Source organism: Streptomyces sp. GLSS-08, assembly GCF_056387915.1.
Genome location: NZ_JBWJAQ010000003.1, coordinates 1 through 55,686, shown reverse-complemented (window position 1 = coordinate 55,686; position 55,686 = coordinate 1). Strand labels below are relative to the sequence as shown.

Below are 55,686 nucleotides of genomic sequence, written 5' to 3'. Positions count from 1 at the left end.
CGCTCGACCCCTATCCGCAGGTCCAGGTGCGTGACCTCGCCGACTACAAGAAGCTGATCCACGACCAGATCGCCGTGCTGCTCTACCTCGTGTACGCGCTGCTCGGCCTCGCGATCGTCATCGCCGTGCTCGGCGTCGTCAACACCCTCGCCCTGTCGGTCGTGGAACGCACCCGCGAGATCGGTCTGCTGCGCGCGATCGGGCTGGCCCGCCGTCAGCTGCGCCGGATGATCCGTCTGGAGTCGGTGGTGATCGCCGTGTTCGGTGCGGTGCTCGGACTCGCGCTCGGTCTGCTGTGGGGGCTGTGCGTGCAGCAGGTGCTCGCGCTCCAGGGCATGACGGCGCTGGCGATCCCCTGGACCACCGTCGTCGCGGTGGTGGTCGGTTCGGCGGTCGTGGGCATCGTCGCCGCGCTGCTCCCCGCGCTGCGCGCCTCACGCATGAACGTCCTGGCGGCCATCGCGCACGAGTGAGGAGGGTGCGCGCCGGTCGCGTACGGGTGAGTGGGAGCGTGAGCGTTCCGCGAGCGTCCGGATCGTGGAATCCCCGTATCACCCATGGGGGCCCGTGGTGGGATCGCGGGATGACTGATCTGCGGATACGGGCCGCAACGCCTGACGACCTGGACAGCGTGCTCGCCTTCTGGACTACGGCGGCCGAGGGCACGAGCATCAGCGACGACCGGGACGGCGTGGAGCGGCTGGTGAGCCGCGACCCCGAGGCGCTGATCCTCGCGGAACGGGACGGGGAACTGGTCGGCACGGTCATCGCGGGCTTCGACGGCTGGCGCTGCCATCTGTACCGGCTGGCGGTGCACCCGTCGCGCCGGCGCCTCGGGATCGGCTCGGCGCTCCTGGCCGCCGCCGAGGAGCGGTTCGTACGGCTCGGCGGACGCCGCGGGGACGCGATGGTGCTGAAGCGGAACGAGACGGCGCGTCATGCGTGGCGCGCCGCGGGGTACACGCCCGAGGAACACTGGCGCAGGTGGGTCAAACCACTGCCCCGGTGATTCACTTTGCCGACCCTTTACCATTGGTCACATCAGCCGTCCTCCCGCATGGAAAGGTGTGAGCGTCCGCCCATGGGCGAACCTCCCGGTCAGCGGCACTGCCGTCCTCCCGGTCTCCGACATCGCGCGATCCCCCCGCCCCTGGCCGACCATGGGACGGAGGTGACCCGATGACCGAAGTGCTCCTTCTCCTGGTGGCGATCCTGCTCTCCGTGGCCTGTGGTGCCTTCGTCGCGGCAGAGTTCTCCCTGACCACGATCGAGCGCGGTGAGCTGGAGCGCGCCGTCGAGCGGGGCGAGCGCGGCGCGTCCGGTGCCCTCAAGGCCGTACGGAACCTGACCTTCCAGCTGTCCGGCGCGCAACTCGGCATCACGGTGACCAACCTGGTCGTCGGCATGCTCGCCGAACCGTCCATCGCCAAGCTGATCGCCGGTCCGCTGGAGGCCGTGGGCGTGCCCCGGTCGGCGTCGCACTCCGTCGCCCTGGTGCTCGGGACGGCCCTGTCGACCGTCTTCCTGATGGTCATCGGCGAGCTGGTGCCCAAGAACTGGGCGATCTCGTCGCCGCTCGCCGTGGCCCGGCGGGTGGCGAGCCCGCAGCGCTGGTTCAGCGCCGCGTTCCGCCCGTTCATCACCCACCTGAACAACACCGCGAACCGCCTAGTGCGCCGCTTCGGCATCGAACCGGCGGAGGAGCTGGCCTCCGCGCGCGGCCCCAAGGAGCTCGTGGCGCTCGCCCGTCACTCCGCCAAGGCGGGCGCCCTGGAGCCGGACACCGCCGAGCTCTTCGTCCGCACGCTCAACCTCGCCGACCTCTCCGCGGAGAACGTGATGACTCCCCGCGTCCAGGTCATCGCCCTGGACGTGCAGGCGACCTGCGAGGACGTGGCGAACGCGACACGGGCGACGGGCCTGTCCCGGTTCCCCGTGTACCGCGGGAACCTCGACTCGGTGGTCGGTGTGGTGCACATCAAGGACGTCCTGACCGTGCCCGCAGGCCACCGGGCGCGTACCTCCGTCTCGCACATCACGCGCGAGCCCCTCTTCGTACCGGAGTCGCTGACCGTCGACCGGCTCCTGGACCGGCTGGCCGTCAAGCGCACGATGGCCGTCGTCATCGACGAGTACGGCGGTACCGCGGGCGTCGCCACGCTCGAGGACATCGTCGAGGAGGTCGTCGGGGAGGTGCGGGACGAGCACGACCCGCACGAGACGTCCGACCTGGCGCCGGCCGGCACGGACCCGGAAGGCCGCACGCTGTACTCCGCCGACGGGTCGGCCCGCACCGACCAGCTCGCACGGGTCGGCCTGCGGGTGCCGGACGGTCCCTACGAGACGCTGGCCGGCCTCGTCGCCGCCGAGATGGGCCGCATCCCGGCCGTCGGCGACAGCGTCGAGGTGGCCGGCTGGCTGCTCGACGTGACGGACGCCTCCGGGCGCCGCGCCGCCCGCGTACTGCTGCACGCGCCGGACGGCGGACACCGTGCCGAGGAGAAGGAGGGGGCGCGATGACCGTCGTACAACTACTGATCGGCCTGGCCACGCTCGTCGTGAACGCGTTCTTCGTGGGCGGCGAGTTCGCCCTGATCTCGGTGCGCCGCAGCCAGATCGAGCCGCACGCCGAGGACGGCGACCGCCGTGCGCGCAGTGTGCTGTGGGGCCTGGAGCACGTGTCCGCACTGCTGGCGGCCGCGCAGCTGGGCATCACCCTGTGCACGCTGGTTCTCGGCGTGGTGGCCGAGCCGGCGATCGCGCACCTGCTGGAGCCCGTGTTCCACGCGGTCGGTGTCCCCGCGGGCGCGGGGCACGCGGTGTCGTTCGTGATCGCGCTCACCGTGGCGACCTATCTGCACATGCTGCTCGGCGAGATGGTGCCGAAGAACGTCGCGCTGGCGGAGCCGGTACGGACCGCGCTGCTGCTCGGGCCGCCGCTCGTCGCGCTGGCCCGGGGACTTCGCCCGGTGATCTTCGCGGTGAACGCCTTCGCGAACGGGATTCTGAAGCTGCTCAGGGTGGAGGTCAAGGACGAGGTCACGGCCACGTTCTCGGACGACGAGCTGGCCCGCCTGGTCGCGGACTCCGGCGAGGCCGGCCTCATCGACGACCGGGCCAGGGAGCGGCTGCACGACGCCCTGGAGCTCGGCCGCCGGCCCGTGCGGGACGTCGTGCTTCCGCTGGAGAGCGTGGTCTACGCGCGCGTGGGCGTCACTGCCGAGCAGGTGGAGCGGCTGTCCGCCGAGAGCGGGTTCTCCCGCTTCCCCGTGGTGGACGACGGCCGCCGGATCGTGGCCTATCTGCACGTCAAGGACGCGCTCGACGTGATGCCGCGCGACCTGCCGTTCGCGGTCCGGGACATGCGCCCCATCGCGCGGGTCCGCGAGGACACCCCGTTGGACGATGTCCTGACTGCCATGCGCAGGAGCCGCACGCACCTGGCGGCGGTACTCGGCGAGGACGGGCGCCTGTCGGGTCTGGTGACCATGGAGGACGTCCTGCGGGAGCTGTTCGGACAGCCTGTGTAGCCGGAGCGCGGCCGGCGTACGGGGTGCTGCGGGCGGGTGGGCGACGGTCTCGCCCCGATGCCCCGATGCCCCGATGCCCCGATGCCCCGATGCCCCGATGCCCCGCGGGACCGCGGGACCGGTCCGGCCCGTCGGGCCCGGGTCGGCCCGCCGGCCCGCGTCGACCCGCTGGGGGCCGAGCAGACCCGCGGGGGCCTGAGCCCCGCTCGTGGTGGTGGGCGGTGTGACGGCGGCGGTCGGTGGTGTGCCCGGGGGACGGCGCCAGGCACGTACGGCCGCATGGCAGCGTGTTCGTCCCGTGGCCGCCCGCCTGCCGTGCTGTTCGCTTCGTGGCCGCCCGCCTGCCGGCCGCGCGTGGCGGTAGGGCGACCGACCGGCGGGTATGGAGCCGCGTTACGATCGCTCTCGCCATGCAGACGAATCCCACCCACTCCAGCCTTGTCGCGGTCGGCGACTCCTTCACCGAGGGCATGTCGGACCTGCTGCCCGACGGCTCGTACCGGGGCTGGGCGGACCTTCTCGCCGCCCGGATGGCCGCGCACACGCCCGGCTTCCGCTACGCCAATCTCGCGGTGCGCGGCAAGCTGATCCAGCAGATCGTCGACGAGCAGGTGCCGCTGGCGTCCGCCATGGAACCCGACGTGATCACGCTGGTCGGCGGTCTCAACGACACGCTGCGGCCCAAGTGCGACATGGGCCGGGTGCGCGCGCTCCTGGAGGAGGCCGTTGAACGGCTCGCCCCCTCCTGCAAACAGCTCGTGCTCATGCGCAGCCCCGGCCGCAACGGCCCGGTGTTCGAACGGTTCCGGCCGCGCATGGAGGAGTTGTTCACCTGCATCGACGACCTCGCAGCCCGGCACGGCGCGCTCGTCGTAGACCTGTACGGGGCCGCCTCGCTCTCCGACCCCCGCCTGTGGCACGTGGACCGGCTCCATCTCACGTCCGAGGGCCACCAGCGGGTCGCCGAGGCGGTCTGGCAGTCGCTCGGCTACGACCCGCAGGACGCGGACTGGCACGCGCCGATACCGCCCACCCCGCCGCCCGGCTGGATCGCCCGCCGCACGGCCGACGTCCGTTTCGCCCGTGAGCATCTGCTGCCGTGGATAGCCCGCCGGCTGACCGGCCGCTCGTCCGGCGACGGGCTGCCGGCCAAGCGGCCCGACCTGCTGCCGTGGGAGAGGCCGGACGCGTAGGCGGGACACTTCAGGCCGGGACGGGTTGACCCGGCGGGGCGGGGAGCACCGCGCCCGCCAGCCACGACGGACTAGTAGCTTCCGACGAACAACCCCGCGGCGCTGGCCTGCACGAATCGCCAGTAGAATCCGTACACGTGACTGCCGCGCCTGCAAAGCCCCGTATCCCGAACGTCCTCGCCGGACGCTACGCCTCCGCCGAGCTCGCCACGCTCTGGTCCCCCGAGCAGAAGGTCAAGCTGGAGCGTCAGCTCTGGCTCGCCGTGCTGCGGGCCCAGAAGGACCTCGGGATCGAGGTGCCGGACGCCGCCCTCGCCGACTACGAACGCGTGCTCGACCAGGTGGACCTGGCGTCGATCGCGGAGCGCGAGAAGGTCACGCGGCACGACGTCAAGGCGCGGATCGAGGAGTTCAACGATCTCGCCGGGCACGAGCAGGTGCACAAGGGCATGACGTCCCGGGACCTCACGGAGAACGTCGAGCAGCTCCAGATCCGGCTCTCGCTCGAGCTCGTGCGCGACCGTGCGGTGGCCGTGCTGGCGCGTCTCGGCAAGCTGGCGGGCGAGTACGGCGAGCTGGTCATGGCCGGCCGCTCGCACAACGTGGCCGCGCAGGCCACGACCCTCGGCAAGCGCTTCGCGACCGCCGCCGACGAACTGCTCGTCGCCCACGGCCGGGTCGAGGAACTGCTCACCCGCTACCCGCTGCGCGGCATCAAGGGCCCGGTCGGCACGGCCCAGGACATGCTCGACCTGCTCGGCGGCGACGCCTCGAAGCTCGCCGACCTGGAGCAGCGCATCGCCGGGCACCTCGGCTTCTCACAGGCGTTCACGTCCGTCGGCCAGGTCTACCCGCGCTCCCTCGACTACGAGGTGGTGACCGCGCTGGTGCAGCTGGCAGCCGCGCCGTCCTCGCTGGCCAAGACGATCCGGCTGATGGCCGGGCACGAGCTGGTCACCGAGGGCTTCAAGCCGGGCCAGGTCGGCTCGTCGGCCATGCCGCACAAGATGAACACCCGCTCCTGCGAGCGCGTCAACGGCCTGATGGTGATCCTGCGGGGCTACGCCTCCATGACGGGCGAGCTGGCGGGTGACCAGTGGAACGAGGGCGACGTGTCGTGCTCGGTGGTGCGCCGGGTCGCGCTGCCGGACGCGTTCTTCGCTCTGGACGGCCTGCTGGAGACGTTCCTGACCGTCCTCGACGAGTTCGGCGCCTTCCCGGCCGTCGTCGCCCGTGAGCTGGACCGCTACCTGCCCTTCCTCGCGACCACGAAGGTCCTCATGGGCGCGGTGCGGGCGGGTGTCGGCCGCGAGGTCGCGCACGAGGCGATCAAGGAGAACGCCGTCGCCTCCGCCCTCGCCATGCGCGAGCAGGGCGCCGAGCGCAACGAGCTGCTCGACAAGCTCGCCGCGGACGAGCGCATCCCGCTGGACCGTGCGCGGCTCGACGAGCTGATGGCCGACAAGCTGTCGTTCACGGGGGCCGCCGCCGATCAGGTGGCCGTCGTCGTCGGCCGGATCGAGGAGATCGTGAAGCGGTACCCGCAGGCCGCGGGCTACACGCCGGGGGCGATCCTCTGACCCGGTTCACTCCGGCGGAGCTGGAGGCCGCCCGCGACCGGCTGGTGCCGGATGTCGTCGCGGACGGCCTCCGCGTTCTGTTCTGCGGCATCAACCCCGGCCTGATGACGGCCGCCACCGGTCATCACTTCGCCCGGCCGGGCAACCGCTTCTGGCCCGTGCTGCACCTGTCGGGTTTCACGCCGCGGTTGCTGAAACCGTCCGAGCAGGACGAGTTGCTCTCGTACGGGCTCGGCATCACGAACGTGGTGGCACGGGCGACGGCACGGGCCGACGAGCTGACCGCCGAGGAGTACCGCGAGGGCGGCGGGCTGCTCGGCGCCAAGGTGGAACGGCTGCGTCCCCGCTGGCTGGCGGTGGTCGGCGTCACGGCGTACCGCGCCGCGTTCGACGACCGCCGGGCGAAGGTGGGGCCGCAGGAGCGGACGATCGGGAACAGCCGCGTGTGGGTGCTGCCCAACCCGAGCGGACTGAACGCCCATTGGACGGCCGCGACGATGGCGGAGGAGTTCGCGCTCCTGCGGGAGACGGCAGACGCCGACGCCTAGGACCTGTCGTTTGGATCAGGCCGGCGTCGCGGGGTCTGGCGCGCACATCTGCGGCGTTGTCGTCGGTCGCCGACGCTCCGCGTCGACTCCCTCCTCCGCCTTGCAGCTGCACGCGCCAGACCCCGCTCGGGTCGGTCAGGACGAACCGTCGGTCACAGCGGGCCTGATCCAAACGACAGGCCCTAGGCCGCCCACGCCCCCTTGGCCGCATGGCCACCCGCAGCGCCGCACCGCACCGCACCCGCCGCACCGCACCGCACGCCAGGAACCCGCGGCACACGCAGGCCACGAACCACGGCCCGCGCCCGCGGGTCAGGGTGGGTCTATGTCCGTGACCACGGCCAGGAGTTGGAACGGGAGCTCCTTGTCCCACTGGGAGACCCCGAGCGCGACCCAGCGGCCGTGCCGGTCCTCCTTCCAGAGGTGCAGGTCCGGCACGTGCGCACTCAGCGTGCCCCAGGGCTCCGGTATCTCCTCCCCGTCGGCCGACCGCTCCAGGACGCTCGCCAGTGAGAAGCGCTGCGGGCTCCCCCACCGGCCGGTGAGCCGCTCGGTGAGTCCGTCCCGGTCGGCCTCGTACTGCTCCTCCGTCTCCTCGCGGCCCGTGCCGTCGTCCTCCCAGAAGTCGCCGCTCGTGGCCAGCTCGGCCAGGTGGTAGCCCGGTCCCCCGGTGCCGACGTCGGACCGGCCGTGCTCCGCGGGGAAGGCCTCGGAGCACAGCCGGTCGATCGTGGCGAGTTGCCGCGCGATGGTCATGCCGTCCAGTAAACCGGCCGCCACTGACAATTGGCGGCCCGTCAGCCGGTGCACGCGGGCCCCCGACGGGAGCGGCCTCGCGAGGTCAGGCGTCACGGCGTCGTACGCTCCACGCTCCCGCGCACAGGGCGGCGGCCGCCCAGGCGGCGGTGACGGCGAGCCCGGTCCACGGTCCGAGGGCACCGTCCCAGGTCTCGTGCAGCACCACCTGGCCCGCCCTGTCCGGCAGATAGTCCGCGGCACCGCCCGACATGCCGCCGATCACGAAGGAGACGATCAGCAGGAACGGGACGAGGATGCTCAGCGTCGCCACCCCGCTGCGCAGCACGGCGGTCAGTCCGGCCGCCAACAGGGCCATGAGAGCCAGGTAGATGCCGCATCCGACGACGCCGCGCAGCCCCTCGCCCCAGCTCACGCCGCTCCACCGGCTCCCGAGGACGGCCCTGCCCACGGCCAGGCCTGCACCTCCCGCGGCCAGGCCGGCGGCCAGCGCCGGTACGGCGACCGCCAGCGCCTTGGCCGCGAACCACCGCAACCGGTCCGGCACCGCGGTGAGCGAGACCCGCAGCGCACCGCCGCGGAACTCGGCCGAGACGGCCTGGGCGCCGAAGGCGATCGCCGCGATCTGCCCGAAGCTGATGCCGAACAGCGCCGAGAACAGGGGGTCCGACGCGGTGTCCGAGTCGTCCAGACCGGCGAGCGCGGAGAAGGCGGCCGTGACGAGGACGACGGCGAGCAGCACGCCGAGGAGCGAGCGCAGTGTACGGATCTTGATCCACTCCGCGCGGAGTACGGGGGTGAACGGCATGGTCACTTCTCCAGGGTCCGGCGCGTCGGGGACGGGGTGGCGGTGAACTCGGTCGCCGAGGCGGTGAGATCGAGATAGGCCTGTTCCAAGGTGGCCTCCTCCGAAGCCAGTTCGAGGATCGGCACTCCGGCACCCGACGTGAGGTGCCCGATGTCCTCCACGCGCGCGTGAAGCACGGTCCAGCGTCCGTCCCCGCCCTCGACGGCCTCGTAGCCGTGCCGTGCGAGCAGGCCGCTCAGCGCCGGGCCGTCCGTGGTGCGCACCCGGACGCGGGGCTGCACGCGTGCGTGGGCGAACTCCCGCAGGGGGGTGTCGGCGAGCAGGCGCCCACGGCCGAGGACCACCAGGTGGTCGGCGAAGGACGCCGTCTCGTTCATCAGGTGGCTGGAGACCAGGACGGTGCGGCCCTCGCGGGCGAGCCGGCGCAGCAACTCGCGTATCCAGACGATGCCTTCGGGGTCGAGCCCGTTGGACGGCTCGTCGAGCAGCAGCACGGGCGGGTCCCCGAGGAGCGCGGCGGCGATACCCAGCCGCTGGCGCATGCCCAGGGAGTACGTGCGCACCCGGCTCCGTGCGACCGAGGAGAGTCCCGTCTCCTCCAGTACGTCGTCCACGCGTCGCCCGGGGATCCGGTTGCTCGCGGCGAGCACCCGCAGATGGTCGCGCGCGGTGCGTGATCCGTGCGGGGCCCGCGCGTCGAGCAGGGCGCCGACGTGCCGCAGGGGCTGGTGCAGCGAGGCGTAGGCGCGTCCCGCGATCGTGGCGGTGCCGGACGTCGGCCGGTCCAGGCCGAGCACGAGCCGCATGGTGGTGGATTTCCCGGCGCCGTTGGGCCCGAGGAAGCCGGTGACCCGGCCGGGGAGCACCCGGAAGGTGAGGTGGTCCACGGCGCGCCCGGTGCCGTACTCCTTGGTGAGGTCCTGCACGTCGATGCTGGTCATGGCCCCAGCGTGGCCTTCTCGGCCCGCTCGGTCCTCCCCCGCCGGTGGGGATTGTCTCCCTCGCCCGGGGGAGGTCCGCCGCCGGTGCCGCCTGGCACGATGACGCCATGGCCCGCTTTCTGCGCCCGCTGACCCGCGGGACGACGTACACGCGTCTGCTGCACCTGTGGGTGCCGATGCTGTTCGTCAGCGTGTGGCTGTTCATCGACATGTCCAAGCCGTGGGTGCCGGCCCTGCTGCTGATCCCGCTGGGGCTGATCCCGGCCGCGCGCACGGGAGAGGGCGTGCAGGCACGATTGCTGCTGTCGCCGGGCGGGGAGGCCGGCCGGGACGCGGCGGTCTCCGTCACCCGGTCGCTCACGTGGCGGGACCGGCTGCGGACCGTGCTGTGGCTGGAGGTGCGGATGGGCCTCGGCGCCGTGACGACGACGGTCACCGTGTGGCTGCCGGTGCTCGTCGTCGACCTGCTCCGGGCCGCGTTCGGCCACGCGCCTGTCCACGATCCCCTCATGACGGTGTCGCAGCCGCACTGGGCCTACGTGCTGCTCGTCCCGCTGCCGCTGCTCGCCCTGTACGGGGCGGTGGTCGGCCTCGGGGAGCTGATCACGTTCCTCGCGCGCCGGTTCCTCGGCCCCTCTCCCGCCGAGCGGCTCGCCGCCCTGGAGGAGCGCACCGAGCAGCTCCTGGAACGCACCCGCATCGCCCGTGAGCTGCACGACTCCATCGGGCACGCTCTGACGGTGGCCGTCGTGCAGGCGGGGGCGGCGCGGGCGGCCGGCGACCCGGAGTTCACCGACCGGGCTCTGGCCGCGATCGAGGACACCGGACGGGCCGCGCTGGAAGACCTCGAACGGGTTCTGGGCGTACTGCGCGAGGCGGAGCGCCCCGCGGGCGGCCGTCCCACGCTGGCCGATGCGGACCGGCTGCTGGAGTCAGCCCGCACGTCCGGCGCAAAGGTCGACGCCGAGGTGACGGGCCCGGTGGAGAGCGTGCCGGGACCGGTCTCCCGCGAGGGGTACCGCATCCTGCAGGAGTCCCTCACGAACGTGCTCCGGCACGCGGGCGGTGTGCCGGTGCGGGTCCGGGTCGCGGTCGCGGACGGCACCCTCGGTCTTGAGGTGCGCAATCCGCTGACGGCCGCCGTCCCGGGGCCGGGGCGGGGCAGCGGGCTGCGCGGGATACGGGAGCGCGCGGCGCTGCTCGGCGGCCGCGCGCGGACGGGTCCGGACGAGGGCGAGTGGCAGGTGCGCGTGGAGCTTCCGCTGCGCTGATCTACGCTGGCCGGATGCCGGTGTCCGTACTGCTCGTCGACGACGAACCCCTCGTCCGCGCGGGTCTGCGCGCCGTCCTCCAGGCGCAGCCCGACATCGAGGTCGTCGGGGAGGCGGCCGACGGCGCGGCGGTGATCCCGCTGGTGCGGCGGCTGCGGCCCGACGTCGTCGCCATGGACGTGCGGATGCCGCTCCTGGACGGCATCGAGGCCACCCGGGCGGTGCTGCGGACCGTCGCCGACCCGCCGAAGATCCTGGTCATCACCACGTTCGAGAACGACGAGTACGTCTACGAGGCGCTGCGCGCCGGTGCCGACGGGTTCCTGCTGAAGCGGGCCCGGCCGGCCGAGATCGTGCACGCGGTGCGGCTCGTCGCCGAGGGCGAGTCGCTGCTCTTCCCCGCTTCGGTGCGGCAGTTGGCCGCCGAGTACGGCGACGGGGGCGGGAACCCCGCGGCGCGGGCGCTGCTGGACCGGGCCGCCCTGACCGGGCGGGAGGCGGAGGTGCTGCGCCTGATGACCCGGGGCCTGTCGAACGCGGAGATCGCGGGGCGGCTGACCGTCGGGGCGGAGACGGTCAAGTCCCACGTCAGCGCCGTACTGGCCAAACTGGGCGCCAGGGACCGCACGCAGGCGGTCATCACGGCGTACGAGTCGGGGTTCGTGTCACCCGGCTGAGAGGGACCCGCCTGTCGGCGGGGCGGGTCCCGGCACTCGCCGGGACCCGCCCCGCCGAGTACGATCCGGCCAACACGCGCACGAGCTGGGAGGAAAGACGTTGGGGCAGTTGACCGGCGGGGACCCCTCTCTGCTGCGAAGGATCAATTCCGCGGTCGTGCTGCACGCGCTGCGTGCCACGGACTGCGCGACGCTCACCGAGATCACCCGGGTGACCGGACTGTCCCGACCCACGGTCGAGGGCGTCGTCGAGGGGCTGATCGAGGGCGGGCTGGTCGTCGAGAAGGCGGCCGACGACAGTGCCGCGCGGCGCCAGGGGCGGCCGGCGAGGCGGTTCAGGTTCCGGGCCGAGGCCGGGCACCTGCTGGGCCTGGAGATCGGCCCGCACCGGGTCGCCGCGCTCCTCGCCGACCTGGACGGCCGGGTACTGGGCGCCATCTCCAAGGACGTCGAGGAGACCGCCCCCGCGGACGAGCGGCTGGAGCGGCTGCGCGGCGCGGTGGCCGAACTGCTGCGCCGGGCGGGCGTCGCGCGCAGCTCCCTGCGGGCGGTGGGGGTGGGCAGCCCCGGAATCGTCGAGGCGGACGGCACCGTACGTCTCGGCACGGCGCTGCCGGAGTGGACGGGTCTACGTCTCGGTGAGCGGCTGAGCCGGTCCTTCAAGTGCCCGGTGCTGGTCGAGAACGACGCGAACGCGGCGGCGGTCGCCGAGCACTGGAAGGGCTCGGCGACGGAGTCCGACGACATCGTCTTCGTGCTGGCCGGCCTGAGCCCGGGCGCCGGGTCGCTGATCGGCGGGCGGCTGCACCGGGGCTACGGCGGCGCCGCAGGGGAGATCGGGGCGCTGCATCTGCTGGGCCGCGGGGCGACGCCGGAGACGCTGCTGTCGACGACGGACGAGCCGCTGCACCCCCTCGACGAGCAGGCCGTCGCCGATGTCTTCGCCCTCGCGCGCGAGGGCGATACGCGGGCCCGTGCCGCCGTGGACCGCTACATCCAGCGGCTGGTCCACGACGTGGCCGCGCTCGTGCTGGCGCTCGACCCCGAGCTGGTCGTGATCGGCGGCTGGGCGGCCGGTCTGGACGGCGTACTGGAGCCGTTGCGACGGGAGTTGGCCCGCTACTGTCTGCGTCCGCCGAAGGTGGCCCTGTCCCTGCTGGGCGAGGCGGCGGTCGCGACGGGGGCGCTGCGGCTGGCCCTCGACCATGTGGAGGAGCAGTTGTTCGCGGTGGAGGGGACGGTCACCGCACGTCGCTGACGCCCCGCGGTGGACGAGAAACGTCACGCCCCGCAGTCCGGGGCGTGACGTGTGCGGCTCGTGCGGCGGAGCCGTGTACGGGCGCCGGGTGCCGGTGGTTCAGGAGGCGCGGCGCTCCGGGTCGTGGTGGATCTCCACGCCGCCGGAGTCCCCGAAGGTCAGCCGGCAGGTGTCGGCGCGGTAGGTGGCCAGCGAGACGGCCGCGGTGCGGCCTTCGGCGAAGAACCGGGTCGTGACGACGAGGACGGGTGCTCCGGGGAGGCGGTCGAGTTCCTTGGCGTCGTCCGCGCGGGCGGAGCCCAGCTCCACCGCGCGGTCCTGGCTCTCCAGCCCGAGGCGCTGGAGCTCGCGCAGCACGGCGCGCGCGCGTGCCGGACCCGAGGGCGCGTCGATGGAGGTGAGGTCCGGCACCGAGGAGGCCGGCACGTAGAGCAGCTCGGCTGCGACCGGCTGCCCGTGCGTCACGCGCGACCGCCGTACCGTGTGCACGGCCTCGTCGCGGTCCGTCTCCAGCATGGCGGCCACCGGCGCGGGCGGCACGGCCAGCGTGCAGTCCGCGGGCTGCCAGGCGTCGCCGGCGCCGCCCGGCCAGGTGTGCTGCTCGGACCCGACGGCGACGCCCACGCGCGGCGGCGCGACGGTGGTGCCCACCCCGCGCCGGCGCTGGAGCCGGCCTTCCAGCTCGAGCTGTTCGAGGGCCTGGCGCAGCGTGGCGCGCGCGACGCCGAAGCGGGCCGCGAGGTCACGCTCGTTGGGCAGGATCTCGCCCACCGAGAACTCGGAGTCGAGTGCCTCGCTGAGCACCGTCTTGAGATGCCAGTACTTAGGCTCCGGCACCGTTTCCAGCTGCGTGGTCCCCACCCTGTCCTCCGCAATCGCCGTGGCCCGGCGGCGTTTTAGCGCCCTTGTTTATTAAAGGTTCCTGCACTATCCCTGCGACCATAGGACGGGCCCCACCCTTGGTCAAGACCAATCCTCGATCCCTTACGGATTGCACAGGTGTCGTGCCGCGAAGCGTTCATGAGGCGTTCGCGCCGGGTGACGCGGGTGACACACAGATGAGGGCCGGGCTTCCGGCCCCCCACGGACGAACCGGCGCACGACTGCGGAGCCCCCGTCGGCACGACGAGGGCTCCACGGGGGCTACCCGTCAGTAGCAGTTGCTGACAAGCTGTCTACGAAAGCGTCCGTCAGCGTCTCCCAGGCGAGGAGCAGCAACCATGTCCGCCACGGTCTCCTTCAACGTCCCCTCCGCGCACGGCCCTCGGTCCGTGAGCCTGTCCTACGCGCGCGTGGGCACCGGCGAACCGCTGCTCCTGCTGCACGGCATAGGCCACCACCGGCAGGCGTGGGACCCGGTCGTCCACATCCTGGCGGCGGAGCGTGACGTGATAGCCGTGGACCTCCCCGGGTTCGGCGAGTCCCCGGTGCTGCCCGACGGGCTCCCGCACGACCTCGCGACGATGAACTCCGCGCTGAGCGCGCTGTGCGCGGCCCTGGAGCTCGGCCGCCCGCACGTGGCCGGCAACTCCCTGGGCGGGCTGCTGGCCCTCGGGCTGGGCCGCGACAAGGCCGTGCGGTCCGTCACGGCGCTGTCGCCCGCCGGGTTCTGGACCCGGGCCGAACGGCGGTACGCCTTCGGTGTGCTGACGGCGATGCGGCAGGCCGCCCGACGCCTGCCGCTCCCCCTGGTGGAACGCCTCTCCCGCACCGCTGCCGGACGCACGGTGCTGACGAGCAGCATCTACGCGCGCCCCGGCCGCCGTTCACCGGAGGCCGTCGTCGCCGAGACGCTCGCGCTGGCCCGCGCCGAGGGCTTCGCCGAGACTCTCAGGGCCGGCAGCACCGTCCAGTTCACGGACGACGTCCCGGACGTGCCCGTCACCGTCGCGTGGGGCACCCGGGACCGGCTGCTGGTCCGGCGCCAGGGCGTCCGCGCCAAGCAGATCATCCCGCGCGCCCGCCTGGTCCGCCTGCCCGGCTGCGGCCACGTCCCCATGAACGACGATCCCGCCCTGGTGGCGCGCGTCATCCTGGACGGCAGCCGCTGAGCGACGCCTCCCCGCGGTCAACGCCCCGGACCCCAGGGCGACTCCGGCACCCACGAGGGCACTGCCGACGCCCTGGGCGGCACCGTAGGAGCCCGTGCCCACGAGCGGCGCGGTGCAGGCGGCGGCGACGGGGATGAGGCCGGAGAAGAGCGTGGCGCGCTCCGCGCCGATGCGCTGCATGCCCGTGTACCAGCAGACGAACCCGACGACCGTGACGACGACCGCCTGCCACAGCAGCGCGGCCGCCTCGGTGGGGTCCGGCACGCGCAGCCACCCGCCGCCGTCCGCCAGCACCCCGGCCGCCGCCGACTCGGCAGCGGCGATCCCGCAGACCGTCGCCGACAGCAGCCGGGGGCCGAGGGGCCGCAGCACCGGCACGGCGAGGACCGCGAAGCCGACCTCGCCGGCGAGCGCGCACCCGGAGAACGCGATGCCCACGCCGTCGGTACGGCCCCACCCCTGCACCGCGAAGGCGCCGACCGCGACCAGCAACGCCCCGTACAGGACCAGGCGTTGGGGCCGGCGCCCCTCCAGGAGGGGGACGACGACGGCGACGACCACCGGGGCGCAGCCGACGACGACCCCGGGGACCGCCGGTTCCGCGGTGCGTTCGGCGGCGATCACGGCGAGGTTGAAGCCGACCATGCCGACCGCCGCGAGCAGGGCGAGCCGCGTCCACTGACGCGGCCGGAGCAGGCGCAGCGGGGCCGCGCCGCCCCGGCCGACGAGGGGCAGGAGCAGCAGGCAGGCGAGGGCGTAGCGCAGGAACTGGCCGCCCGCGTAAGGGTAGTGGCCCAGCACGCTGTTCGCGGTGAAGGAGCCTCCGACGAGGACGCAGGCGAGGGCGGCGAGGAGGGCCCCGCGGGTGGTGGTGACGTTCATGTGGTGACGCTATGAGCGGCGGCGGCCCGGTTTAAGGTCCACTCCCATGACGTCATCGGGGACCAATCGTGAAGCGGGGACGGGCGCGGCACCGGGTGCGGAGTCGCCGTGGGCCGCCGCCTGGGAGCTGCTGATGCCGGCCGCTTCGGCGCCCGCACGCGCGCGTGGCCGCACGCTCCAGGCGGCACTGCGGGAAGCGGTCCGCTCGGGACGGCTCACGCCGGGCACCCGGCTGCCGTCGAGCCGGGAACTCGCGGCCGACCTCGGTGTGTCGCGCGGGCTGGTCACCGAGGCGTACGAGCAGCTGACCGCCGAGGGCTACCTGCGCAGCGGCCGGGGTGCCGGGACCTGGGTCGGCGGCGCCGTGCGGGCGGCCCGCCCGCGCGCGCGTGATCTCGCCCCGCGCTCCCCCGGCGCCCGAGCCGACTTCCTGCCCGGCACGCCGGACCTGTCGCTGTTCCCGCGGGCCGCGTGGGGGGCCGCGCAGCGCGGGGTGCTCGCCGACCTGCCCCACCACGCGCTCGGCTACCCCGACCCGCGGGGGCTCCCCCAGCTGCGGACCGCTCTCGCCGAACTGCTCACCCGGCGCCGGGGCGTGGTCGCCGATCCGGAGCGGGTCGTCGTGGTCTCGGGGGTGGCGCAGGCGACGACACTCCTCGGGTTCGTGCTTCACGCGCGCGGCTTGCGCACGGTGGGCGTGGAGGATCCCGGGAGCCCCGAGCACGGCACCCTGTACGTCTCGGCCGGGCTCCGCGCCGTCCCGCTCCCGCTGGACGGCGAGGGGCTGGCGACCGGTCCCCTGTACGAGTCGGGCGTGCGCGCGGTCGTCACGACGCCGGCCCACCAGTTCCCCACGGGCATCGCCTACTCCGCGCGGCGCCGTGCCGAGCTGCTCGACTGGGCCCGCGCGGTGGACGGCCTCGTGGTCGAGGACGACTACGACGGGGACTTCCGCTACGACCGTGCCCCGGTGGGCGGGCTCCAGGGACTGGACCCCGAGCGCGTCGCCTACACCGGGTCCGTCAGCAAGTCCCTGGCGCCCGGCCTGCGGCTCGGCTGGCTCCTCGTCCCCGCGTCCCTGGCCGAGGAGGTCGTCGAGCGCAAGCGGACCATGGATCTCGGCCACCCGGCGATCGACCAGGCACTGCTGGCACGGTTCCTGGAGAGCGGCGACTACGACCGGCAGCTGCGGCGCTGTCAGCGCGCGTACCGGGAGCGGCGCGACACGCTCGTGTCCGCCCTGGACGAGCACTTCCCCGGCACGAAGGTGTCCGGCATCGCCGCCGGTCTGCACGCCATCGCCGAACTCCCCGACCGGTACGGGCCCCCGGCCCCCTTCCTGCGCGAGGTGGCCGCCGCCGGGGTCAAGGTCCGCACCGTGGCGGACTACGGAACGGCGGCGGACGACCGCGTACGGCTGGTGCTGGGGTACGCGCATCTGGCGCCGGCACGGATCCGCGAGGGGGTGCGGGTGATGGCGGAGGCGGTGGGGTCGCGGTGACGGACGAACAGGGGGGTGCGGGTGACGGACACGCACGAATGCGGGTGACGGACACGCGCAGGGGTGCGGGTGGCGAACGCGCGCACGGGTGCGGGTGGCAAACGCGCGCACGGGTGCGGTCGTAGGCGCGCGCAGAGGATGCGGTCGTGGGCGCACACCGGTTCCCCCACCGGTGCGGTCAGTTGTTCACTTGGGGTTTGCGTGTGCGCTGCGGCGCACCAGTAGTTGTGGCACTGCACACTGGCCGGAACCCGTCCCTGGAGGCGCATCCATGTCACACCCTCTGCTCCCCGGCCGTCGCGGAGTCCTGCGCGGCTCCCTCGCCGCCTCGGCGGCACTGGCCCTGCCCGCCGCCGCCGGCGCCGCACCGGCGTTCGCCCTGTCCGGGCGGCCGAAGGCGGGCTGGGGCGTCCAGGCCGGCGACGTGAGCGCCGACTCCGGTCTGGTGTGGGTGCGTTCCGACCGACCGGCCCGCATGATCGTCGAGACGTCGGCCACCGAGTCCTTCCGCAACCCCCGGAGATGGCACGGCCCGCTGCTCGGCGCCGACACCGACTTCACCGGTACGACACGGCTGCGCGGACTGCCCCCGGGCGAGCAGATCCACTACCGCGTGCTGCTCGCCGACCCCGACGACCCGCGCCGCACCGGTGAGCCCGTACCCGGCACCTTCCGCACCGCCCCGGCCGGACGGCGCCACGGGGTGCGGTTCCTGTGGTCGGGCGACCTGGCCGGGCAGGGCTGGGGCATCAATCCGGACCGCGGGGGCTACCGGATCTATGACGCGATGGCCGCGCTGGACCCGGACTTCTTCTTGTGCAGCGGCGACAACATCTACGCCGACGGGCCGATCTCCGCGACCGCGGCCCTGCCCGACGGGAGTGTCTGGCGCAACGTCACCACCGAGGAGAAGTCCAAGGTCGCCGAGACGCTGGCGGAGTTCCGCGGCAACTTCCGCTACAACCTCCTGGACGAGAACCTGAGGCGCTTCAACGCCCAGGTGCCGTCGGTCGTCCAGTGGGACGACCACGAGGTGCGCAACAACTGGTACCCGGGTGAGGTGATCGCCGCGTCGGACACGCGGTACACCGAGAAGAGCGTCGACGTGCTGGCCGCCCGCGCGGGCCGCGCGTTCAGCGAGTACTTCCCGGTCTCCACCCTGCGGCCGGGCGCCCGTGAGGGCCGGGTGCACCGGGTGGTGCACCACGGTCCGCTGCTCGACGTCTTCGTGCTGGACATGCGGACGTACCGCAACCCCAACTCCCCCGGTACCCAGACCACCGACCCGCAGGGCATCCTCGGCGCGGAGCAGCTCCAGTGGCTCAAGCGGGAGCTGGCGCGGTCCCGCGCCGTGTGGAAGGTGATCGCCTCCGACATGCCGCTCGGTCTGGTCGTCCCGGACACCACCGAGGGCAGCAAGAACATCGAGGCGGTGGCCCAGGGCGACCCCGGGGCTCCCCTCGGACGCGAGCTGCAGATCGCGGAGCTGCTGCGCCACATCAAGCACCACCGGATCACGGGCACGGTGTGGCTGACGGCCGACGTCCACCACACCTCGGCCCAGCACTACCGGCCGGAGCGGGCCGCCTTCACCGACTTCGAGCCGTTCTGGGAGTTCGTGTCCGGCCCCCTCAACGCCGGAGCGTTCCCGGCGAGCGCCCTCGACGGCACCTTCGGGCCGGACCGGGTGTTCGTGAAGGCCCCCACCGCCTCGAACGTCTCGCCCGCCGGGGGCTACCAGTTCTTCGGCGAGGTCGACATCGACGGCGGCAGCGGCGAACTCACCGTACGGCTGCGCGAGCAGGACGGCACCGTGCTGTTCACGAAGGTCCTGCAGCCGGGCCGGGTCGGGCAGTGAGGCGTCACTGATCCCGGCCGGTCCCGTACCCTCGGAGCGATGGGCAGCGCACCGGAGTCATCCCCCGGTGCGCCGCTCCGTTCGCCGCGCGTCATCGGCGTGCCGTTCACAACCACCGTCGGCACGGGGGTCATTGTCGGTGGTCGCCTCTACGGTTCTTCCATGACGCGATCTCCGCACGTCCCCGTCTCCGCCCGCGCGCCGACGCCGGCCACGCGAAGAGCGGGGGCCGGGAGACCGAGGATCGACGGGGGCGTGCGATGAGTTTATTGATGGAGGCCGTACGGGCCGGGCGGACGGCTGAGGTCGTCAGCCTGCTCGACGGGATGACCGACGCCGAACGCAGGGCGTGTCTCCCGGGGCTGAGACAGCTCCGCAAGGATCTGGGAGCGGCGCCCTGGAACGCGGAGTCCCGCCGCGCCCAGCCCGCGCTGCACGCGGCCGGAGCGGCCTGCCAGACCGGGGCCGCCGCGGCGGCCGGCTGGCTCGTGGGAGCCGATCCGCGCTGGTCACAGGCGTCACCCGGCCTCCTTCTCGACGTGCTCGGGGACCGGGACCCCGCCTGGCTCGCCGATGTGACGCACCGGCTCGCCCAGCGCCCACCGGCCTCCGGTGTGCCGTACGCGCTGATGGCCGGGCTCGTGCGGCTCTCCGGGTGTGCCGCGCCGACGACCGACGCCTATGTCCAGGGCTGGATGGAACACCTCGGACACGTCTGGCAGCGCGGGGACACCGTCCTCGACCGGCTGCGGAGGGATCCTCATCTGACGGAGCTGGCGGCCGCCCTCTTCACCACCGACGACATCGGCTCCCGGGTGGAGTGGCAGTACGGGGAGGGGCCCGACAGCTGGACGGTGGCGCTGGCCCGGCTCGGTGAGGAGGGTGTCCTGGACCGCCGGACCATGGTCGCCGCGTGTGTCACCCGGCTGCTGCGCGGCGCCTCGTCCGCCGACCACCGGGTGTTCCTGCGGCTGTTGATCTCGCTGGACCTCACGCCGGACGAGCGGCGGGAGCGCACCGCCGACTGGATCGCCCTGGTCCGTGACGCACCGTCCGCGGTGGCCTCGTACGCCCAGACGATGCTCGGGGCGCTCGCGCTCGACGGCGAGCTGACCGCCCGCCGGCTCTCGGAGATGTCGGCCGGGGTGCTGCCGCGCGGCGAGAAGAAGCTGGTGCGCACCCAGCTCATTTTGCTGCACAAGGTCCTCAGACGCGATCCGTCCACGGTGCCCGAGCTGCTGCCCGCGGTGGCTCCGGCGTTCGCGCACCACGACTCGGCGGTGCAGGAGCGGGCGCTCAAGCTCGTGGAGCGTCACTTCGACCGGCTGGAGGACTCCGCCGCACGGTCCGAACTGGTGAGGGCGGCGGACCGGTTGACGCCCGGGCTGCGTGCGCGTGCGGCACGGCTTCTGGGGACGGACCCCAGGGGCGAAAGGGAGTCCCATGTACTCCTCGCGTCCGGCTGACGGCCGTTTGGGGCGTCACCCGGCCGGAGTCCGGAAGCGCTGCAATCGTAGAAACTGGAACAAAAGGAACAGAAGACACTTTACCGATCGGTCACAATGCGTTCGCGATCACGCAACACCATTCCTTCACAGTGGCTGCATGACTCCAGACCTGTCTGACGTGACGCGTGCGAAGCACGGTCGTCCTGTGCACCACTGGCGGCGGGACCTCGTCGAACTCGCCGCCCTGTTCACCGCCGTGGCGGTCGCGGACGCCGTGGCCAACCTGATCGGGCACGGCCCCGGCGGCCCCGCCCTGCTGGCGATCTCGGCCGTCGTCCTGGTCGCCACGGCCGGATTCCACATCTGGTGGGCACGACGCCACGGTCATGCGCCGCCGACGGGCGATACCGGCGCCCGGCCGGCCGCCGCGGGGTGGCAGGCCGGGCGGGACGGGCGGACGGTTCCGTCCTCGTCGGCACCCGGGGGCGCCGCGGGGGCCACCGTCCTGTGGCGGATGCGGACCACGGTGCAGGACGCGCCCGGCTCGCTGGCCGCGCTGTGCACCGCCCTGGCGGCACACGAGGTCGACATCCTGAGCCTGCAGACCCATCCGCTGGCCGAGGGCACCGTGGACGAGTTCCTGCTGCGGGCCCCCGCCGGGCTGGCCGCCGCCGAACTCACCCGGGCCGTCGCGCGGGCGGGCGGCACCGGCACCTGGATCGAGCGGGCCGACGCCCACGATCTGGTGGACGCTCCGACCCGGGTCCTGGGGCTGGCCACCCGGACCGCCCTGGACGCCGCCGAACTACCGCTTGCGCTGCGGCAGTTGCTCGGCTGCTGCACCATCCGCTCACTGCCCGCCAAGTCCCCCGGCTCCGGCCGTGCGGTCGAGGCCGCCGCACCCGTCGAGGGCGCGCTGGAGGACACGGTGATGCGCCTGCGCGCACCGGAGGGCGGGGTGATCACGGTGGAGCGGCCGTATCTGCCGTTCACGCCGACCGAGTTCGCGCGGGCGCGGGCCCTGGTGGAGCTGGACGCCCGGCTCGGACCGCGGATCCCGCGCGCTCTGGACGTCCTGACCCTGCCCGAGGGCAACGCCATCACCGTGCGGCGGGCGGATGCCGCGGACCACGACGCCGCGAAGGCCATGCACGAGCGGTGCTCGCCGCGCACGCTGAGCATGCGCTACCACGGTCCCGTGAGCGACGCGGACCGCTACCTGAACCACCTGCTCAGCCCCCGTTTCGGGCGCACGCTGGCCGTGCAGACCGCGTCGGGGCGCATCGTCGGCCTCGGGCATCTCCTGTGGGACGGCGACGAGACGGAGGTCGCCCTGCTCGTCGAGGACGAGTGGCAGCGGCGGGGTATCGGTGGTGAACTCCTCGGCCGTCTGGTGGCGATGGCGGTCGAGGCGGGCTGCGCGAGCGTGTACGCCGTGACGCAGGCCTCCAACACGGGCATGGTCGCCGCGATGCGGGCCCTGGACCTCCCCCTCGACTACCAGATCGAGGAGGGCACCCTCGTCATCACCGCCCGTCTCGAAGCGGCCTCGGCCGCCGCGCCGCCGCCCCACGGGCAGCCGCGGGGCCGGGCCGGCGAGCCTGCCGCGCGGGACTGACGGTGAGGCAGGCAGCCCGCCGCCCCTGACGCAGGCGTACGCACCGGCCCGGCGCATCCCGCCGGGCCGGTCCCCGCCCGGCCGGGCCGCTCGTACCCCGTGCCGCCGGCGTCACCGCCTCGCGCCCCGGCGTCACGCCCCCCGCGTCGCCGCCTCGCGCCCCGGCGCCGGGGCCCGCAGGACCGTCCGCGCTCCCAGGGCCCCGTCCAGGTCGGCCCACAGGTCCTCCACGTCCTCCAGCCCCACCGAGAGGCGCAGCAACTGGTCGCTGACGCCCGCTCCGCGGCGGTCGGCCGGGGCGACGATGCGGTGGCTGATGGACGCGGGGTGCTGGATCAGGGTGTCCACGCTGCCGAGGCTGACGGCGGGGGTGACGAGCCGGACGGCCGCGATGACCTCGTGCGGGTCGCCGAGGACCTCGAAGGCGACCATGGCACCGCCGATGCGCGGGTAGTGCACGCGGGCGACCCGCGGATCGGCGGCGAGACGGCGGGCGAGTTCCGCGGCGTTGGCGGAGGCCGCCGCGACCCGTACCGGGAGGGTGGACAGGCCCCGCAGCAGCAGATAGCCGGCGAGCGGGTGGAGGACCCCGCCCGTCGCGAACCGCACCTGTCGCAGCTGTCGCGCGAACTCCTCGTCGCAGGCCACCACGCCGGCCATGACGTCGCCGTGACCGCCGAGGTACTTGGTCGCGCTGTGCAGGACGAGACGGGCGCCCTGTTCCGCCGGCCGTTGCAGCACCGGCGTGGCGAAGGTGTTGTCCGCGAGCAGCGGCACCGAGCCGCAGGAGTGGGCGACGGCTCTCAGGTCGATCTCGGCGAGCGTCGGGTTGGCCGGGGACTCGACCATGACCAGTCCCGTGTCCGGGCGCAGCGCGTCCGCGATGCCCGCCGGATCGACCCAGGTCACCTCGGAACCCAGCAGCCCGGCGGTCAGCAGGTGGTCGCTGCAGCCGTACAGCGGGCGGACGGCCACCACGTGGCGCAGGCCCATGGCGTTGCGCACGAGCAGGACCGCGGTCAGTGCCGCCATGCCGCTGGCGAAGGCGACCGCGCTCTCGGTGCCTTCGAGGCGGGCGAGCGCGGTCTCGAAGCGGGCGACCGTCGGATTGCCGAGCCGCCCGTAGACCGGCGGCCCCTCCGGCTCGGAGCCGTCCGCGGCGAACGCGTCGATGCGGGCGGCCTCGCCGCGGCTGTCGTACGAGGGGTACGTGGTGGACAGGTCGATCGGCGGGGCGTGGAGTCCCTGCCGTGCGAGGTCGTCGCGCCCGGCGTGCACGGCCTCGGTGGCCAGCTTGCGGGGCGCGGGGCGGGAAGCGGGGACGCGATACGCGTTCGGGGTGCCGGAGTCCATGTCCGCAGCCTGAACACCGAGCGGGTCCCGGGCGGCAAACCCCGTGCTACGTTCGGGCCATGACCGAAACCGTCGTACTGGATCCGGTGGATCTTCATCTGCTGCGACTGTTGCAGAACGACGCACGGACCACGTACCGCGATCTCGCGGCACAGGTCGGTGTCGCCGCGTCGACCTGCCTGGACCGGGTGACCCGGCTGCGCCGCGCCGGCGTCATCCTCGGCCACCAGCTGCGGCTGGACCCGGCGAAGCTGGGACGCGGCCTGGAAGCGCTGCTGTCTGTGCAGGTCAGGCCGCACCGGAGGGAGCTGGTCGGCCCGTTCGTGGACCGGATCCGTGCGCTGCAGGAGTCCCGGACGGTCTTCCATCTCACCGGTCCCGACGACTACCTGGTGCATGTGGCGGTCTCGGACATGACGGATCTGCAGCGCCTGGTCATCGACGAGTTCACGTCGCGCCGCGAAGTGGCTCGCGTCGAGACCCGGTTGATCTTCCAGCAGTGGGACTGCGGCCCGCTGCTGCCGCCGCAGCGCGACGCGCCCGCGACCACATCGGCGCATGCGGCACAAGGGGCCACGCCCTCAGCGGAATCGGGCTGACGCGGACGGTGTCCTCGTACGAGGATTGTCCGCATGTCAGACACCAAGAGCCCGCTGCCCCGCGAACTCGCCGACGCCTATGTCGACGAGCTCATCGCCCTCGACCCGGTCACCGGCACCTACCTCGGCGACAAGGCAAGTTCGACCCGGCTGCCGGACTCCTCGCCCGCCGGTCAGGAGGCCGTGGCGGAGCTGGCCCGCAGAACGCTGGCGCGGCTGGAGGAGGCCGAACGGCAGCCGGGCGCGGACCGTGGCATCGAGCGCCGCTGCGCCCGTCTGCTGCGTGAGCGTCTGACCGCGGAACTCGCCGTGCACGACGCCGACGAGGGCCTGCGGCTGGTGAGCAACCTGCACTCCCCCGCGCACTCGGTGCGGGACGTCTTCTCCCTCATGCCCACGGAGACGGACGAGGACTGGGCCGCCGTCGCCGAGCGGCTGCGCGCGGTGCCCGCAGCGCTGGAGGGCTACCGCGAGTCCCTCGCCCTCGGCCTGGAGCGCAAGCTTTACGGGGGTCCGCGCCCGACCGCCACCTTCATCACGCAGCTCACCGAGTGGTCCGACCCGGGCGGGCAGGGCCGCGGGTGGTTCGAGGACTTCGTGGCGGCCGGTCCCGACGCCCTGCGCGCGGACCTCGACACGGCCGCCCGCACCGCGACGGCGGCGCTGGTGTCCCTGCGGGACTGGATGCGCGACGTGTACGCGCCCACGATCGAGGGCGCGCCGAACACGGTGGGCCGCGAGCGGTACGCCCGCTGGTCGCGGTACTACAACGGCACGGACCTCGACCTCGACGAGGCGTACGCGTACGGCTGGTCCGAGTACCACCGGCTGCGCGGCGAGATGGAGCGGGAGGCCGAGAAGATCCTGCCGGGCGCGGCGACCCCGTGGGTGGCGCTCGCGCACCTCGACGAGCACGGCACGCACATCGAGGGTGTGGACGAGGTCCGCGACTGGCTGCAGGGCCTGATGGACGAGGCGATCGACGCCCTCGACGGCACCCACTTCGAACTCGCCGAGCGGGTGCGCAGGGTGGAGTCCCGCATCGCACCGCCGGGTGGCGCGGCGGCCCCGTACTACACGGCGCCGTCCGAGGACTTCTCGCGCCCCGGACGTACGTGGCTGCCCACCATGGGCCAGACCCGCTTCCCCGTGTACGACCTGGTCTCCACCTGGTACCACGAGGGGGTCCCCGGCCATCATCTGCAGCTCGCCCAGTGGGCGCACGTCGCCGAGGACCTCTCCCGCTACCAGGCCACCGTCGGCGGGGTGAGCGCCAACTGCGAGGGCTGGGCACTGTACGCGGAGCGGCTGATGGACGAGCTGGGCTTCCTCACGGACGCCGAGCGGCGGCTGGGTTACCTCGACGCGCAGATGATGCGCGCGGCCCGGGTCATCGTGGACATCGGCATGCACCTGGAGCTGGAGATCCCGGCCGACTCGCCCTTCCACCCGGGTGAGCGCTGGACTCCCGTGCTGGCCGAGGAGTTCTTCGGCGCCCACAGCAGCCGCCCGGCGGACTTCGTGGAGAGCGAGCTCACCCGCTACCTGTCCGTCCCCGGTCAGGCCATCGGCTACAAGCTGGGCGAGCGGGCCTGGCTGCTGGGCCGGGAGAACGCGAGGAAGCGGCACGGCGCCGCTTTCGACGCCAAGGCCTGGCACATGGCCGCGCTCTCCCAGGGATCCCTGGGGCTGGACGACCTGGTGGACGAACTGTCCCGGCTGTAACCGGCCCTCGCCCGCGGTGGTCCGGCCCGCGCCACGGCGCGGGCCGGACCTCCCGGCCCGCCCGCTCCGGTCAGGTCAGTTCGCCAGCCGGCGCAGCTGGACGAGTCCGAGCCACGTCTCGGGCCCCGGTTCCACGTAGGCCGCGCGTACCCCGTACCGCCCGGGATCCAGGTCGACCCGCAGGTGGTCCGTCTGCTCCGAGACCCGCCCCGGCCATGCGGCGTCGAACAGCAGCACGGGCCCGGGGACGTCCCAGTGCACCTCCGGCTTCCAAGCCGCCGCCGCGAGTGCGGCCGGGACACCCGCGAGCAGGTCCGCCTCACAGTCCGCGGCGCACCACCGTACGAAGGTGCCGTGCCGGGGCAGGAACGTGGTCGAGGCGGGTTCGTCCCCGAGGACCAGGGCCCGGGTGTCGCCCACCGGCACCAGGCCGATGAACCCCTCGACATCGCACGCCCGGTCGTAGTCGGACGACATGTCGTCGCCGTCGGCCCCCGACCAGAACGGCAGCACCACCTCGGGAATCGCTATGAGCGGCCCGCCGCCCGACTCGACCCACTCCACCGCACCCGGTTCCGCGTAACGCGCCATGGGCAGAAAGTACAGGCCGGGTTCCGGGCGGGTTTTCCCGCTCCCCCGCTCCGTCCGAAATCCGCTGTTCCGCCCGGGGGCGGCGGACTCAGCAGCCGCAGTCCTCGGAGTCCACCGGCGCGGTCAGCGCGTCGGTGGCGCGCCGCCGGTGCCCCTCCCAGGTCTCGTACGCGAAGCCCTCGCGCACCCAGTACTCGAACCCGCCGAGCATCTCCTTGACCTGGAAGCCGAGTTCGGCGAGCGCCAGGGCCGCACGGGTCGCACCGTTGCAGCCGGGGCCCCAGCAGTACGTGACGACCGGCACCGACCTGTCGAGGAGTCGTCCGGCCTGCTCGGGGATGAGCGCGGTGGGCAGATGCACCGCGCCGGGCACGTGTCCCTGGTCCCAGGACGCGGTGGACCGCGAGTCGAGCACGACGAAACCGGGGTCGCCGCCGGCCGCGAGGGCGGAGGCGACGTCGGACACGTCGGCGTGGAAGGCGAGGCTCGCGGCGAAGTGGGCGGCGGCCGCGGCCGGGGTCGCGGGGGCGACCCGCAGGACGGGGTTCGCGGTGCCGGTATGGGCGGTCGCGTTCATGGTGAGGCCTTCCTCCCGGTCCCGCCGCACCGGCGCTCTCTCCGCGCCGGCCGTACGGGACGTCATGTCCGGAAACCTACGGTTCGTGACGCGTTCGCTGAAGTGGCGATCCACGGCATGCCCCTTGATCGACCGGGGATTTCCCTGTTGTCTCTCGGACATGACCGCGTATTCCCCGGACGCCACCGACTGGCGCATCCTCGACGTCCTGCAGCGTGAGGGGCGGGCCAGTTTCGCCGAACTGGCCCGTGCCGTCTCCATGTCCGCGAGCGCGGTCACCGAACGGGTGCGCCGGCTGGAGGAGGCGGGCGTCATCCAGGGGTACGCGGCCGTCGTCGATCCGGAGCGTCTCGGCCTGTCGATCCTCGCGTTCGTCCGGCTCCGCTATCCGAACGGCAACTACAAGCCCTTCCACGACCTTGTCTCGGTGACACCCGAGATCCTGGAGGCGCACCACGTCACGGGCGACGACTGCTTCGTCATCAAGGTCGCGGCACGCTCGATGAGCCACCTGGAGGAGGTGTCGGGCAGGATCGGCGCCCTGGGCTCGGTGACGACCAGCGTCGTCTACTCCTCGCCGCTGCCCCGGCGCCCGCTGGGCCGCTGAGCGCGGCGGGCGCGGGCGGGTCCCGCGACGGGAGCCGTCAGCCCGCGCCGCGCTGCCGGACGACCGATCCCGTCCGCCCCTTCACGATCTCCAACTGGGCGTGGATCCGCCGCCGCAGGTCGGCGACATGGCTGACGATGCCGACGCTGCGGTCGCGTTCCCGCAGTGAGTCCAGCACGTCGAGCACCTCGTCGAGGGTCTGGTCGTCCAGGCTGCCGAAGCCCTCGTCGATGAAGAGGGTGTCGAGCCGCACGCCGCCCGCCTCGTCCGTCACGACGTCCGCGAGGCCGAGCGCCAGCGCGAGCGAGGCGAAGAAGGTCTCACCTCCGGAGAGCGTGGCCGTGTCCCGCTCACGGCCGGTCCAGGCGTCGACGACATGCAGACCGAGCCCGCTGCGGCCCCGGCCGGAGCGGTCGTCGGAGTGGACCAGGGTGTAGCGCCCGGAGGACATCCGCTGGAGCCGCGCCGTCGCCGCGGCGGCGACCTGTTCCAGGCGGGCGGCGAGCACGTAGGACTCCAGGCGCATCTTGCGCTCGTTGTCGGCGGAGGTGCCCGCGGCGAGCCCGGCCAGCCGGGCCACCCGGTCGTACTCCGCACGCAGGGGACCGAGGCGGCGTACGCCCGCGGCCGCGCGCGCGGACAGCCGGTCGAGTTCGGCGCAGCGCCGTGCCGCCGCGTCCTGCGCCGAGACGGCGTCCTGGAGCCGGCGGGCCGCGGTCTCGGCGGCCCGTTCGGCGGCATGCAGGTCGACGGGCGGCTGCTGGGCGGCGGCCGAGGTGTCCGCCTCGGCGAGCACCGCGCGCACCGCTGTCTCGTCGGTCTGCCAGGCGTCCAGGCGCCGTTGCAGCTCGCGGTGGGCCGCGTCGTCCAGGAGTGCGGCGGCCGCGGCCTGCGGGGTGTCGAATCCGGCGCGGAAGGCCGCGTCGGCGAGCCGGGCGTCCGCTGCCTTGAGCCGCTGGGCGGCCTCTTCGGCGCCGCGCGCCGCGTCCGCCGCGTCACTGAGCCGCGCGGCCTGCCGCTCCAACTGCGCCGACCGCGCGGCGACGCTGTCGGCGTCACCTCTGACGTGCGCCAACTCCTCTTCCAAGGCGGACCTTTCGCGGTCCAGCGCGTCCCGGCGAGCTGCCCGGGACGCGGCCCGCACCTCGGCCTCCCGCTGGGCCGCGACCCTGCGCTCGTGCTCCCGCTCGGCCTGGGCGAGCGCTTCACGCGAGGCGTGCAGGCCGGACGCGGCAGCGCGCGCCTCGGTGTGCAGCAGCTCCAGCTCGTCGACCTCGTCGGCGAGTTGTCCGGTGGGCGTGTCGCCCGCCTCGGCGGTGGCGCCGGCCAGCGCCTCGCGTACGAGGCCGAGCCGCCGCTCGTCGTCGGCGCGCTGCCCGTCGGCGTGCTGGTAGGCGGCCAGCGCCCGCTCCTCGGCCGCCCGGTCCACGTGCCCGTCGGTCTTTTGTGCGGGCGCGGGGTGTTCGGTGGCTCCGCAGACGGCGCAGGGGGCGCCGTCCGTCAGGTGCGCGGCCAGCTCGGCGGCGATGCCGTTCAGTCGCTGCTCCTTGAGGTCCAGCCAGTGGGCGCGGGCCTCCGTGGCCCGCTCGCGGGAGGCGAGCGCCTGTTCCTGGGCGTCGTCCGTGTCGCGGGCGAACCGGTCGCGCCGGCGGGCCGCGTCGAGCCGCCTGCGGGCCGGTTCGCGCTGGACGGCCAGCTGCTCGGCACGGGTGGCGGCGTCCTGGGCGTGCTCGATGTCCGCCTGGCGGGCGGCCCGGGTGGCGTCCCAGCCGGCCAGCCAGCTCGCGGCGTCCTGGAGGACGTCCTCGTCGGCGCGCTCCTGCCGGTCCAGGCCGTCGCGCTCCGCGACGAGTCCGGCCAGCCGCTGCTCGGCGCGGCGCGCCGACTCCAGACCACCGAGCTCCTCGGCCGCCCTGCGCGCGGCGACGGCGAGCCCGGCGGCGCCGGCCCCGGCGAACGTCTCGGGGAGCAGCTCACGCGCGCGTGCCTCCTGCGCGGCGGCGCGCCGGTGCTCGGCGTCGGTGCTCTCGCGCAGGTCGAGCGCGGGCGCCACCGCCTCCGCCTTGCGGCCCCGCTCCATGCGCGCCCGCGCCTGGCGGTACGCCTCGGCGTGCTCCTCCAGGCGCGCGGCCCGCTCGCGGGCGTCGGCGAACCGGCGCTGGAGCCGGGCGACTTCGCGTACGTCGTCCAGCTCCCGCTCGGCCGAGTCGTGCGCGGCCGCCGCGGCCGTCCGGGCCGAGTGGGCGATGGTGAGCCGCTCACGGGCCGTGCTGCGGGCGACGGCGGCCCACGTCAGGACGGCCTCGGCGAGTCCGGGGTCCCCCGGCGCGAGGTCGGGCAGTGCCTGCGCGTCACCCGCCGCCTGGTGCATGCGGTGCGCGTCGGCGAGCAACTCGGTGTCCGCGGCGCGCACCTGCGCCTCGGCGGCCCGGCGCCGCTCGGCGAGGCGCTTCTCCACCTCGGCGAAGCGCTGGGTGTCGAAGAGGCGGCCGAGGAGCTTCCCGCGGGCTTCGGCGTCGGCCCGCAGGAAGCGCGCGAAGTCGCCCTGGGGCAGCAGGACGACCTGGCAGAACTGCTCGCGGCTCATGCCGAGCAGCTGGGTGATCTCCTCACCGATCTCCTGGTGCGAGCGGCTGAGGTCCTTCCAGGCGGCCGCCGCGGCGTCGTACTCGCGCAGCCAGCTCTGGGCCTTGTCGGTGGTCGTGCCCGAGCCGCGCTTCTTCGGGCGTGCCCAGGGCGGCTGCCGGGTGATCTCCAGCCGGCGTCCGGCGACGGTGAGTTCGAGGCGGATCGCGGTGCGGGTGCCGGGGGCCGCGTGGTCGCTGCGCAGGGTCAGACCCTGGCCGCTCTGGCGGGCGCCCGGCACGGCGCCGTAGAGCGCGTAGCACACGGCGTCGAGGACGGACGTCTTGCCGGCGCCGGTCGGCCCGTGCAGCAGGAAGAGTCCCGCCGCCGACAGCTCGTCGAAGTCGACGTGCTGTTCGCCGCCGAAGGGGCCGAAGGCGGTGATGTCGAGCCGGTGCAGTCTCATCCGGTGGTCCCCTCCACGTGCGCCCGGGCAGGCACGGGCGGGCTTTCGCCGCCGTTCTGTTCGCCCGGCGTCGCCCGCCTCGCCCTGCCGTCCGTCCGGTCCTGTGCCACCGGGGACCCTTGCCTCGTCGGCCGGTGCCGGGTCACCGGGCGACCTCGCGGACGCTCTCGTCGGCGCGGACCGCGTCGAAGGCGTCGCGCAGCACGGACCGCTCGCCCGGGTCGGGTCCCGCGCCGCGCACGTGCGCCACGAAGTCCTCGGCGATCTCCTGCTCGCTGCGGCCCGCGAGCCGCCGGGCGTACGACACCTCGGGGTCCTCGGGGGCCCGCTCCGGGTCGAAGGCCAGGCTGAGCGTGTGCGGGAAGCGTTCGGTCAGCCGGGCCATGGGGTCGGCGGGTCGCACCGGGTCGGTGAGCGTCGCCTCGACCCACGCGTCCTCGTGGCGGGCCAGCGCGGGGTCGGCCAGCAGGTCCTCCAGGTGCCCCCGGAGCCGGGCGAGCGCGCGCGGCACCGGGCAGTCGACGCGCTCCGTGGCGAGCGCGCCCCCGGGGCCCAGGTCGACCAGCCACATGCTCTTGCGGTGGCCGGCCTCGGAGAAGGAGTACGGCAGCGGGGAGCCCGAGTAGCGCACGCGCTCGGTGATCGTCTGGCTGCCGTGCAGGTGGCCGAGCGCCACGTAGTCCACGCCGTCGAAGACGCCGGCGGGCACGGCGGCGACCCCGCCGACGGTGATGTCCCGCTCGCTGTCGCTGGCCCGGCCGCCGGTGACGAAGGCGTGCGCGAGGACGACGGAACGGGTGCCAGGCGCGCGGGCGGCCAGGTCGGCGCGGACCCGGTCCATGGCGGCGGCGAGCACCGCCTCGTGTCCCGCCCTGTCGACGCCGAAGTGGTCCTTCACCAGGGCGGGCTCGAGGTAGGGCAGGCCGTAGAAGGCCACGTCGCCGTGCGCGTCGGTGAGGACGATGGGCGTCCCGCACGCCGCGGCGTCGGTCCGCAGATGGATGCCCGCGCGGCCGATGAGTCCCGCGCCGACCCCGAGACGGCGCGCCGAGTCGTGGTTCCCGGAGATCATCACCGTCGGCACGCCGAGGCCGGCGAGCCGGTGCAGGACGTCGTCGAAGAGCTCGACGGCGGCCAGCGGCGGCACCGCACGGTCGTACACGTCACCCGACACGACCACCGCGTCGACGCCGCGCTCGCGCACGGTCGTGACGAGGTGACCGACGAACTCGGCCTGGGCACCGAGCATGTTCACCCGGTGGAACGCCCGGCCGAGATGCCAGTCGGAAGTGTGCAGGAGCCTCATGATTCCCGAGACTAACGGGCGGGTCGGACAGCACGGACGGCTACTCCCGTATCGGCCCGTTATGCGTCCCCATATGCCTCTCCGCCCAGTTCGAACCGAGCTGTCCCTGCCGTGACGTCGGCCAGCCAGGACCGGAAGGCGTCCACGTCGGCGTCCGGCAGCCCGATCTCGATGGTGACCGCCTCGCCGTAGGTCACCTCGCGCACCGAGCGGCCGGTGGACCGCAGGTCGTTCTGCACCTTGCCCGCGCGCTGGTGGTCGACCGTCACGCTCGCCAGCCGGAACCGCCTGCGGGTGAGCGTGCCGACCGCGTCCAGCGCCTCGCCCACGGCACCGCCGTACGCCCTGATGAGTCCGCCCGCGCCCAGCTTGACCCCGCCGTAGTAGCGGGTGACGACCGCGACGACGTACCGCATGTCCCGGCGGAGCAGCATCTGGAGCATGGGGACGCCCGCGGTGCCGCCCGGTTCGCCGTCGTCGCTCGCCTTCTGCACGGCCGCGTCGGCTCCGACGACGTACGCGTAGCAGTTGTGGGTGGCGTCGGCATGATCCTTGCGGATGCGGGCGACGAAGTCCTGGGCCTCCTGCTCGGTGGCGGCGGGGGCGAGCGCACAGAGGAAGCGCGAGCGGTTGACCTCGGTCTCGTGCACGCCCGCGCGGGCCACTGTGCGGTACTCGTCCTGCATCCGGCCAGCGTATGCGCTGCCCGTACCTCCGGATCACCGCCGGGTCCCGGATCACGGCAGGGCCCGGGAGCCGCCCGGGTCAGTGTCCCTTCTCGTCCCCGGGCCCGCCTCGCGGCACGGTCAGGTCCGTGAGCAGTGCCGTGCCCGGGGCGAGGTCCCGCCAGCCGCCTCCGTGCCACGCGAGGACCGCGACGGCCGAGGTCGGGAACTTCTCCCGTACCTCGTCCACCGTGTCGTCGAGCCCGTCCCCGGCGAGGGTGAGCACCAGTTCCGCGAGCGCCGGGTTGTGCCCGATCAGCAGCAGCGTCCTGACCGGGTCGGGGACTTCACGCACGGCCGCCAGCAGGTCCGCCCAGCCGGCCCCGTACAGCCGTGGGTCGTGCCGTACGGAGGGCGGGGTGCCGCACTGCGCGGCGACCAGGTCCCAGGTCTGCCGGGCGCGTACGGTCGTGGAGCACAGCACGAGATCGGGGAGGCAGTTGGCCGCGGCGAGCGCTCGTCCGGCGGCCGGGGCGTCGCGGCGCCCCCGCGGGCCGAGCGGCCGCTCGTGGTCGGGCACGCCCTCGGGCCAGGCGGACTTGGCGTGCCGCAGCACGACGAGCCGGCGCAGCGGCCTCGTGCCGGTGCGCGCGTTCATCCCAAGGTTCCGATGTCCCGGGTGAGTTCGAGGCCGAGGAGCCGGTCCGCGTAGGCGTACGTCTCGAAGCGGGCGCCGTCCGGCAGGTCCTCCGCGCGCTCCACGCGGTGCAGTACCTCCAGCACGGCGGGCACGTCGAGGTCGTCCTCCCAGGCCGTCCGCAGCTGCCGCTTCACGTCCTCGGGGACGGGTCTGGACGGGCGGGTGGCCCACCTGGCGACCGCTCCGCGCCACCTGGTCAGCAGTTCCCCCGCGCGGGCCGCCGTGTCGTCGTCGAGGTCGACCTGCTCCCGGCGCGGGCGGGCGAGGAGGGCCAGGCGCAGCACCCCCGGCCCGGCGGTGCCGCGGGCCGGGGCGACCTCGACGTGGATGCCGTCCGTCGTGCCGCGCCGGCCGTCCGCGGGGGTGGCGTGCGTCTGGAGGACGTGGACGGTCTGGCCGCCCGGTGCGGTGGGTGCCTCGGCCGGCCGGATGCCGAGTTCGAGGGCGCGGGCGCGCAGTTCGGCGGGCGGATCCGCGACGGTGACGACGGGGGTCCCCCCGATCTCCAGGGCCCTGGCCAGCACATCGGCCACGAGCAGGACGCGCAGGGACGAGGTGTCGGCCCGCGTCGCATGCGCCTGGACGCGGGTCAGGCCCCGGGGGGCGGCGACGGCGTCCGTGGACTCGCCGGTTCGGGCATCGGTGATTCGCAGCACGGGGTGAGCGTAGGCGGGCGGCGGCGCGGGCGCAGGGAGGCGGGCGCCTTTCCGGACAGGCCGCGCGCGCCGGAGGCCACCGGGCGCGGGTCCCGGCGACGACGGCGTACGGGGAGGGCGGGAATGTTCGCGTGCCGTCGGCCGTTGCCCGGCTGAGCGTTGGACAACGGGACCCCGAGGAGACCGACCGTGCACGGCGATCCGGCAACGATCCGCAAGATACTCACGGAGCTCGGCGACACCTGGGCGATCGTGGGCCTGTCGTCGAACCGGCAGCGCGCGGCGTACGGCGTCGCGTCCGTGCTCCAGCGGTACGGCAAGCGCGTCGTCCCCGTCCACCCCAGGGCCGAGACGGTCCACGGCGAGAAGGGCTATCCGTCCCTGTCCGCGATCCCGTTCGAGGTCGACGTGGTGGACGTCTTCGTCAACAGCGACCTGGCCGGGCCCGTCGCCGACGAGGCGGTGGCGATCGGCGCCGACGCCGTGTGGTTCCAGCTCGGCGTCGTCGACGAAGCGGCGTACGGGCGCACCCGTGCCGCGGGGCGGGACATGGTCATGGACCGCTGCCCGGCGATCGAGATCGGCAACCTGGGCTGACGGTGCGGTCCGTGGCGGGCGGCGAGGCGGCGGGGCCGCCGCCCTCACAGCCCGATGGCGCCGTCGATCCGCTCGCGGAGCAGGTCGGCGTGGCCGTTGTGGCGGGCGTACTCCTCGATCATGTGGATGAGGACCCACCGCAGGGACACCGTGCCGCGCCAGGAGTCGTGACCCTCGACGTCGAGGTGGGGCGCGTCCGTCACGAAGGCCTCGGCGAAGGCCACTTCGGCGTGCCAGGCCTCCCAGGCGGCCGCGGCCACGGCGGAGCCCGGCACCGCACCGCCGAAGTCGCCGTCGGGGTCGGCCTCCGAGGAGAAGCGGGGCGGCGCGTCCTGTCCGGCCAGGACCGACCGGAACCAGCGCCGCTCGACGTCGGCGAGATGCCGCACGAGTCCGAGCAGCGAGAGCGTGGAGGGCGGCACGGACCGCCGGCACAACTCGTCGTCCAGTCCGGTGCACTTGAGCGCCAGCGTCGCGCGCTGCGCGGCGAGGAAGTCGACGAGCAGGCGCCGCTCGTCACCGGTAGCGGGACCGGCGTGGCGGGGGTCCCGGGCGGCGTCGACGAACATGTCGCCTCTTCTGGTGGGAATCGTCATGCGCCCATCATCGACGCCCGCCGCCGTGCCCCGGGCGGGCGGGTTCCCCGTGGCTCTGCGTCATCCCTGGGCCGTGCAGCGGTCCACGAGGTCGTACCAGCCCGCTTCCAGGCGGTCCAGGGACATACCCCGCTGGGTGACCAGGTGGTGGACGAGGGTCGGATCGAGGTAGGCAAGCAGGGTGTGGGCGGTCAGTTCGGTGTCGCCGCCCGTCAGGGTCTGACGCAGCAGCAGGGTGACGTGGGTAAGGCGGAGGCGGTACGCGGGAGAGGTGTGGCGGCGCCCGGCCTCCGCGTGCGCGGCCAGGTAGAGGTCGCGGTGGCGGTGTTCGTGGTGGATGACCGCGCCCCCGAAGGACCGCAGCCGCTCCACGGCGGGCGCGTCGGGACCCAGCGGCGGTGGGCCGGTGAGGAAGGCGGCCTGGAGCTGCTGCTCGCAGTGGTCCAGGAGCGCCATGAGCAGGCCGGTGCGGTCTCCGAACCTCCGGAAGACGGTTCCCTTGCCGACCCCGGCGGCCAGGGCGACCGCCTCCATCGTCAGATTGGCCGCTCCGCGTTCGGCCGCCAGCCGGGCGGCGACCTCCAGCAGCCGCGAGCGGTTGCGGGCGGCGTCGGCGCGCAGCTGGGGCGGCTCGTCGACCGGGGTGAGAGTGAGCTCCGACCGTCCGGCCTTGGCTTCGTGCGCGGCTGAGGGCGGCGGGGGCGAGGTCATGCGTCCCAGCGTAGCGCTCACGGAAAGAAGTGGACCCCGGTCCGGATAGGTGATAGAAAGTTGAACGGACCTCGGTCCGCTTAGCGGCGGGCGATGGAGCATCCGTGCCCTCCACTGCCGCACCCCGCCTTGAACCGCTCTCTGAGGAGTTCCGTCATGTCCGTACGCATCCTCGCGCTCGTCGGCAGCCTTCGCGCCGGTTCGCACAACCGCCAGCTCGCCGAGGCAGCCGTCAAGCACGCCCCCGAGGGCGTCGAGATCGAGCTGTTCGAAGGGCTCGCGGAGGTGCCCTTCTACAACGAGGACATCGACACCGAGGGCGGCGTGCCGGACTCCGCCGCCCGGCTGCGCGCCGCCGCCGGGCAGGCCGACGGCTTCCTGCTGTTCTCGCCGGAGTACAACGGCACCATGCCGGCCGTGCTGAAGAACGCGATCGACTGGCTGTCCCGCCCCTACGGTGCGGGTGCGCTGGGCGGCAAGCCGGTCGCCGTGGTCGGCACCGCGTACGGCCAGTTCGGCGGCGTGTGGGCACAGGACGAGGCCCGCAAGGCCGCGGGCATTGCCGGCGGCGCAGTCCTGGAGGACGCCAAGCTGTCCATCCCCGGCTCCGTGACCCGCTTCGCCGAGACGCACCCGGCGGACGACGCCGAGGTCGTCACCGGCCTGACCGAGGTCCTCCGCCAGCTGACCTCGCAGGCCGCCCCCACCGCCGCCTGACACCGGCGCCACGGCGGCAGCCGGCCCCGGATTTTTTCAGGGCACCCGGCACGCGGACACCGCCAGGGACAGGACGCGCCCCGTGAGGGGTACGCCACCCGAACCCCGCCGGACGCAGAGCACTTCAACCCGTGAGGGGTACGGCAACCGAGCCGTACCCCTCACGGGCGTCACGTCCAGCGGGGGCCGCACCGGCCGCCCCCCGGGCCGGCCACCGACGCACCGCGCGTCCGGCCGCCTCACCGGGCCGGCCATTCACGCACCGCGCGCCCGGTCGGCCCTCACCCGCGCGGGACATGCGGGGGACATCAGGCCCCGGCGGCACCCAGGGCGCGCCCCGCCCGGCGTCTCAGTGCACGGGCGGCACCGACACCGCCATGATCATCTCCAGTGGCTCGGCACCGGAATTGCCGTACGTGTGGGGGACGTTGGCCTCGAAGGACACGCTCGCCCCGGTGGGGACGCGATGCGGGACCCCGTCGAGCGTGAGCGTCAGTTCCCCGGCCGTGACGTGGATGAGTTCGACCGTGCCGCCGGGGTGCGGGTCGGAGTCGCTGCCCTCGCCCGGCATCAGCCGCCAGTCCCACATCTCCAGCGGGCCGGGCGCCTCCGTGCCCGCGAGCAGCCGGTTGTAGCTGCCGGTGTCGGTGTGCCACAGCCGGACCGCCTGCTCGGCCGGGACGATGCGGACCTTGGGACCCTGCTCGTAGTCGAGGAGCGTCGTGATGCTGACCCCGAGCGCGTCACCGATCTTGACGACCGTGCCGATGCTGGGGTTGGTCCTGGCCTGCTCGATCTGGATGAGCATGCCGCGACTGACTCCCGCCCGCGCCGCGAGCGTCTCCAGGGTGAAGCCCCGCTCGGTGCGCCAGCGCTTGACGTTGCGGGCCAGGGACTGGTTCAGCAGGTCGAGGTCCGACACATTCCGTCCAATATTCTGGATGACAGGGTCCATTGAGTTGAACTACGGTGTGGTGCACCGAATCGTTCACTGCACTGTACTGCGAGGCGCCCCATGACAGCACTCTTCGCGCTGGCCACCAGCGTCCTGTGGGGCCTGGCCGACTTCGGCGGCGGGCTGCTGACCCGGCGCATGCCGGCACTGACTGTGGTCGTCGCCTCTCAGGTGATCGCGGCGGTCGTCCTCGGGGCGCTCGTGGTCGCGACGGGCGGCCGGCACGAGGCGGGGCCGCAGCTGTGGTTCGCCGTGGCCGCGGGCCTGGTCGGACCGGTCGCGATGCTCGCCTTCTACAAGGCGCTGGCGCTCGGCCCGATGGGCGTCGTCTCCCCGCTCGGCTCCCTCGGCGTGGCCGTCCCGGTCGCCGTCGGCCTGGTGCTGGGCGAGCGCCCCGGTGTCCTGCAGTTCGCGGGCATCGCGGTGGCCGTCGCCGGGGTCGTGCTCGCCGGCGGCCCGCAGCTCAGGGGCGCCCCCGTGCAGCGTCAGGCGGTGCTGCTCACGCTGCTCGCCGCGTTCGGGTTCGGTGCGGTGATGTCGCTGATCGCCGAGGCCTCCTCGACGCTCACCGGCCTCTTCCTCGCCCTGTTCGTGCAGCGCGTCACCAATGTCGTGGCGGGCGGCGCCGCACTCCTGGTCTCCGTGCGGCGGGGCGCCGGGGCCCTGCCGGAGGGCGGCGGACGGACCGTCGTCCGGCACTCGCTGCCGGCCCTCGCCTTCGTCGGCCTCGCCGACGTCGCGGCCAACGGGACGTACTCGATCGCGGCCCAGCACGGTCCGGTCACCGTGGCCGCGGTGCTCGCCTCGCTCTACCCGGTGATCACGGCCCTGGCCGCCCGCGGCATCCTCAGCGAGCGGCTCCGCGGCATCCAGGCCGCCGGTGCGGGTCTGGCCCTGGTCGGCACGCTGCTGCTGGCCACCGGCTGAACACCCCGGGTCACGGACGGACCGACGGCCGCGCACCGGGCCTTTGAACCTTCGGGCCTTCAGGCCTCCGGGCCTTCAGGCCTCCGGGCCTCCGGGACGACCCCGACACACGTCACCCGCGTTCAGCACCGCTCGGGGTCCCGGTCAGGACTCCGCGCGCGCGTCCTCCGCCACCGCGCCCCCGGCGTCCAGGCAGTCCGGTTCCGTGAGGCGGGCGATCTCCTCCGCGTCGAGATCCGACAGCGCGCGCAGCTGCTGCGGGGTCACGCCGTCGGGGATCGGCACGGGCGCCGGAGTGCGCAGCGGCGGCTGCCAGCCGCTCCGCGCGTCCCAGCGGCGTACGACCTTCGCCGGGGCCCCGGCCACGACAGCGTGGTCGGGAACGGTCCCGCGCACCACCGCTCCCGCGGCGACCACGACATTGCGCCCGATCCGCGCCCCCGGCAGGATCACGGCACCCGTCCCGATCCAGCAGCCGGGCCCGATCGACACCGGGTCCATCCGCGGCCACTGCTTGCCGATGGGCTCGTGGGGATCGTCGTACGAGTGGTTCGTGGACGTCACGTACACGTACGGCCCGAAGTAGCAGTCGCTGCCGATCGTGACCGTCGTGTCGGCGATGACGTGGCTGCCGCGGCCGAGGACGACACCGTCCCCGATGCGCAGGATCGGGTCCGGGCCGAGGTCGAGGTCGGGCATCAGACCGGCGGTCAGCGTGACCTGCTCGGCAATGATGCAGTGCGAGCCGAGCCGGATCCAGGGCTCACCGAAGACGGTGCCGAGCGGGAAGGCCAGCCGGGTGCCGGTGCCCATCGCGCCGAACCGGAACCGCCCCGGGTGCGCGGCCGTGACCGCGCCGGTGCGCTGCACCCAGGCCCAGCCCGCGTGGACGGCGCGCTGCGCGAGGCCGCGCCGCCATGATGAGAACGTGTTCCTGCTCCTGGGCACCCGCTCACCGTACTCAGCGTGCCGAGCGGCCACCCGGCCGGGCACCTGTGATCTTCGCCCCACCCGCCCGCTCCTGCCCGGCGCCCGTCGCCTACGGTGCCGGTGACGAGAGCCATCGACGGACAAGGAGAGTGCCATGACGCACCGGGCGCTGATCGCGGCAGTGGGCGGCAAGGAGCCTCGGGTGGATCAGGAGGCGTTCACGGCCCCGACCTCCGTGGTGCTCGGCGAGGTGACCCTGCACCCGGGCGCGAGCGTCTGGTACGGCGCGGTACTGCGCGCCGACTGCGGGCCCGTCGTCATCGGCGCCGACAGCAACATCCAGGACAACTGCACCCTGCACGTCGACCCGGGCTTCCCGATCACCGTCGGCGAACGGGTCTCGGTAGGGCACAACGCCGTCATCCACGGTGCCACCGTCGAGGACGACTGCCTGATCGGGATGGGCGCGACGGTGCTCAACGGGGCGGTCATCGGCGCGGGATCGCTGGTGGCGGCGCAGGCACTGGTGCCGCAGGGCATGCGCGTGCCGCCGGGCTCCCTCGTCGCGGGCGTGCCCGCCAAGGTCAGGCGGGAGCTGACCGCCGAGGAACGTGAGGGCATCTCGCTGAACGGCACGCTGTACGTCGAGCTGGCCAAGGCGCACCGCGCCGCGCACGAGGGGCGGTGACGAGCGGCGCGGTCAGTCGGTGGCGGGGGCCGGGACGGGCTCCGGCTCGACCGCGCCGGTCCCGGCCCCCGGGGTCCCCGCCGCCTCGGCGTGGGCCGCCGACTGCTTCGTCTTGCGCCGGACGATCAGCAGCGAGACGGCCCCGATGAGCAGCGCCACCACGAGACCGAGCCAGGAGAAGCGCTTGAGCCAGGACTCGGCGACCACACCGACGTAGTAGATGACCGCGGTCGTGCCGCCCGCCCAGAGGATCCCGCCGAAGACGTTGGCGATGAGGAACTTCCAGTAGGGCATCCGCAGCACTCCGGCGAGCGGACCCGCGAAGATGCGGAGCAGGGCGACGAAGCGGCCGAAGAAGACCGCCCACATGCCCCACTTCTCGAAGGACCGCTCGGCGGTGGCGATGTGCCGTTCGTCGAAGTGCCTGGGGAACTTCGCGCCGAGCCAGGCAAGCAGTGGGCGTCCGCCCTTGCGGCCGATGGCGTAGCCGATCGAGTCGCCGACGACGGCGCCCACGCTCGCGCAGACCCCGAGGATCACCGGGTTGATGCCGGCGTGCTGGGAGGAGAGCAGCGCCGCGGAGACCAGGATGATCTCGCCGGGCAGCGGGATGCCCAGGCTCTCCAGTCCGATGACCAGGCCCACCAGCGCGTAGATGCTGACCGCGGGCACCGTCTCGAGCCATTCCTGGACGTGCAACGCCGGTTCCTCCCGTATCGCTGTGCAAGGCGCGGGTGCGCACCTGTGTGTGTGATCACCCGGCGTGCGCTCTCCCCCTGGACGCACGCCGGGCAGCCTACCCGCTCAGCCTCCGGAGGCGGAGTCCCACGGGTCGCGACGGTGCTCCCGTGGACGGAGGGTCTGCGCTCCCGCGGACGGAGGGTGGACCGGCCCGCTTCGGGCCGGCATCCCGTCGAGCCGCGGTGGGGATCGTCGCCCTTGCGGACCTGGCGATGGAGCGCGACCCGTCGTCCGCGCTCGGGGACATCAGCGTGGCCGAGCCGAACACGTGACGGGCCGTGCGCGGGCGACGCGCCGGTTCGGGTGGCCGGTCGCCGACGGGCCGGTCCGGGCGGCCGACAGCATCCGCCCGGACCGGCCCGATGGACGTCAGCCGTTCGGGCGGAGCGTCCATACGACGGTCATCTCGCCGGTGACGGCACCGTCCGCCCGCTGGATGGCGATGGCCACGGGAAACTCCGGACGCTGCCCGGCGTCGAGTTCCGCGACGACGTCCGCGGCGGGGCGGCCCAGCGTCGCGGTGGCCTTCACGGGGCCCATCGCGAGCTTCTTGTACGCGATGTCGGCGCTGACGGCGAGCGGCACGGCACGCGAGAGCTGTTCCCCGAACGCGGCCAGGACGATGGCCCCGCTTGCGGACTCGCCGAGCGTGAACATCGCTCCGGCGTGCGGGCCGCCGACGTGGTTGTGGAATTCGCTCTGATCGGGCAGGGCGACCACTGCCTTCTCCGGCGTGGTCTCCAGGAACTCGAGGTTCAGGGTCCTGGCCATCGGCACGGTGGCGGCGAGCATCTCGCCGATCGACATCTGGTCTGCGCTCATACCAGGATGTTACCCACGGGTAGCTAATTTTGACCAGGACCCCGGGATGATCCCCGCCGGCCGGCGCCCGATCCGGTACAGGTCTGACGAGGGCCGGTGACCCAAACGTGTCATGGACGGCACTAGGGTTACTGCCCATGTGGCCAGGACAGCAGCCGCCCGGGGGCGAGCAGAACCCGCAGGACCAGAACCCGAACCCGTACCAGCAGTCGGGGTACCAGCAGCCGAATCCGTATCAGCAGCCCGGACCTCAGCAGCCGGGGTACCCGCAGCCCAACCCGTACCAGCAGCAGCCGGGGTCGGGACAGTGGGGCGCGGCCACTCCGGCGGGCGCTCCCCAACCGCCGGGCGGCGGCGGGAAGAGCACGAAGATCGTCGCGATCGTGGCGGCCACCGCCGTGGTCGTCACCGCCGCCGTCACCGGCATTTTGGTCCTCGGCGGTGACAAGGACGACGAGGCCGACGGCAAGACCGCCGAGCCGTCCGCCACCGCCTCCAAGAAGCCGAGCGAGTCCGCGTCCGCCGACAACCCGCGGGGCACCGACGACGAGAAGCCGACGGTCCCCGGCTGGAAGGTCGTCATCAACCCCAAGTGGGGCACGGCCTTCGACGTACCGGCGGAGTGGGCGGTCCGCACGCCGGGCACCTTCATCGGCTTCGAGGACGCGCAGAAGGACGACGGTTCCGCGGTCGTCGGCATGTCGGCACCCGCCTTCCTCAAGGAGAACTGGTGCACGTTCGACGAGGACAAGGACGGCACCAAGGACGAGACCGAGCTCGCCGCGGCCGGCACCAAGGGCCAGAGCGGCGCGAAGAGCACGGCCGGCGCCGCCCGCAGTGACTCGGCGACCTGGGCCTGGGCCGGGTACACGGACCAGACCAAGGCCGACGAGAAGAAGATCGTGATCGGCAAGGCCAAGGACTTCACCTCGAAGTCGGGCCTCAAGGGCAGCATCGCGACGAGCTACACGCGCGGGGTCAAGAAGGACGACAAGTGCGACACCGAGGGCAAGGCGACCACGTTCGCCTTCAAGAACTCGGCGGGCGACTTCGCGTCCTTCACCTTCTACGGGGTCAAGGGCGTCCGTGACGAGGTGCCGGACGAGCTGGTGCAGAAGATCGCCGGCACAGTGCGGCTGCACGGCGATCCCGAGTCCTGAGCCCGGGTTCCTCGACGCGGGCGGTGACGGCCGGGGCGCCCCCGGTCCTGGCGGCCCGCGTGTTCAGCCGATGCCGAAGGAGCCGCCCGGCGGTTCCGGCGAGGGGACCGCGTTCTCGTCGTGCACGGGTTCGGCGTCCTTGGTGAACTCCCGGAGCGCGGCGCCGTGTTCCACGCGCGCGGGGAAGGCGTCCGCGGCGGTACGGCGGGCGAGGGCGCCGGTGTCGAGGGGACGGTGGGACGCCACCAGCACCGCGTTGCCGAACCGGCGTCCGCGCAGGACGCCCGGTTCGGCGATGAGCGCCAGCTCCGCGAACACCGTCGCGAAGGTGGCCAGTTGCGACCGGAGGAAGGCGAAGGGCGCAGCGTCGGCGAGGTTGGCCAGGTAGACGCCGTCGGGACGCAGTACCCGGCCGGCGGCGCGTGCGTACGCCACGGAGGTCAGATGCGCCGGCACCCGCGAGCCGCCGAAGACGTCCGCGATGACGACGTCCGCCGACGCCGGCGCCGCGGCCTCGAGCCAGGCACGGGCGTCCGCGCCGTGCAGGTCGATCCCGGCGGCCTCGGACAGCGGCAGGTGCTCGACGACGAGGGCAAGCAGCGCGCGGTCGGCCTCCACGACGTCCTGACGTGATCCGGGACGGGTCGCGGCGACATAACGGGGCAGGGTGAGCGCGCCCCCGCCCAGGTGCAGCACGTCCAGCGCCCGGCCCGGTTCCGCCACCGTGTCCAGCACGTGCCCGAGCCGCCGTGCGTACTCGAACTCCAGATGCGTCGGGGCGTCAAGGTCGACGTACGACTGCGGCGCCCCGTCGACGGTCAGCAGCCAGGCCCGCTCCCGGTCGACGTCCGGCATCAGCTTGGCGGTCCCGTGATCCACGTCCCGCGTCACGGGTATCGGCTCGTCCACGGCTCCATTGTGCCGTCGGTACGAACCGGGGCGGGTCCCGTACCGGGCCGGTCCGTCTCAGGCGAGCCACACCTCGGCGACCTCCGCCGCGTGGGTGCGCGCCTGGTCCCGCCCGGCGCGCGCCGCACCCGCCCGCGCGGTGGGGTCCAGGGGGTTGCGGCCGAAGGACCGCTTCGCCGCCCGGTCGGGCGTGACCACCGCCACCCGGGCACCGGCCGCGGCCAGCCTGCGTCCCTGCTCGGCGGCCGGCACCAGAGGACCACCGCCGAGGGCGACGGGAGCGAGGACGACCACGCGCTCGTACCCGGCGGCCAGGTGGGCGTTGGCGGCGGAGTGGATACCGCCGTCCGTCCACCGGCGGCCGTCGAGGGTGACCGGCGCCCAGACGCCCGGGACGGCGCAGCTCGCTGCCATCGCGTCGACGAGCGGGACACCGCTGTCCTTGCCGAAGACCCGGAGTTCGCCGGTGGCCGTGTCGACGGCGGGCATCAGCAGGGCGCGCTCGGGCCAGTCGGGTGAGACGAGCCGGCTCTCGAAGGCCGCGCGGCGCGCCGCCTCGGAGGGGGTCTTCGCGGTGAGTGCCGTCCTGCCGATCTTCCGGCCGTACGCCTCCGGCGTACGTGAGGTCAGCGCGGCCCAGACGAACCGGAGGATCAGCACCGCGCCCAATCGCCCGGCCCTCTCACCGGTGGGCGGGACGAGTTGACGCTCGTAGAGCTCTTTCAGCGTCAGCCTGCCGGAAGTGAGCTGGGCACCGACGGACGAACCGGCGGACGTGCCGATCACCACATCGGCGTCGCCGAGGTCGACACCGGCCTCGCCGAGCCCGTACAGGATTCCCGTCAGCCAGCCGACCCCGGCGTGGCCTCCGCCACCGAGCACAAGTGCCTTGCCTGCCACGGCTTTCCACCCTCTCGCTGCCGACACCCGACGGCATCAGTGTCCCGCAGGGCGCCGCCGCACGCCGGTGCGTGCCCGAGCGGGTGCCCGCCCCCTTCCGGGGCGGGCACCCGCCGCGCGGGCCCGGTGCTCAGCCGACCGACGTCACGGTCCCCGCGCCGACCGTCCGGCCGCCCTCGCGGATCGCGAAGCCGAGACCGGGCTCCAGCGGGACCTCCCGGCCGAGCTCCACCGTCATCGTGACGGTGTCACCGGGCCGCGCCACCGCCGCCTCGCCGAGGTCGACGTCGCCGACGACGTCCGCCGTGCGGATGTAGAACTGCGGCCGGTAACCGGTGGAGACCGGGGTCGTACGGCCGCCCTCGCGCGCCGACAGGACGTACACCTGCGCCACGAAACTGCGCCGGGGTACGACACTGCCGGGCGCGGCGACGACGTGTCCGCGGCGCACGGCGTCGCGAGGCACCCCGCGCAGCAGCAGCGCCACGTTGTCCCCGGCCTGCGCCTCGTCCATCGGCCTGCCGAAGGTCTCCAACCCGGTGACCACCGTGTCCACGGCCGCGCCGAGCACCTCGACCCGGTCGCCGACCCGGATCGTGCCGCGCTCCACCGCACCCGTCACGACCGTGCCGCGTCCGGTGATGGTGAGCACGTTCTCGACGGGCAGCAGGAACGGCGCGTCCAGATACCGCTCCGGCATGGGCACGTACGTGTCCACGGCGTCGAGCAGCGCGTCGATCGCCGCGGTCCAACGCGGGTCGCCCTCCAGGGCCTTGAGCCCGGAGACCCGCACGACGGGTACGGCGTCGCCCCCGTAGCCGTGCGCGGAGAGCAGTTCGCGGACCTCCAGCTCGACGAGGTCGGTGAGCTCCTCGTCCCCGGCGTCGGCCTTGTTCAGAGCGACGACGATGTGGTCGACGCCCACCTGCCTGGCGAGCAGCACGTGTTCGGCGGTCTGCGGCATGATCCCGTCGAGCGCGGACACGACGAGGATCGCCCCGTCGAGCTGGGCCGCGCCGGTGACCATGTTCTTGACGTAGTCGGCGTGGCCCGGCATGTCCACGTGCGCGTAGTGCCGGGTGTCGGTCTCGTACTCGACGTGCGCGATGTTGATGGTGATGCCGCGCGCGGCCTCCTCCGGCGCCCGGTCGATCCGCTCGAACGGGACGAACGTGCCGGAGCCGCGCTCGGCGAGGACCTTGGTGATGGCGGCGGTCAGGGTGGTCTTGCCGTGGTCGACGTGCCCCATGGTGCCGATGTTCAGGTGCGGTTTGGTGCGCACGTAAGCCGTCTTGGGCATGGCTGTACCTCGAAGCCTCTTCGTGTCAGCGGAACTGAGCGATGGCCCCGGCGCGTACGGGCCGGGACGGGGACCCCGAGGACTTGCCGACCCTCCCCCTGCGGGGTCCGCCGGACGATCCGGGAAGGGTCAGCTTCGGGCGCCGTCGACAGCGGCCACGATGATCGGGACGGCAGCCTTCGGGGCATCCGCTGCCGCGGATGCTGCGAGGAGGAAGGCGTACCGGAACATGAGGCGATCCTCGCCGACATGTCCGCCCGCGTCGAATGGTTTTCGGTGCCGCGGACGCGTGGTGCCGACGGGGCGTCAGAGCGGAGGCCTCGCGCCGGACGGGGCGCTGCGCGGGGTAACCGTCCGGCCGGCCGCGGTGAACCGGAGGCACCGCGGCGGACCCGGAAGAAAAGCGGACCCGAAACGAAAAAGGAAAGGAGGGGTAGCCGCTCCTTTCCACTCTCAACGTATAGCGCACCGGGGGCCTTGCGGCAAGGCCCCCGGGATGCCGCAAAATGACCGGCCGAGGTCGGGATCTGCGGAAACGAGAGTCACTGAATGCGTGTGTCGTCGCCGACGTACGGATCGCGCGCGGACGTCTCGACACGGCCGGGGGCCGGGACGGACCGGGCGCGTCCGCGTGAGCGGCGCGGGCCGCCGGGGTGAGCCGGCCGTCCCCGGTCGGGACACCTCCGGGGACCTCGTGGCACGAGCCCCAGGCGCACGCGGACGAGGTCACCGGGGACCGTCGACGCGGGACCCGGTGCGCCACGACCCGCACCCTTCGCGACCTCGACCCGCGACGGTCGCGACCTCGACCCGCGACGTCGGGCCTCGCCCACCGCGGAGCGTGGCCCGACGTGGCCGCCCCGTTCGTCCCGCCGCCCGACCCCCGTGCCACGCACGACGGTCGCGAGCCACTCCAGATCGGAGCCGATGACGTGAATCCGCTGACCACCGCCGTGTTCGACCTTCCCGACCACCTTTCCCACAAGGCCGACCCGCACCTGATCGCCGGAGACGAGCGGCACTTCGCGGCCCTCGCGGAGAGCCTCGAACAGACCATCACCGAACTGTCCGAGCGTCTCGACGCCGAACGCAGGGCCCCCGGCGGCACCGGCCGGCAGGCGATGGACCGGGACGCGGAGATCCACCGCCTGACCGCCCGCCTGCGGACCCTGCGCCGCTCCGGCCTCGATCTCTGCCTCGGACACATGGTCGGCGCGGACGACCGCGAGCCCGTGTACATCGGACGGCTCGGCCTCACGGACAGCTCGGGCCGCCGGTTGCTGCTCGACTGGCGCTCCCCCGCGGCCGAGCCGTTCTTCGGCGCCACCCACGCCGGCCCGATGGGACTGGCGAGCCGTCGCAGGTACCGCTGGACCCATGGCCGGATCGGCGACTACTGGGACGAGGTGTTCACGTCGGACGGCTTCGACGGGCACGCCGCGCTCGACGACCAGTCCGCGTTCATCGCCAGCCTGGGCGGCAACAGGTCCGCCCGGATGCGTGACGTGCTCGGCACCATCCAGGCGGACCAGGACGCCGTCATCCGCGCGGGATCCCGCGGCGCCCTCGTCGTCGACGGCGGTCCGGGCACGGGCAAGACCGTCGTCGCCCTGCACCGCTCGGCCTATCTCCTGTACTCGGACCCGCGTCTCGGTCACCGTCGGGGCGGTGTGCTGTTCGTCGGCCCGCACCGCCCCTACCTCGCCTACGTCTCCGACGTCCTGCCGAGCCTCGGAGAGGAGGGCGTGCAGACGTGCGTCCTGCGGGACCTCGTCGCCGAGGGCGACGCGGCGAAGGCCGAGGCCGACCCGGAGGTGGCGCTCCTGAAGTCGTCCGCGGACATGGTGCGGGCGATCGAGACGGCCGTCAGGTTCTACGAGGAGCCGCCCGCGAAGGGGATGACGGTCACGACCCACTGGTCCGACGTCCGGCTCGGCCCGGACGACTGGGCCGTGGCGTTCGAGGCGGCGGAACCCGGTTCGGCGCACAACGAGGCACGCGACCAGGTCTGGGAGGAACTGCTCACGGTCCTGGTGGACAAGCACGACGACGCCGGCGTGCCGGCGGGTGTGATCCGCTCGTCGCTGCGACAGGACCGGGAGTTGCGCACCGCCTTCGACCGGGCGTGGCCGCTGCTCGACGCGGCCGACCTCGTGGGAGACCTGTGGACGGTGCCCGCCTACCTGCGGATGTGCGCTCCCTGGCTCAGCCGTGACGACGTCCGGAAGCTACGGCGTGCGGACGCCCAGGCCTGGACGGTGTCCGACCTGCCGCTCCTGGACGCGGCACGGCAGCGCCTCGGCGACCCGGAGGCGGCCCGACGAAAGCGCCGGCACGAGACCGTCCTGGCCGCCCAGCGCGAGCGCATGGCACAGGTCGTCGACAACCTGATCGACGCCGCCGCCGACTCCGGCGCCGACGGAGACGACGGCGAGGGCCTGGTGAAGATGCTGCGCGGCGAGGACGCCCGGGTCAGCCTGGTCGACGAGTCCGAGCTGCCCACCGCCGACCCGGACCTGCTCGCCGGCCCGTTCGCGCACATCGTGGTGGACGAGGCGCAGGAACTGACCGACGCGGAATGGCAGATGCTGCTGCTCAGGTGTCCGTCCCGGAGCTTCACGATCGTCGGGGACCGCGCCCAGGCCCGGCACGGGTTCATGGAGTCGTGGCAGGAACGGCTGGAGCGGATCGGGCTCGACCGGATCCGCCTGGCCTCCCTGAGCATCAACTACCGGACGCCGGAGGAGGTGATGGCGCAGGCCGAACCGGTGATCCGGGCCGCGCTTCCGGACGCCAACGTGCCGGCCTCCATCCGCAGCAGCGGCGTCCCCGTGGTCCACGGGTGCGTCTCCGACCTGGACCCGGTCCTGGAGACCTGGCTCGCCGCGCACGCCGAGGGAACCGCGTGCGTCATCGGTGATCCCGCGTTCCCTGCGAGGCCCCGCGTCCGGTCCCTGACTCCTGAGCTGTCGAAGGGGCTCGAGTTCGACCTCGTCGTCCTCATCGACCCGCAGGACTTCGGCACGGGCATCGAGGGTGCCGTCGACCGCTATGTCGCGATGACCCGGGCGACCCGGCAACTCGTCGTCCTCACGAGTTCCTGACCCGGGCCGGTCGCACACCGCCCCGTCCGGGCGGGCCGGCCCGCCCGGACCGCCGTCACCGGCACCGCATCTGACGGTGCGCCGGTCCGGCGTGGCGGGTGCGTACGGCCCCTGTCCGGCGTACCGCCCGGCGCACCCGATGCCGGGGAATCCGTGACGCCCGTGAGACGAACCATACGGCGATCACACACACGGGTCGGTTAGTGTCACCGGATGCTCGATGCCACCACCCGTTCTGGGGGCACCGCCACGGCCACTCCCCCGGCCACCGCCAAGGAGCTCGTCTCCGCCACGGATGTCGTCGGCGCCGGACAGCTCGCCGTCGCCGCGCACCTCGGGCCCGCCGACCCGTTCGGCCCCACCGCGCCAGGAGGAGTCGCCGCCCGCTGCACGAGAGTCCTGCGCTCCCCGTGGTCGCGGCTGTCGCTGCTGCTGACGCTGCTCGCGGCAGCCGCGGCGGGCGTGCTGCTCTTCCAGCCGCAGCGGCTGCTCGCGGACGGCTGGCCGCCACAACTCGGCGGTGCCGCGGCGGCGCTGGTGTTCGCGGTGGCGTACGGCCTGTGCACGGTCGCGTTCGTGCCGCGGCCGCTGCTCAACCTCGCGGCGGGGGCCCTGTTCGGCTCCCAGCTGGGGGTGGGGGCCGCCCTGGGCGGCACCGTGCTCGGCGCGGGCCTCGCCTTCGGCCTCGGCCGGTTCCTGGGGCAGGACGCCCTGCGCCCGTTGCTGCGGGGCCGCTGGCTGAAGGCGGCGGACGGCCAGCTCAGCCGGCACGGCTTCCGCTCGATGATGGTGGCCCGGCTGTTTCCCGGGGTGCCGTTCTGGGCCGCCAACTACTGTGCGGCGGTGTCCCGGATGGGCTGGCTGCCGTTCCTGCTGGCGACGGCGCTGGGTTCCGTCCCCAACACGGCGGCCTACGTCGTCGCCGGGGCCCGCGCCTCGTCACCGACGTCGCCCGCCTTTCTGATCGCCATGGGCTTCATCGCGTTGCCGGCGCTGGTCGGCACCGTGGTGGCCTGGCGCAAGCGCCACCACTTGCGCGCCGCCCACTGACCTGCGAGCACCAACACCTGCGCGCCGCCCACTGACCGTTGAGCGACGCCACCGACCCACCCCGGCCGGCCCGCAGAGCCGGTCCAATCCTTGGCGCGCCCGCTGCAGAGCCAGTCCAATCCTTGGCGGGCCCGCAGAGCCAGTCCACTCCCTGGCGGATCACTGAGCCCGCCCAACCACCTGTCGAGAGGTGGGGACCACCTGGCGAGAGGCGACGCGGCCCCGCCACCTGGCGGAACTGAGCCCGCCCAGCCGGTGATTCACCGGTGAGCCGGTCCCACGGCCCGCCTGCCGGGCCGGTGAGTCGCGCAGAGGCGGCTCACCGGCCCGGCAGGGGTCACACGGCCTCCAGCACCATCGCGTTGGCGAGCCCGCCCGCCTCGCACATCGTCTGCAGCGCGTAACGGGCGCCCCGCGCCCGCATCGCGTGGACGAGAGTGGTCGTCAGCCGGGTGCCGCTCGCGCCCAGCGGATGACCGATGGCGATGGCACCCCCGTGCACGTTGACCCTGTTCAGGTCGGCGCCCGTCTCCTGCTGCCAGGCGAGGACGACGCTCGAGAACGCCTCGTTGACCTCGAAGAGGTCGATGTCGTGGAGGGCGAGCCCGGCCCTGCGGAGCACCTTCTCGGTGGCCGGGACGACACCGGTCAGCATCAGCAGCGGGTCGGAGCCGGTCACCGCGAAGCTGTGCAGCCGCGCGATCGGGCGCAGGCCGAGCCGGGCCGCCGTCTCGCTCGACGTGATCAGCACGGCCGACGCGCCGTCGTTGACCGGGCTCGCGTTGCCCGCGGTGACGTTCCACTCGATCTGCGGGAAGCGCTCGCCGAAGCCGGGGTCGTAGTACGCGGGCTTGAGGCCGGCGAGCGTCTCGGGGGTGCTGGCGGGCCGTACGCACTCGTCGCGCCCCACCCCGTCCAGTGGTGCGACCTCCGCGTCGAACAGGCCCTCCTCCCAGGCCGCTGCCGCCTTCCGGTGCGAGCTGACCGCGAACGCGTCCATCTGCTCGCGGGAGATCCCCCACTTCGCGGCGATCAGCTCGGCACTGATGCCCTGCGGCACGAGACCCTCCGGATAGCGTTCGGCGACGCCGGGCCCGAAGGGGTCCTTGCCCGCCGGCACGTTCGACCACATCGGTACGCGGCTCATGGACTCGACGCCGCAGGCGACGACCAGGTCGTAGGCGCCGGACTGCACGCCCTGCGCCGCGAAGTGCACGGCCTGCTGCGAGGAGCCGCACTGACGGTCCACGGTGGTCGCGGGCACCGTCTCGGGGAAGCCGGCCGACAGCACGGCGTACCGAGTGGTGTTCATGGCCTGCTCGCCGACCTGGTCGACGGTGCCGCCGATGACGTCGTCGATCAGCGCGGGGTCGACTCCGGAGCGCTCGACCAGGGTGCGCAGCGTGTGCGCGAGGAGTTCCACGGGGTGGACATGGGCGAGGGAGCCGTTCGGCTTGCCCTTGCCCACGGGGGTACGTACGGCTTCGACGATCACGGCGTCGCGCATGGTGTGCCTCTCCACTGAGGAACCGGCGGGCGGACGGGCGGGACCACACACCCGGAACGGGTGAGTTGGAATTCCAAACCCGCTAAGTGACCCAAGAGTAGCTCAGTGGGTTGGAACATCCAACCCACCCCGTAGACTGGCCGCATGAAGGACTCCCGCCCATGCTCGATCGCCGCCACGCTCGCCCTCGTCGGCGAGAAGTACTCCCTGCTGGTGCTGCGCGAGGTGTCCCTGGGCGCCACCCGCTTCGACCAGCTGGTCCGCAACACCGGCGCCCCGCGCGACGTCCTGACCACCCGCCTGAAGCGACTCGTCGAGGCGGGCGTGCTGGAGAAGGTCGAGTACAGCGAGCGCCCCAGGCGCTACGAGTACCGGCCCACCGCCGCGGGCCGGGAACTGGAGCCGGTGCTGCTCACGCTGATGGCGTGGGGCGATCGCCACCTCCAGCAGGACGGCTTCCGCCCCATGGTGCTGGAGCACTCCTGCGGTCACGCACTGGTCCCACGCGTCGTCTGCCACGCATGCGGTGACGAGGTCCGGCACGACGACCTGACGGCCCACCCGCAGGACCCGGGCTGGACGGTGACGGGGCCCGTGGCGGCGTAGACCTCAAGGGCGGGACCGCGCCGCACGCACCGTCGCCGGCGGCACCGGACCAGTCGTGGACGGACAGCTGCGAGACGACGCTCCCCGCCCGGGAGCCCCGGGAGCCCCGGGAGCGCCGGGAGCGCCGGGAGCGCCGGGAGGCACTCACCACGGGTGCTCCACGAGGTACGCGACGACCTCCCGAGGTACACGACGACCTCCGCCCGCACCCAGGCACCGTCGGCGACGACGAGCCGGTAGCGGCGGGTGAGGGTGTCCCCCGGGGCCGGCTCCAGCTCGTGGTGGAAGGCCAGGGACGGGGCGACGGCGGCGAACGGGTCGTTGCGCACGAACCGGTGGGCGGGATGGCCGCCCCTCTCCCCAAGGTGATCGTTCATGGTCGCGCGACCCGGGGCGACCAGGAGAGCAAGCGCTTTCCCCCTTGCCGCAACGTAGCCGCGGCGCGGCGGCGGGGTCAACACCTCCGCCACCGGTGAGCCGCCACCGCGGACGTCGGCATTTCGAACGTCTCTGCGACGCCCCTGTGGTCGGACCGTCGGTGCGGGGCGCTACGCTGCCCTCGACACCCGTGATCACCGCGCCCCGACGGCCGGTGCGCACGGCAGCCGTCCCATCACCCCTTCCACGATCAGCACTTGGACCACGAAATTCCATGTCTTGGTTTGAATCCCTCGTCCTCGGACTCGTCCAGGGGCTGACCGAATTCCTCCCCATCTCGTCCAGCGCGCACCTGCGGCTCACCGCGGCGTTCGCGGGCTGGCACGACCCGGGAGCGGCCTTCACGGCGATCACCCAGATCGGCACGGAAGCGGCGGTGCTGATCTACTTCCGCAAGGACATCGCGCGGATCATCTCGGCGTGGTTCCGCTCGCTCACGGACAAGGCGATGCGGCACGACCAGGACGCCAAGATGGGCTGGCTGGTGATCGTCGGTTCGATCCCGATCGGCGTGCTGGGCGTGACGTTCAAGGACCAGATCGAGGGGCCGTTCCGCGACCTCCGGCTGACCGCGACGATGCTGATCGTCATGGGCATCGTCCTCGGCGTCGCCGACCGGCTGGCGGCGCGTGACGAGACGGGCGGCAAGCACCGCGCCGCGAAGCAGCGCAAGTCGCTCCAGGAGCTGAGCGTCAAGGACGGGCTCGTCTACGGTGTCTGCCAGGCGATGGCCCTGGTCCCGGGCGTCAGCCGGTCCGGCGCCACCATCAGCGGCGGCCTGCTCATGGGCTACACACGCGAGGCAGCGGCCCGTTACTCCTTCCTGCTCGCCGTCCCGGCCGTGCTCGCCTCCGGCGCGTTCGAGCTGAAGGACGCCAGCGAGGGCGGTCACGTCTCCTGGGGCCCGACGATCTTCGCCACGGTCATCGCCTTCGTGGTGGGCTACGCCGTGATCGCCTGGTTCATGAAGTTCATCACCACCAAGAGCTTCATGCCGTTCGTCTGGTACCGGATCGTGCTGGGCATCGTGATTATTGTGCTGGTCAGTATGGGTGCGCTGAGTCCTCATGCGGCTGAATCCGGCGGCTGAACCAGGGCCGCACAGGTAGCGCTGTCTAGCATTTCCTAGCGCCTGATTGCAGCACTACGCCATGATCATCTCCCACTTGTCTCCCACTCATCTCCCACCGGGGAGGCGGGATACACCCCACTAGGACGTGTGCGTCCGCAACGTAGGGGATGACACTGAAGGGCCCGCACATCCGTGCGGGCCCTTCAGTGCAGAGGGTGCGGGTCAGCTGACGATCATGTCCGGCCTAGCCGCGACCCTCTCAACGAGCAATGCAGCCGTTCGTCCACCGTGTCCCAGGCATCGCCGGTGAGGGCGTCCAGCGCGGCGGCCGTGAGGGTGAGCCGGTGAAAGGCGTGCCTCAGTGCCGTCACTACACGTTGCCGTACGGGCCGTTCAAGGCGTTCATGCAGACCGCCCCTCGGGCCGGTCACCGTCGCGGCCTCCAGCTCCAATAGTGAGCCGCGAGCAGTGCCTCGCGGGCTGCACAACGCCGCATCCAGGACCCCGCGGGCGGCGCCGGCATGGATGACCATCATGCTGACGTTGTGGGTGACGCCGCGCCGACGAACGCCATGCACGGATGGCCGAGTTGGAGGGACGGAGGGCGGAGGAACTGCGCCGCGCCGCCGAGCAGGAGCGGGCCCGGATCGCCCGCGAACAGCCGCCAGATGCGCATCCCGGACGCCACCGCGGCCAAGGGAACCAGGATGAGGAACTGCACGTACTCGGTCGGGACGTCGGGCAGTTCCGGATTTCGGGCCAGGAGACTGATCACGAGCAGGACCGCCGGGACGCTCGCCAGGGTCGGCACCGGGTACGGGCTGTGCACGACGGCGCTGTAGGAGCCCGCTGGATCGGCGAACACGCGGACGTTTTTCTTCTCGTCGGCGACCGCGAAGCTCTGTCGGGCGCAAGCATGGGATCCGCCCGTAGCGCCCTGCAGCTACTCGCCGCCCGTGTGGCCGACGAGCGACAATCACGTCCCGTTGCGTTGGTGTGGACCAAATCAGATGTCTCTATCGCTCCCGCAATGGAGGAGTCCGTCCGCCAATCGGTATTCGGCCCGATGCCCGAGGCTGAGGAATTCTCGGTCAGTGTCACCCCGGGCGTTGCCGGCGAACGACAGGCAGATGACGTTCTGACTCCATTCCTCGACTGGGCACTCACCTCACGACGGCGGCACGCCGCCCTACCGTCAGTCCCGTCAGGCAGCGGCGACCCGCTCTTCATGTAAGGGGTGAACCCGGCATGAGTGGTTCCGCGATTCCATCCTTCTGCTCGGCGAGAGTGGTGTAGGTAAAACGCATTATGGGGCGCAACGCAACTGCTCAGGCGGCTCATGAAGAAGGACTGCCGACTGCGTATGAACGGCCAGGCTACAAACCTTGAGCCGTTCGAAGCGGCACTAGAAAGCCTCAGTGAAGGAAAAGCAACCGATCACACGGCCACCTCCATCTACGTGGACAGCGTGTGGCCCGTATCGCAGGAAGACGGCACATCCGGACAACTCATCTGGCCCGAGTACGGCGGCGAGCAGATCAAATCCATGATCGAACTCGCCGCGCGTCGGATGCCTGGTGCACGCGTGTCCAGCAGGCGGACCGCTGGATGCTGATGATCCGCCTCCAACAGACGCAGTTGGGCGACGACGTGCTCTCACGACCCCTTTCCGACTTGCGTAAAGCAGCCCCCGAGAATCCGGCTCACCAGATCTCGGACCAAGCGCGCCTCATTGAGCTTCTGCAAATGCTCGTTTACGTCAGGGGCATGTCGTCCCCAGGAGTTCGACCGGGAAGCCCACAGCTGGCCGTACTCCTCACTTGCTGGGATGAACTCGGATTCGAAGGCACTCCGTCCGAGGCCCTCCAGGTACGTCTGCCGATGTTCTGGACGTTTCTCAGTGCTACGTGGCCCGCACCCACTGTCATGGGGCTGTCAGCCCTGGGCCGCCCCCTCACCCCGCACACATCTGACAGCGACTACTCCAGCCGGGGCCCGGAGCAGTTCGGGTTCGTCGTGACGCCAGCGGGTGAGTGCTCACCCGACCTCACCTGGCCAATCCACCTCCTCCTTGACAAACAGAGCCAACAAGAGGCGGACTAACGAGCTCGTGCACGACAAGCGGTGAGACGTCGAGAACCTCGGTGGGACCCGTGCTCACGTCTGCCTTGTCGAGTGCAGGTCTGCGGTCTGCTGGTGAGAGAGCAGGCCGGCGATGGCCTGGAC

The 55,686-nt window shown here is 73.1% G+C and carries 51 protein-coding genes and 3 pseudogenes (1 of these 54 only partly in view); 29 read left to right on the top strand and 25 right to left on the bottom strand.

Annotated elements, in window-relative coordinates; all coding sequences use genetic code 11:
* From AC0ZLC_RS05805 to mug, 7 genes are all read left to right on the top strand, one after another.
* Positions 1–473, top strand: partial view of an ABC transporter permease gene (locus AC0ZLC_RS05805; protein ID WP_476750797.1) — the final stretch only. 2,095 nt of this gene lie to the left of the window's left edge; only the last 473 of its 2,568 coding nucleotides appear in the window; the start codon falls outside the window, past its left edge; its stop codon occupies positions 471–473.
* Between the two features lie 110 nt (positions 474–583).
* Positions 584–1,009 carry a GNAT family N-acetyltransferase gene (locus AC0ZLC_RS05800; protein WP_476750796.1) on the top strand — a complete coding sequence of 142 codons (426 nt, stop codon included), beginning with the start codon at positions 584–586 and terminating at the stop codon, positions 1,007–1,009.
* A 170-nt stretch (positions 1,010–1,179) separates the two neighbouring features.
* Complete coding sequence (locus tag AC0ZLC_RS05795) at positions 1,180–2,520, top strand: hemolysin family protein (RefSeq protein WP_476750795.1); 1,341 nt, start codon at positions 1,180–1,182, stop codon at positions 2,518–2,520.
* On the top strand, positions 2,517–3,530 hold the full coding sequence (locus AC0ZLC_RS05790; RefSeq protein ID WP_476750794.1) for a hemolysin family protein: 1,014 nt from the start codon (positions 2,517–2,519) through the stop codon (positions 3,528–3,530). Before AC0ZLC_RS05795 ends, AC0ZLC_RS05790 begins: the two co-directional genes overlap by 4 nt.
* Before the next feature lie 410 nt (positions 3,531–3,940).
* Complete coding sequence (locus tag AC0ZLC_RS05785) at positions 3,941–4,723, top strand: SGNH/GDSL hydrolase family protein (protein ID WP_476750793.1); 783 nt, start codon at positions 3,941–3,943, stop codon at positions 4,721–4,723.
* Between the two features lie 137 nt (positions 4,724–4,860).
* Complete coding sequence (gene purB, locus AC0ZLC_RS05780) at positions 4,861–6,303, top strand: adenylosuccinate lyase (protein ID WP_476750792.1); 1,443 nt, start codon at positions 4,861–4,863, stop codon at positions 6,301–6,303.
* Positions 6,300–6,851 (top strand): G/U mismatch-specific DNA glycosylase, encoded by a 552-nt coding sequence (gene mug / locus AC0ZLC_RS05775; protein ID WP_476751186.1) that lies wholly within the window; start codon positions 6,300–6,302, stop codon positions 6,849–6,851. The genes purB and mug overlap by 4 nt, the downstream gene beginning before the upstream one ends.
* A gap of 312 nt (positions 6,852–7,163) precedes the next feature.
* Here the strand turns inward: mug and AC0ZLC_RS05770 are convergent, their stop codons facing one another.
* The 3 genes from AC0ZLC_RS05770 to AC0ZLC_RS05760 form a co-directional block, all read right to left on the bottom strand.
* A complete protein-coding gene (locus AC0ZLC_RS05770) occupies positions 7,164–7,607 on the bottom strand; it encodes a hypothetical protein (protein WP_476750791.1) in 444 nt (147 codons plus the stop codon).
* Between the two features lie 85 nt (positions 7,608–7,692).
* Positions 7,693–8,415 (bottom strand): ABC transporter permease, encoded by a 723-nt coding sequence (locus AC0ZLC_RS05765; RefSeq protein WP_476751185.1) that lies wholly within the window; start codon positions 8,413–8,415, stop codon positions 7,693–7,695.
* A gap of 2 nt (positions 8,416–8,417) precedes the next feature.
* Positions 8,418–9,356 carry an ATP-binding cassette domain-containing protein gene (locus AC0ZLC_RS05760; RefSeq protein ID WP_476750790.1) on the bottom strand — a complete coding sequence of 313 codons (939 nt, stop codon included), beginning with the start codon at positions 9,354–9,356 and terminating at the stop codon, positions 8,418–8,420.
* A gap of 107 nt (positions 9,357–9,463) precedes the next feature.
* Between AC0ZLC_RS05760 and AC0ZLC_RS05755 the strand changes: the two genes are divergently transcribed.
* From AC0ZLC_RS05755 to AC0ZLC_RS05745, 3 genes are all read left to right on the top strand, one after another.
* Positions 9,464–10,627 (top strand): sensor histidine kinase, encoded by a 1,164-nt coding sequence (locus AC0ZLC_RS05755; protein WP_476750789.1) that lies wholly within the window; start codon positions 9,464–9,466, stop codon positions 10,625–10,627.
* A gap of 14 nt (positions 10,628–10,641) precedes the next feature.
* Positions 10,642–11,304, top strand: a complete 663-nt coding sequence (locus AC0ZLC_RS05750) for a response regulator transcription factor (RefSeq protein ID WP_476750788.1) — start codon at positions 10,642–10,644, stop codon at positions 11,302–11,304.
* A gap of 100 nt (positions 11,305–11,404) precedes the next feature.
* A complete protein-coding gene (locus tag AC0ZLC_RS05745; protein ID WP_476750787.1) occupies positions 11,405–12,562 on the top strand; it encodes an ROK family transcriptional regulator in 1,158 nt (385 codons plus the stop codon).
* Between the two features lie 99 nt (positions 12,563–12,661).
* On the opposite strand, the gene AC0ZLC_RS05740 is transcribed toward AC0ZLC_RS05745, so the two are convergent.
* Positions 12,662–13,423: a GntR family transcriptional regulator gene (locus AC0ZLC_RS05740; RefSeq protein WP_476750786.1), complete on the bottom strand. Its 762-nt coding sequence runs from the start codon at positions 13,421–13,423 to the stop codon at positions 12,662–12,664.
* A 359-nt stretch (positions 13,424–13,782) separates the two neighbouring features.
* Here AC0ZLC_RS05740 and AC0ZLC_RS05735 point away from each other — a divergent pair, with 359 nt between their 5' ends.
* On the top strand, positions 13,783–14,613 hold the full coding sequence (locus AC0ZLC_RS05735; RefSeq protein WP_476750785.1) for an alpha/beta fold hydrolase: 831 nt from the start codon (positions 13,783–13,785) through the stop codon (positions 14,611–14,613).
* Positions 14,614–14,706: 93 nt separating this feature from the next.
* Here the strand turns inward: AC0ZLC_RS05735 and AC0ZLC_RS05730 are convergent.
* Positions 14,707–15,495, bottom strand: a pseudogene (locus AC0ZLC_RS05730) (EamA family transporter); the annotation flags it as partial.
* Between the two features lie 46 nt (positions 15,496–15,541).
* Here AC0ZLC_RS05730 and pdxR point away from each other — a divergent pair.
* The 4 genes from pdxR to AC0ZLC_RS05710 all read left to right on the top strand — a co-directional run bounded on the left by pdxR (position 15,542) and on the right by AC0ZLC_RS05710 (position 21,920).
* The gene (gene pdxR, locus AC0ZLC_RS05725; protein WP_476750784.1) at positions 15,542–16,996 is read left to right on the top strand and encodes a MocR-like pyridoxine biosynthesis transcription factor PdxR; all 1,455 of its coding nucleotides are present in this window, start codon (positions 15,542–15,544) and stop codon (positions 16,994–16,996) included.
* Between the two features lie 271 nt (positions 16,997–17,267).
* Entirely contained in the window at positions 17,268–18,854 is a 1,587-nt protein-coding gene (locus tag AC0ZLC_RS05720; protein WP_476750783.1) for an alkaline phosphatase D family protein, read from the top strand.
* A 260-nt stretch (positions 18,855–19,114) separates the two neighbouring features.
* Entirely contained in the window at positions 19,115–20,320 is a 1,206-nt protein-coding gene (locus AC0ZLC_RS05715) for a hypothetical protein (RefSeq protein ID WP_476750782.1), read from the top strand.
* A 139-nt stretch (positions 20,321–20,459) separates the two neighbouring features.
* On the top strand, positions 20,460–21,920 hold the full coding sequence (locus tag AC0ZLC_RS05710) for an N-acetyltransferase family protein (protein ID WP_476750781.1): 1,461 nt from the start codon (positions 20,460–20,462) through the stop codon (positions 21,918–21,920).
* A gap of 132 nt (positions 21,921–22,052) precedes the next feature.
* On the opposite strand, the gene AC0ZLC_RS05705 is transcribed toward AC0ZLC_RS05710, so the two are convergent.
* A complete protein-coding gene (locus AC0ZLC_RS05705) occupies positions 22,053–23,273 on the bottom strand; it encodes a trans-sulfuration enzyme family protein (protein ID WP_476750780.1) in 1,221 nt (406 codons plus the stop codon).
* A 59-nt stretch (positions 23,274–23,332) separates the two neighbouring features.
* On the opposite strand from AC0ZLC_RS05705, the gene AC0ZLC_RS05700 reads away from it, so the two are divergent.
* Positions 23,333–23,872: an Lrp/AsnC family transcriptional regulator gene (locus tag AC0ZLC_RS05700; RefSeq protein ID WP_476750779.1), complete on the top strand. Its 540-nt coding sequence runs from the start codon at positions 23,333–23,335 to the stop codon at positions 23,870–23,872.
* 33 nt (positions 23,873–23,905) lie between these two features.
* Positions 23,906–25,597, top strand: coding sequence for a DUF885 domain-containing protein (locus AC0ZLC_RS05695; RefSeq protein ID WP_476750778.1), 1,692 nt, complete (start codon positions 23,906–23,908; stop codon positions 25,595–25,597).
* A 75-nt stretch (positions 25,598–25,672) separates the two neighbouring features.
* Here AC0ZLC_RS05695 and AC0ZLC_RS05690 read toward each other — a convergent pair whose 3' ends face one another.
* Together AC0ZLC_RS05690 and AC0ZLC_RS05685 are read right to left on the bottom strand one after the other, a co-directional pair.
* Complete coding sequence (locus tag AC0ZLC_RS05690) at positions 25,673–26,188, bottom strand: immunity 21 family protein (RefSeq protein WP_476750777.1); 516 nt, start codon at positions 26,186–26,188, stop codon at positions 25,673–25,675.
* A gap of 88 nt (positions 26,189–26,276) precedes the next feature.
* Positions 26,277–26,765 (bottom strand): rhodanese-like domain-containing protein, encoded by a 489-nt coding sequence (locus AC0ZLC_RS05685; RefSeq protein ID WP_476751184.1) that lies wholly within the window; start codon positions 26,763–26,765, stop codon positions 26,277–26,279.
* Between the two features lie 160 nt (positions 26,766–26,925).
* Here AC0ZLC_RS05685 and AC0ZLC_RS05680 point away from each other — a divergent pair, with 160 nt between their 5' ends.
* Positions 26,926–27,372, top strand: coding sequence for an Lrp/AsnC family transcriptional regulator (locus AC0ZLC_RS05680; protein ID WP_358852831.1), 447 nt, complete (start codon positions 26,926–26,928; stop codon positions 27,370–27,372).
* 37 nt (positions 27,373–27,409) lie between these two features.
* Here the strand turns inward: AC0ZLC_RS05680 and AC0ZLC_RS05675 are convergent, their stop codons facing one another.
* From AC0ZLC_RS05675 to AC0ZLC_RS05655, 5 genes are all read right to left on the bottom strand, one after another.
* The gene (locus tag AC0ZLC_RS05675) at positions 27,410–30,403 is read right to left on the bottom strand and encodes an AAA family ATPase (RefSeq protein WP_476750776.1); all 2,994 of its coding nucleotides are present in this window, start codon (positions 30,401–30,403) and stop codon (positions 27,410–27,412) included.
* A 142-nt stretch (positions 30,404–30,545) separates the two neighbouring features.
* A complete protein-coding gene (locus AC0ZLC_RS05670) occupies positions 30,546–31,709 on the bottom strand; it encodes an exonuclease SbcCD subunit D (protein ID WP_476750775.1) in 1,164 nt (387 codons plus the stop codon).
* A 59-nt stretch (positions 31,710–31,768) separates the two neighbouring features.
* Positions 31,769–32,395, bottom strand: a complete 627-nt coding sequence (locus tag AC0ZLC_RS05665) for a YigZ family protein (RefSeq protein WP_476750774.1) — start codon at positions 32,393–32,395, stop codon at positions 31,769–31,771.
* Positions 32,396–32,474: 79 nt separating this feature from the next.
* On the bottom strand, positions 32,475–33,032 hold the full coding sequence (locus AC0ZLC_RS05660) for a SixA phosphatase family protein (protein ID WP_476750773.1): 558 nt from the start codon (positions 33,030–33,032) through the stop codon (positions 32,475–32,477).
* Positions 33,029–33,730, bottom strand: a complete 702-nt coding sequence (locus AC0ZLC_RS05655) for a hypothetical protein (protein WP_476750772.1) — start codon at positions 33,728–33,730, stop codon at positions 33,029–33,031. The genes AC0ZLC_RS05660 and AC0ZLC_RS05655 overlap by 4 nt, the downstream gene beginning before the upstream one ends.
* Positions 33,731–33,919: 189 nt before the next feature.
* On the opposite strand from AC0ZLC_RS05655, the gene AC0ZLC_RS05650 reads away from it, so the two are divergent.
* A complete protein-coding gene (locus AC0ZLC_RS05650; RefSeq protein ID WP_476750771.1) occupies positions 33,920–34,327 on the top strand; it encodes a CoA-binding protein in 408 nt (135 codons plus the stop codon).
* A 44-nt stretch (positions 34,328–34,371) separates the two neighbouring features.
* On the opposite strand, the gene AC0ZLC_RS05645 is transcribed toward AC0ZLC_RS05650, so the two are convergent.
* The gene (locus AC0ZLC_RS05645) at positions 34,372–34,923 is read right to left on the bottom strand and encodes a DinB family protein (protein WP_476750770.1); all 552 of its coding nucleotides are present in this window, start codon (positions 34,921–34,923) and stop codon (positions 34,372–34,374) included.
* A gap of 60 nt (positions 34,924–34,983) precedes the next feature.
* Entirely contained in the window at positions 34,984–35,634 is a 651-nt protein-coding gene (locus AC0ZLC_RS05640) for a TetR/AcrR family transcriptional regulator (RefSeq protein WP_476750769.1), read from the bottom strand.
* Positions 35,635–35,790: 156 nt separating this feature from the next.
* Between AC0ZLC_RS05640 and AC0ZLC_RS05635 the strand changes: the two genes are divergently transcribed.
* Complete coding sequence (locus AC0ZLC_RS05635; protein WP_476750768.1) at positions 35,791–36,351, top strand: NAD(P)H-dependent oxidoreductase; 561 nt, start codon at positions 35,791–35,793, stop codon at positions 36,349–36,351.
* Between the two features lie 349 nt (positions 36,352–36,700).
* Here the strand turns inward: AC0ZLC_RS05635 and AC0ZLC_RS05630 are convergent, their stop codons facing one another.
* Positions 36,701–37,273 (bottom strand): helix-turn-helix domain-containing protein, encoded by a 573-nt coding sequence (locus tag AC0ZLC_RS05630; RefSeq protein WP_476750767.1) that lies wholly within the window; start codon positions 37,271–37,273, stop codon positions 36,701–36,703.
* A gap of 93 nt (positions 37,274–37,366) precedes the next feature.
* On the opposite strand from AC0ZLC_RS05630, the gene AC0ZLC_RS05625 reads away from it, so the two are divergent.
* Positions 37,367–38,233 carry an EamA family transporter gene (locus AC0ZLC_RS05625; RefSeq protein ID WP_476750766.1) on the top strand — a complete coding sequence of 289 codons (867 nt, stop codon included), beginning with the start codon at positions 37,367–37,369 and terminating at the stop codon, positions 38,231–38,233.
* Positions 38,234–38,377: 144 nt separating this feature from the next.
* On the opposite strand, the gene AC0ZLC_RS05620 is transcribed toward AC0ZLC_RS05625, so the two are convergent.
* Positions 38,378–39,181, bottom strand: a complete 804-nt coding sequence (locus tag AC0ZLC_RS05620) for an acyltransferase (protein ID WP_476750765.1) — start codon at positions 39,179–39,181, stop codon at positions 38,378–38,380.
* A gap of 136 nt (positions 39,182–39,317) precedes the next feature.
* Between AC0ZLC_RS05620 and AC0ZLC_RS05615 the strand changes: the two genes are divergently transcribed.
* The gene (locus AC0ZLC_RS05615; protein WP_476750764.1) at positions 39,318–39,851 is read left to right on the top strand and encodes a gamma carbonic anhydrase family protein; all 534 of its coding nucleotides are present in this window, start codon (positions 39,318–39,320) and stop codon (positions 39,849–39,851) included.
* A gap of 12 nt (positions 39,852–39,863) precedes the next feature.
* Here AC0ZLC_RS05615 and AC0ZLC_RS05610 read toward each other — a convergent pair whose 3' ends face one another.
* Together AC0ZLC_RS05610 and AC0ZLC_RS05605 are read right to left on the bottom strand one after the other, a co-directional pair.
* Complete coding sequence (locus tag AC0ZLC_RS05610; RefSeq protein ID WP_476750763.1) at positions 39,864–40,550, bottom strand: DedA family protein; 687 nt, start codon at positions 40,548–40,550, stop codon at positions 39,864–39,866.
* A gap of 411 nt (positions 40,551–40,961) precedes the next feature.
* Positions 40,962–41,399: a DUF4442 domain-containing protein gene (locus AC0ZLC_RS05605; protein ID WP_476751183.1), complete on the bottom strand. Its 438-nt coding sequence runs from the start codon at positions 41,397–41,399 to the stop codon at positions 40,962–40,964.
* Between the two features lie 152 nt (positions 41,400–41,551).
* Here AC0ZLC_RS05605 and AC0ZLC_RS05600 point away from each other — a divergent pair, with 152 nt between their 5' ends.
* Positions 41,552–42,574, top strand: coding sequence for a DUF8017 domain-containing protein (locus AC0ZLC_RS05600; RefSeq protein WP_476750762.1), 1,023 nt, complete (start codon positions 41,552–41,554; stop codon positions 42,572–42,574).
* Positions 42,575–42,637: 63 nt separating this feature from the next.
* On the opposite strand, the gene AC0ZLC_RS05595 is transcribed toward AC0ZLC_RS05600, so the two are convergent.
* The 3 genes from AC0ZLC_RS05595 to tuf all read right to left on the bottom strand — a co-directional run bounded on the left by AC0ZLC_RS05595 (position 42,638) and on the right by tuf (position 45,683).
* Complete coding sequence (locus AC0ZLC_RS05595; RefSeq protein ID WP_476750761.1) at positions 42,638–43,483, bottom strand: spermidine synthase; 846 nt, start codon at positions 43,481–43,483, stop codon at positions 42,638–42,640.
* 57 nt (positions 43,484–43,540) lie between these two features.
* Positions 43,541–44,383 carry a patatin-like phospholipase family protein gene (locus AC0ZLC_RS05590; protein WP_476750760.1) on the bottom strand — a complete coding sequence of 281 codons (843 nt, stop codon included), beginning with the start codon at positions 44,381–44,383 and terminating at the stop codon, positions 43,541–43,543.
* A 130-nt stretch (positions 44,384–44,513) separates the two neighbouring features.
* Positions 44,514–45,683, bottom strand: a complete 1,170-nt coding sequence (gene tuf, locus AC0ZLC_RS05585; RefSeq protein ID WP_476750759.1) for an elongation factor Tu — start codon at positions 45,681–45,683, stop codon at positions 44,514–44,516.
* 932 nt (positions 45,684–46,615) lie between these two features.
* Between tuf and helR the strand changes: the two genes are divergently transcribed.
* Both helR and AC0ZLC_RS05575 read left to right on the top strand, forming a co-directional pair.
* Positions 46,616–48,787, top strand: coding sequence for an RNA polymerase recycling motor ATPase HelR (gene helR / locus AC0ZLC_RS05580; protein WP_476750758.1), 2,172 nt, complete (start codon positions 46,616–46,618; stop codon positions 48,785–48,787).
* A 213-nt stretch (positions 48,788–49,000) separates the two neighbouring features.
* Entirely contained in the window at positions 49,001–49,837 is an 837-nt protein-coding gene (locus tag AC0ZLC_RS05575) for a TVP38/TMEM64 family protein (RefSeq protein WP_476750757.1), read from the top strand.
* Positions 49,838–50,174: 337 nt separating this feature from the next.
* Here the strand turns inward: AC0ZLC_RS05575 and AC0ZLC_RS05570 are convergent, their stop codons facing one another.
* Positions 50,175–51,344, bottom strand: a complete 1,170-nt coding sequence (locus AC0ZLC_RS05570; protein ID WP_476750756.1) for a thiolase family protein — start codon at positions 51,342–51,344, stop codon at positions 50,175–50,177.
* A 144-nt stretch (positions 51,345–51,488) separates the two neighbouring features.
* Between AC0ZLC_RS05570 and AC0ZLC_RS05565 the strand changes: the two genes are divergently transcribed.
* On the top strand, positions 51,489–51,950 hold the full coding sequence (locus AC0ZLC_RS05565) for a winged helix-turn-helix transcriptional regulator (protein ID WP_476750755.1): 462 nt from the start codon (positions 51,489–51,491) through the stop codon (positions 51,948–51,950).
* A gap of 182 nt (positions 51,951–52,132) precedes the next feature.
* Here AC0ZLC_RS05565 and AC0ZLC_RS05560 read toward each other — a convergent pair.
* Positions 52,133–52,345: pseudogene (locus tag AC0ZLC_RS05560) on the bottom strand (DUF6807 family protein); the annotation flags it as partial.
* A gap of 257 nt (positions 52,346–52,602) precedes the next feature.
* Between AC0ZLC_RS05560 and AC0ZLC_RS05555 the strand changes: the two are divergent.
* Entirely contained in the window at positions 52,603–53,478 is an 876-nt protein-coding gene (locus AC0ZLC_RS05555) for an undecaprenyl-diphosphate phosphatase (protein WP_476750754.1), read from the top strand.
* A 514-nt stretch (positions 53,479–53,992) separates the two neighbouring features.
* Here the strand turns inward: AC0ZLC_RS05555 and AC0ZLC_RS05550 are convergent.
* A complete protein-coding gene (locus AC0ZLC_RS05550; protein WP_476751212.1) occupies positions 53,993–54,325 on the bottom strand; it encodes a hypothetical protein in 333 nt (110 codons plus the stop codon).
* Between AC0ZLC_RS05550 and AC0ZLC_RS05545 the strand changes: the two genes are divergently transcribed.
* Positions 54,284–54,694 (top strand): TRAFAC clade GTPase domain-containing protein, encoded by a 411-nt coding sequence (locus AC0ZLC_RS05545; RefSeq protein WP_476750753.1) that lies wholly within the window; start codon positions 54,284–54,286, stop codon positions 54,692–54,694. The genes AC0ZLC_RS05550 and AC0ZLC_RS05545 overlap by 42 nt on opposite strands.
* Positions 54,695–54,799: 105 nt before the next feature.
* Positions 54,800–55,563, top strand: a pseudogene (locus tag AC0ZLC_RS05540) (TRAFAC clade GTPase domain-containing protein).
* The last annotated feature ends 123 nt before the right edge of the window (positions 55,564–55,686 follow it).

What these genes read in the sequence shown, in the direction of transcription:
- tuf (WP_476750759.1), bottom strand. Translation starts at nt 45,683, where the DNA reads ATGCCCAAGACGGCTTACGTGCGCACCAAACCGCACCTGAACATCGGC.
- AC0ZLC_RS05570 (WP_476750756.1), bottom strand. Translation starts at nt 51,344, where the DNA reads ATGCGCGACGCCGTGATCGTCGAAGCCGTACGTACCCCCGTGGGCAAG.
- AC0ZLC_RS05680 (WP_358852831.1), top strand. Translation starts at nt 26,926, where the DNA reads ATGACCGCGTATTCCCCGGACGCCACCGACTGGCGCATCCTCGACGTC.
- AC0ZLC_RS05705 (WP_476750780.1), bottom strand. Translation starts at nt 23,273, where the DNA reads ATGGACTCCGGCACCCCGAACGCGTATCGCGTCCCCGCTTCCCGCCCC.
- AC0ZLC_RS05765 (WP_476751185.1), bottom strand. Translation starts at nt 8,415, where the DNA reads ATGCCGTTCACCCCCGTACTCCGCGCGGAGTGGATCAAGATCCGTACA.
- AC0ZLC_RS05640 (WP_476750769.1), bottom strand. Translation starts at nt 35,634, where the DNA reads ATGACCTCGCCCCCGCCGCCCTCAGCCGCGCACGAAGCCAAGGCCGGA.
- AC0ZLC_RS05600 (WP_476750762.1), top strand. Translation starts at nt 41,552, where the DNA reads ATGTGGCCAGGACAGCAGCCGCCCGGGGGCGAGCAGAACCCGCAGGAC.
- AC0ZLC_RS05720 (WP_476750783.1), top strand. Translation starts at nt 17,268, where the DNA reads ATGTCACACCCTCTGCTCCCCGGCCGTCGCGGAGTCCTGCGCGGCTCC.
- AC0ZLC_RS05635 (WP_476750768.1), top strand. Translation starts at nt 35,791, where the DNA reads ATGTCCGTACGCATCCTCGCGCTCGTCGGCAGCCTTCGCGCCGGTTCG.
- AC0ZLC_RS05750 (WP_476750788.1), top strand. Translation starts at nt 10,642, where the DNA reads ATGCCGGTGTCCGTACTGCTCGTCGACGACGAACCCCTCGTCCGCGCG.
- AC0ZLC_RS05615 (WP_476750764.1), top strand. Translation starts at nt 39,318, where the DNA reads ATGACGCACCGGGCGCTGATCGCGGCAGTGGGCGGCAAGGAGCCTCGG.
- AC0ZLC_RS05800 (WP_476750796.1), top strand. Translation starts at nt 584, where the DNA reads ATGACTGATCTGCGGATACGGGCCGCAACGCCTGACGACCTGGACAGC.
- AC0ZLC_RS05665 (WP_476750774.1), bottom strand. Translation starts at nt 32,395, where the DNA reads ATGCAGGACGAGTACCGCACAGTGGCCCGCGCGGGCGTGCACGAGACC.
- AC0ZLC_RS05605 (WP_476751183.1), bottom strand. Translation starts at nt 41,399, where the DNA reads ATGTCGATCGGCGAGATGCTCGCCGCCACCGTGCCGATGGCCAGGACC.
- AC0ZLC_RS05660 (WP_476750773.1), bottom strand. Translation starts at nt 33,032, where the DNA reads ATGAACGCGCGCACCGGCACGAGGCCGCTGCGCCGGCTCGTCGTGCTG.
- AC0ZLC_RS05565 (WP_476750755.1), top strand. Translation starts at nt 51,489, where the DNA reads ATGAAGGACTCCCGCCCATGCTCGATCGCCGCCACGCTCGCCCTCGTC.
- AC0ZLC_RS05760 (WP_476750790.1), bottom strand. Translation starts at nt 9,356, where the DNA reads ATGACCAGCATCGACGTGCAGGACCTCACCAAGGAGTACGGCACCGGG.
- AC0ZLC_RS05625 (WP_476750766.1), top strand. Translation starts at nt 37,367, where the DNA reads ATGACAGCACTCTTCGCGCTGGCCACCAGCGTCCTGTGGGGCCTGGCC.
- AC0ZLC_RS05685 (WP_476751184.1), bottom strand. Translation starts at nt 26,765, where the DNA reads ATGAACGCGACCGCCCATACCGGCACCGCGAACCCCGTCCTGCGGGTC.
- AC0ZLC_RS05690 (WP_476750777.1), bottom strand. Translation starts at nt 26,188, where the DNA reads ATGGCGCGTTACGCGGAACCGGGTGCGGTGGAGTGGGTCGAGTCGGGC.
- pdxR (WP_476750784.1), top strand. Translation starts at nt 15,542, where the DNA reads ATGACGTCATCGGGGACCAATCGTGAAGCGGGGACGGGCGCGGCACCG.
- AC0ZLC_RS05575 (WP_476750757.1), top strand. Translation starts at nt 49,001, where the DNA reads ATGCTCGATGCCACCACCCGTTCTGGGGGCACCGCCACGGCCACTCCC.
- AC0ZLC_RS05695 (WP_476750778.1), top strand. Translation starts at nt 23,906, where the DNA reads ATGTCAGACACCAAGAGCCCGCTGCCCCGCGAACTCGCCGACGCCTAT.
- AC0ZLC_RS05710 (WP_476750781.1), top strand. Translation starts at nt 20,460, where the DNA reads ATGACTCCAGACCTGTCTGACGTGACGCGTGCGAAGCACGGTCGTCCT.
- AC0ZLC_RS05555 (WP_476750754.1), top strand. Translation starts at nt 52,603, where the DNA reads ATGTCTTGGTTTGAATCCCTCGTCCTCGGACTCGTCCAGGGGCTGACC.
- AC0ZLC_RS05755 (WP_476750789.1), top strand. Translation starts at nt 9,464, where the DNA reads ATGGCCCGCTTTCTGCGCCCGCTGACCCGCGGGACGACGTACACGCGT.
- AC0ZLC_RS05785 (WP_476750793.1), top strand. Translation starts at nt 3,941, where the DNA reads ATGCAGACGAATCCCACCCACTCCAGCCTTGTCGCGGTCGGCGACTCC.
- AC0ZLC_RS05675 (WP_476750776.1), bottom strand. Translation starts at nt 30,403, where the DNA reads ATGAGACTGCACCGGCTCGACATCACCGCCTTCGGCCCCTTCGGCGGC.
- AC0ZLC_RS05795 (WP_476750795.1), top strand. Translation starts at nt 1,180, where the DNA reads ATGACCGAAGTGCTCCTTCTCCTGGTGGCGATCCTGCTCTCCGTGGCC.
- AC0ZLC_RS05700 (WP_476750779.1), top strand. Translation starts at nt 23,333, where the DNA reads ATGACCGAAACCGTCGTACTGGATCCGGTGGATCTTCATCTGCTGCGA.
- AC0ZLC_RS05790 (WP_476750794.1), top strand. Translation starts at nt 2,517, where the DNA reads ATGACCGTCGTACAACTACTGATCGGCCTGGCCACGCTCGTCGTGAAC.
- AC0ZLC_RS05670 (WP_476750775.1), bottom strand. Translation starts at nt 31,709, where the DNA reads ATGAGGCTCCTGCACACTTCCGACTGGCATCTCGGCCGGGCGTTCCAC.
- AC0ZLC_RS05770 (WP_476750791.1), bottom strand. Translation starts at nt 7,607, where the DNA reads ATGACCATCGCGCGGCAACTCGCCACGATCGACCGGCTGTGCTCCGAG.
- AC0ZLC_RS05735 (WP_476750785.1), top strand. Translation starts at nt 13,783, where the DNA reads ATGTCCGCCACGGTCTCCTTCAACGTCCCCTCCGCGCACGGCCCTCGG.
- AC0ZLC_RS05645 (WP_476750770.1), bottom strand. Translation starts at nt 34,923, where the DNA reads ATGACGATTCCCACCAGAAGAGGCGACATGTTCGTCGACGCCGCCCGG.
- AC0ZLC_RS05715 (WP_476750782.1), top strand. Translation starts at nt 19,115, where the DNA reads ATGAGTTTATTGATGGAGGCCGTACGGGCCGGGCGGACGGCTGAGGTC.